This window comes from Endozoicomonas sp. ALB032, from assembly GCF_049310125.1.
Classification (GTDB): Bacteria; Pseudomonadota; Gammaproteobacteria; order Pseudomonadales; family Endozoicomonadaceae; genus Endozoicomonas_A.
This window is the reverse complement of sequence record NZ_JBLYNW010000001.1, coordinates 5,512,302-5,568,743: the sequence shown is the minus strand read 5'-3', so window position 1 is coordinate 5,568,743 and position 56,442 is coordinate 5,512,302. Positions and strand designations below refer to the sequence as shown.

The 56,442-nt window shown below is 43.8% G+C and carries 67 protein-coding genes (1 of these 67 cut by a window edge); 57 read left to right on the top strand and 10 right to left on the bottom strand.

Going from position 1 to position 56,442, the window contains the following annotated elements:
- The 3 genes from ACO6VG_RS20590 to ACO6VG_RS20580 all read left to right on the top strand — a co-directional run.
- Positions 1-682 carry the 3' portion of a glycosyltransferase family 9 protein gene (locus ACO6VG_RS20590; RefSeq protein ID WP_422475412.1) on the top strand. 545 nt of this gene lie to the left of the window's left edge, so the window shows 682 of its 1,227 coding nt (coding positions 546-1,227); its start codon lies off the left edge, out of view; the stop codon is at positions 680-682.
- A gap of 105 nt (positions 683-787) precedes the next feature.
- Entirely contained in the window at positions 788-1,117 is a 330-nt protein-coding gene (locus tag ACO6VG_RS20585) for a helix-turn-helix domain-containing protein (RefSeq protein ID WP_422133991.1), read from the top strand.
- Positions 1,118-1,225: 108 nt separating this feature from the next.
- On the top strand, positions 1,226-2,050 hold the full coding sequence (locus ACO6VG_RS20580; protein ID WP_422133990.1) for an omptin family outer membrane protease: 825 nt from the start codon (positions 1,226-1,228) through the stop codon (positions 2,048-2,050).
- 210 nt (positions 2,051-2,260) lie between these two features.
- On the opposite strand, the gene ACO6VG_RS20575 is transcribed toward ACO6VG_RS20580, so the two are convergent.
- From ACO6VG_RS20575 to ACO6VG_RS20565, 3 genes are all read right to left on the bottom strand, one after another.
- Positions 2,261-2,533, bottom strand: coding sequence for an HU family DNA-binding protein (locus tag ACO6VG_RS20575; RefSeq protein WP_257254590.1), 273 nt, complete (start codon positions 2,531-2,533; stop codon positions 2,261-2,263).
- A 94-nt stretch (positions 2,534-2,627) separates the two neighbouring features.
- The gene (locus tag ACO6VG_RS20570; protein WP_422133989.1) at positions 2,628-3,101 is read right to left on the bottom strand and encodes a hypothetical protein; all 474 of its coding nucleotides are present in this window, start codon (positions 3,099-3,101) and stop codon (positions 2,628-2,630) included.
- Between the two features lie 509 nt (positions 3,102-3,610).
- A complete protein-coding gene (locus ACO6VG_RS20565) occupies positions 3,611-4,471 on the bottom strand; it encodes a universal stress protein (RefSeq protein ID WP_422138124.1) in 861 nt (286 codons plus the stop codon).
- 302 nt (positions 4,472-4,773) lie between these two features.
- On the opposite strand from ACO6VG_RS20565, the gene miaE reads away from it, so the two are divergent.
- Together miaE and ACO6VG_RS20555 are read left to right on the top strand one after the other, a co-directional pair.
- On the top strand, positions 4,774-4,911 hold the full coding sequence (miaE, locus tag ACO6VG_RS20560; protein ID WP_422475410.1) for a tRNA isopentenyl-2-thiomethyl-A-37 hydroxylase MiaE: 138 nt from the start codon (positions 4,774-4,776) through the stop codon (positions 4,909-4,911).
- A gap of 76 nt (positions 4,912-4,987) precedes the next feature.
- Positions 4,988-6,481, top strand: a complete 1,494-nt coding sequence (locus tag ACO6VG_RS20555; protein ID WP_422475408.1) for a recombinase family protein — start codon at positions 4,988-4,990, stop codon at positions 6,479-6,481.
- A 43-nt stretch (positions 6,482-6,524) separates the two neighbouring features.
- Here ACO6VG_RS20555 and ACO6VG_RS20550 read toward each other — a convergent pair whose 3' ends face one another.
- Complete coding sequence (locus ACO6VG_RS20550) at positions 6,525-7,031, bottom strand: hypothetical protein (RefSeq protein ID WP_422475406.1); 507 nt, start codon at positions 7,029-7,031, stop codon at positions 6,525-6,527.
- 232 nt (positions 7,032-7,263) lie between these two features.
- Between ACO6VG_RS20550 and ACO6VG_RS20545 the strand changes: the two genes are divergently transcribed.
- The 21 genes from ACO6VG_RS20545 to ACO6VG_RS20445 all read left to right on the top strand — a co-directional run bounded on the left by ACO6VG_RS20545 (position 7,264) and on the right by ACO6VG_RS20445 (position 20,889).
- Positions 7,264-7,689, top strand: coding sequence for an antirestriction protein (locus tag ACO6VG_RS20545; RefSeq protein WP_422475404.1), 426 nt, complete (start codon positions 7,264-7,266; stop codon positions 7,687-7,689).
- Between the two features lie 195 nt (positions 7,690-7,884).
- Entirely contained in the window at positions 7,885-8,073 is a 189-nt protein-coding gene (locus tag ACO6VG_RS20540) for a hypothetical protein (protein ID WP_422475402.1), read from the top strand.
- Positions 8,051-8,548 carry a hypothetical protein gene (locus ACO6VG_RS20535; RefSeq protein ID WP_422475400.1) on the top strand — a complete coding sequence of 166 codons (498 nt, stop codon included), beginning with the start codon at positions 8,051-8,053 and terminating at the stop codon, positions 8,546-8,548. Before ACO6VG_RS20540 ends, ACO6VG_RS20535 begins: the two co-directional genes overlap by 23 nt.
- A gap of 534 nt (positions 8,549-9,082) precedes the next feature.
- Positions 9,083-9,388, top strand: coding sequence for a hypothetical protein (locus tag ACO6VG_RS20530; RefSeq protein ID WP_422475398.1), 306 nt, complete (start codon positions 9,083-9,085; stop codon positions 9,386-9,388).
- A 798-nt stretch (positions 9,389-10,186) separates the two neighbouring features.
- Complete coding sequence (locus ACO6VG_RS20525) at positions 10,187-10,621, top strand: hypothetical protein (RefSeq protein ID WP_422475396.1); 435 nt, start codon at positions 10,187-10,189, stop codon at positions 10,619-10,621.
- A gap of 2 nt (positions 10,622-10,623) precedes the next feature.
- The gene (locus ACO6VG_RS20520; protein WP_422475394.1) at positions 10,624-11,031 is read left to right on the top strand and encodes a hypothetical protein; all 408 of its coding nucleotides are present in this window, start codon (positions 10,624-10,626) and stop codon (positions 11,029-11,031) included.
- Positions 11,028-11,327 (top strand): hypothetical protein, encoded by a 300-nt coding sequence (locus ACO6VG_RS20515; protein ID WP_422475392.1) that lies wholly within the window; start codon positions 11,028-11,030, stop codon positions 11,325-11,327. The genes ACO6VG_RS20520 and ACO6VG_RS20515 overlap by 4 nt, the downstream gene beginning before the upstream one ends.
- Before the next feature lie 10 nt (positions 11,328-11,337).
- A complete protein-coding gene (locus tag ACO6VG_RS20510) occupies positions 11,338-12,411 on the top strand; it encodes an XkdF-like putative serine protease domain-containing protein (RefSeq protein ID WP_422475390.1) in 1,074 nt (357 codons plus the stop codon).
- A 2-nt stretch (positions 12,412-12,413) separates the two neighbouring features.
- Positions 12,414-13,865, top strand: a complete 1,452-nt coding sequence (locus tag ACO6VG_RS20505) for a phage portal protein family protein (protein WP_422475388.1) — start codon at positions 12,414-12,416, stop codon at positions 13,863-13,865.
- A 9-nt stretch (positions 13,866-13,874) separates the two neighbouring features.
- Entirely contained in the window at positions 13,875-14,129 is a 255-nt protein-coding gene (locus ACO6VG_RS20500; RefSeq protein WP_422475386.1) for a hypothetical protein, read from the top strand.
- A complete protein-coding gene (locus ACO6VG_RS20495) occupies positions 14,089-14,868 on the top strand; it encodes a phage minor head protein (protein ID WP_422475384.1) in 780 nt (259 codons plus the stop codon). The genes ACO6VG_RS20500 and ACO6VG_RS20495 overlap by 41 nt, the downstream gene beginning before the upstream one ends.
- 558 nt (positions 14,869-15,426) lie before the next feature.
- On the top strand, positions 15,427-15,894 hold the full coding sequence (locus ACO6VG_RS20490; RefSeq protein ID WP_422475382.1) for a hypothetical protein: 468 nt from the start codon (positions 15,427-15,429) through the stop codon (positions 15,892-15,894).
- Between the two features lie 47 nt (positions 15,895-15,941).
- The gene (locus ACO6VG_RS20485; protein WP_422475380.1) at positions 15,942-16,223 is read left to right on the top strand and encodes a hypothetical protein; all 282 of its coding nucleotides are present in this window, start codon (positions 15,942-15,944) and stop codon (positions 16,221-16,223) included.
- Between the two features lies 1 nt (position 16,224).
- A complete protein-coding gene (locus tag ACO6VG_RS20480; protein WP_422475378.1) occupies positions 16,225-16,614 on the top strand; it encodes a hypothetical protein in 390 nt (129 codons plus the stop codon).
- Between the two features lie 97 nt (positions 16,615-16,711).
- Positions 16,712-18,784 carry a terminase large subunit domain-containing protein gene (locus tag ACO6VG_RS20475; protein WP_422475376.1) on the top strand — a complete coding sequence of 691 codons (2,073 nt, stop codon included), beginning with the start codon at positions 16,712-16,714 and terminating at the stop codon, positions 18,782-18,784.
- Between the two features lie 63 nt (positions 18,785-18,847).
- A complete protein-coding gene (locus ACO6VG_RS20470; protein ID WP_422475374.1) occupies positions 18,848-19,135 on the top strand; it encodes a hypothetical protein in 288 nt (95 codons plus the stop codon).
- Position 19,136: 1 nt separating this feature from the next.
- Complete coding sequence (locus ACO6VG_RS20465; RefSeq protein ID WP_422475372.1) at positions 19,137-19,346, top strand: hypothetical protein; 210 nt, start codon at positions 19,137-19,139, stop codon at positions 19,344-19,346.
- Between the two features lie 55 nt (positions 19,347-19,401).
- Positions 19,402-19,626: a hypothetical protein gene (locus ACO6VG_RS20460; protein ID WP_422475370.1), complete on the top strand. Its 225-nt coding sequence runs from the start codon at positions 19,402-19,404 to the stop codon at positions 19,624-19,626.
- Between the two features lie 130 nt (positions 19,627-19,756).
- On the top strand, positions 19,757-19,924 hold the full coding sequence (locus tag ACO6VG_RS20455) for a hypothetical protein (RefSeq protein WP_422475368.1): 168 nt from the start codon (positions 19,757-19,759) through the stop codon (positions 19,922-19,924).
- Positions 19,925-20,146: 222 nt separating this feature from the next.
- The gene (locus tag ACO6VG_RS20450) at positions 20,147-20,611 is read left to right on the top strand and encodes a hypothetical protein (protein WP_422475366.1); all 465 of its coding nucleotides are present in this window, start codon (positions 20,147-20,149) and stop codon (positions 20,609-20,611) included.
- A 14-nt stretch (positions 20,612-20,625) separates the two neighbouring features.
- Positions 20,626-20,889, top strand: a complete 264-nt coding sequence (locus ACO6VG_RS20445) for a hypothetical protein (RefSeq protein ID WP_422475364.1) — start codon at positions 20,626-20,628, stop codon at positions 20,887-20,889.
- Here the strand turns inward: ACO6VG_RS20445 and ACO6VG_RS20440 are convergent.
- The gene (locus ACO6VG_RS20440) at positions 20,858-21,043 is read right to left on the bottom strand and encodes a hypothetical protein (RefSeq protein ID WP_422475362.1); all 186 of its coding nucleotides are present in this window, start codon (positions 21,041-21,043) and stop codon (positions 20,858-20,860) included. The genes ACO6VG_RS20445 and ACO6VG_RS20440 overlap by 32 nt on opposite strands.
- Positions 21,044-21,553: 510 nt before the next feature.
- Between ACO6VG_RS20440 and ACO6VG_RS20435 the strand changes: the two genes are divergently transcribed.
- From ACO6VG_RS20435 to ACO6VG_RS20355, 17 genes are all read left to right on the top strand, one after another.
- Complete coding sequence (locus ACO6VG_RS20435; protein ID WP_422475360.1) at positions 21,554-22,198, top strand: tyrosine-type recombinase/integrase; 645 nt, start codon at positions 21,554-21,556, stop codon at positions 22,196-22,198.
- A gap of 868 nt (positions 22,199-23,066) precedes the next feature.
- A complete protein-coding gene (locus ACO6VG_RS20430) occupies positions 23,067-23,324 on the top strand; it encodes a hypothetical protein (protein WP_422475358.1) in 258 nt (85 codons plus the stop codon).
- A 323-nt stretch (positions 23,325-23,647) separates the two neighbouring features.
- Complete coding sequence (locus tag ACO6VG_RS20425) at positions 23,648-23,851, top strand: hypothetical protein (RefSeq protein WP_422475356.1); 204 nt, start codon at positions 23,648-23,650, stop codon at positions 23,849-23,851.
- Between the two features lie 78 nt (positions 23,852-23,929).
- On the top strand, positions 23,930-24,181 hold the full coding sequence (locus ACO6VG_RS20420; RefSeq protein ID WP_422475354.1) for a hypothetical protein: 252 nt from the start codon (positions 23,930-23,932) through the stop codon (positions 24,179-24,181).
- Between the two features lie 67 nt (positions 24,182-24,248).
- On the top strand, positions 24,249-24,665 hold the full coding sequence (locus tag ACO6VG_RS20415; protein WP_422475352.1) for a transposase: 417 nt from the start codon (positions 24,249-24,251) through the stop codon (positions 24,663-24,665).
- Between the two features lie 135 nt (positions 24,666-24,800).
- A complete protein-coding gene (locus tag ACO6VG_RS20410) occupies positions 24,801-25,073 on the top strand; it encodes a hypothetical protein (RefSeq protein ID WP_422475349.1) in 273 nt (90 codons plus the stop codon).
- 46 nt (positions 25,074-25,119) lie between these two features.
- On the top strand, positions 25,120-25,302 hold the full coding sequence (locus ACO6VG_RS20405) for a hypothetical protein (protein WP_422475347.1): 183 nt from the start codon (positions 25,120-25,122) through the stop codon (positions 25,300-25,302).
- 499 nt (positions 25,303-25,801) lie between these two features.
- Positions 25,802-26,449, top strand: coding sequence for a hypothetical protein (locus ACO6VG_RS20400; protein ID WP_422475345.1), 648 nt, complete (start codon positions 25,802-25,804; stop codon positions 26,447-26,449).
- A gap of 772 nt (positions 26,450-27,221) precedes the next feature.
- Positions 27,222-27,626, top strand: a complete 405-nt coding sequence (locus tag ACO6VG_RS20395; RefSeq protein WP_422475343.1) for a hypothetical protein — start codon at positions 27,222-27,224, stop codon at positions 27,624-27,626.
- A 142-nt stretch (positions 27,627-27,768) separates the two neighbouring features.
- Entirely contained in the window at positions 27,769-28,053 is a 285-nt protein-coding gene (locus ACO6VG_RS20390) for a hypothetical protein (RefSeq protein WP_422475341.1), read from the top strand.
- A gap of 175 nt (positions 28,054-28,228) precedes the next feature.
- On the top strand, positions 28,229-28,717 hold the full coding sequence (locus ACO6VG_RS20385) for a hypothetical protein (protein WP_422475339.1): 489 nt from the start codon (positions 28,229-28,231) through the stop codon (positions 28,715-28,717).
- A gap of 477 nt (positions 28,718-29,194) precedes the next feature.
- On the top strand, positions 29,195-29,719 hold the full coding sequence (locus ACO6VG_RS20380) for a hypothetical protein (protein ID WP_422475337.1): 525 nt from the start codon (positions 29,195-29,197) through the stop codon (positions 29,717-29,719).
- A 60-nt stretch (positions 29,720-29,779) separates the two neighbouring features.
- Positions 29,780-30,064 (top strand): hypothetical protein, encoded by a 285-nt coding sequence (locus tag ACO6VG_RS20375; RefSeq protein WP_422475335.1) that lies wholly within the window; start codon positions 29,780-29,782, stop codon positions 30,062-30,064.
- 52 nt (positions 30,065-30,116) lie between these two features.
- Positions 30,117-30,677 carry a hypothetical protein gene (locus ACO6VG_RS20370; RefSeq protein ID WP_422475333.1) on the top strand — a complete coding sequence of 187 codons (561 nt, stop codon included), beginning with the start codon at positions 30,117-30,119 and terminating at the stop codon, positions 30,675-30,677.
- 229 nt (positions 30,678-30,906) lie between these two features.
- Positions 30,907-31,746, top strand: coding sequence for a hypothetical protein (locus tag ACO6VG_RS20365; RefSeq protein ID WP_422475331.1), 840 nt, complete (start codon positions 30,907-30,909; stop codon positions 31,744-31,746).
- 2 nt (positions 31,747-31,748) lie between these two features.
- Positions 31,749-33,875 (top strand): DNA methyltransferase, encoded by a 2,127-nt coding sequence (locus ACO6VG_RS20360; RefSeq protein WP_422475329.1) that lies wholly within the window; start codon positions 31,749-31,751, stop codon positions 33,873-33,875.
- A 66-nt stretch (positions 33,876-33,941) separates the two neighbouring features.
- Positions 33,942-34,601, top strand: coding sequence for a hypothetical protein (locus ACO6VG_RS20355; protein WP_422475327.1), 660 nt, complete (start codon positions 33,942-33,944; stop codon positions 34,599-34,601).
- A 119-nt stretch (positions 34,602-34,720) separates the two neighbouring features.
- On the opposite strand, the gene ACO6VG_RS20350 is transcribed toward ACO6VG_RS20355, so the two are convergent.
- Positions 34,721-35,668: a helix-turn-helix domain-containing protein gene (locus ACO6VG_RS20350; RefSeq protein ID WP_422475325.1), complete on the bottom strand. Its 948-nt coding sequence runs from the start codon at positions 35,666-35,668 to the stop codon at positions 34,721-34,723.
- A 375-nt stretch (positions 35,669-36,043) separates the two neighbouring features.
- Between ACO6VG_RS20350 and ACO6VG_RS20345 the strand changes: the two genes are divergently transcribed.
- The 4 genes from ACO6VG_RS20345 (at position 36,044) to ACO6VG_RS20330 (ending at position 39,961) form a co-directional block, all read left to right on the top strand.
- Positions 36,044-37,126: a hypothetical protein gene (locus tag ACO6VG_RS20345; protein ID WP_422475323.1), complete on the top strand. Its 1,083-nt coding sequence runs from the start codon at positions 36,044-36,046 to the stop codon at positions 37,124-37,126.
- Between the two features lie 170 nt (positions 37,127-37,296).
- On the top strand, positions 37,297-37,740 hold the full coding sequence (locus ACO6VG_RS20340; protein ID WP_422475321.1) for a hypothetical protein: 444 nt from the start codon (positions 37,297-37,299) through the stop codon (positions 37,738-37,740).
- Positions 37,741-37,854: 114 nt separating this feature from the next.
- Positions 37,855-38,571, top strand: coding sequence for a tRNA-(ms[2]io[6]A)-hydroxylase (locus ACO6VG_RS20335; RefSeq protein WP_422475319.1), 717 nt, complete (start codon positions 37,855-37,857; stop codon positions 38,569-38,571).
- 211 nt (positions 38,572-38,782) lie between these two features.
- The gene (locus tag ACO6VG_RS20330) at positions 38,783-39,961 is read left to right on the top strand and encodes a hypothetical protein (RefSeq protein ID WP_422138123.1); all 1,179 of its coding nucleotides are present in this window, start codon (positions 38,783-38,785) and stop codon (positions 39,959-39,961) included.
- Between the two features lie 75 nt (positions 39,962-40,036).
- On the opposite strand, the gene ACO6VG_RS20325 is transcribed toward ACO6VG_RS20330, so the two are convergent.
- Together ACO6VG_RS20325 and ACO6VG_RS20320 are read right to left on the bottom strand one after the other, a co-directional pair.
- A complete protein-coding gene (locus tag ACO6VG_RS20325) occupies positions 40,037-40,771 on the bottom strand; it encodes a UDP-2,3-diacylglucosamine diphosphatase (RefSeq protein WP_422133985.1) in 735 nt (244 codons plus the stop codon).
- Positions 40,772-40,783: 12 nt separating this feature from the next.
- The gene (locus tag ACO6VG_RS20320) at positions 40,784-41,275 is read right to left on the bottom strand and encodes a peptidylprolyl isomerase (RefSeq protein WP_422133984.1); all 492 of its coding nucleotides are present in this window, start codon (positions 41,273-41,275) and stop codon (positions 40,784-40,786) included.
- A 387-nt stretch (positions 41,276-41,662) separates the two neighbouring features.
- Here ACO6VG_RS20320 and ACO6VG_RS20315 point away from each other — a divergent pair, with 387 nt between their 5' ends.
- From ACO6VG_RS20315 to ACO6VG_RS20300, 4 genes are all read left to right on the top strand, one after another.
- On the top strand, positions 41,663-43,357 hold the full coding sequence (locus tag ACO6VG_RS20315; RefSeq protein WP_422133983.1) for a glutamine--tRNA ligase/YqeY domain fusion protein: 1,695 nt from the start codon (positions 41,663-41,665) through the stop codon (positions 43,355-43,357).
- Between the two features lie 74 nt (positions 43,358-43,431).
- On the top strand, positions 43,432-44,811 hold the full coding sequence (gene cysS / locus ACO6VG_RS20310; RefSeq protein ID WP_422476309.1) for a cysteine--tRNA ligase: 1,380 nt from the start codon (positions 43,432-43,434) through the stop codon (positions 44,809-44,811).
- Positions 44,812-45,462: 651 nt separating this feature from the next.
- Positions 45,463-46,182: a hypothetical protein gene (locus tag ACO6VG_RS20305; RefSeq protein WP_422475317.1), complete on the top strand. Its 720-nt coding sequence runs from the start codon at positions 45,463-45,465 to the stop codon at positions 46,180-46,182.
- 118 nt (positions 46,183-46,300) lie between these two features.
- The gene (locus ACO6VG_RS20300; protein ID WP_422475315.1) at positions 46,301-47,245 is read left to right on the top strand and encodes a hypothetical protein; all 945 of its coding nucleotides are present in this window, start codon (positions 46,301-46,303) and stop codon (positions 47,243-47,245) included.
- Positions 47,246-47,313: 68 nt separating this feature from the next.
- On the opposite strand, the gene ltrA (ACO6VG_RS20295) is transcribed toward ACO6VG_RS20300, so the two are convergent.
- Positions 47,314-48,576: a group II intron reverse transcriptase/maturase gene (ltrA, locus tag ACO6VG_RS20295; protein WP_422134284.1), complete on the bottom strand. Its 1,263-nt coding sequence runs from the start codon at positions 48,574-48,576 to the stop codon at positions 47,314-47,316.
- A 193-nt stretch (positions 48,577-48,769) separates the two neighbouring features.
- Between ltrA (ACO6VG_RS20295) and ACO6VG_RS20290 the strand changes: the two genes are divergently transcribed.
- Positions 48,770-48,895 (top strand): hypothetical protein, encoded by a 126-nt coding sequence (locus ACO6VG_RS20290; protein ID WP_317142120.1) that lies wholly within the window; start codon positions 48,770-48,772, stop codon positions 48,893-48,895.
- A gap of 352 nt (positions 48,896-49,247) precedes the next feature.
- Here ACO6VG_RS20290 and ltrA (ACO6VG_RS20285) read toward each other — a convergent pair whose 3' ends face one another.
- Complete coding sequence (gene ltrA / locus ACO6VG_RS20285) at positions 49,248-50,510, bottom strand: group II intron reverse transcriptase/maturase (RefSeq protein ID WP_422475313.1); 1,263 nt, start codon at positions 50,508-50,510, stop codon at positions 49,248-49,250.
- A 747-nt stretch (positions 50,511-51,257) separates the two neighbouring features.
- Between ltrA (ACO6VG_RS20285) and ACO6VG_RS20280 the strand changes: the two genes are divergently transcribed.
- From ACO6VG_RS20280 to ACO6VG_RS20260, 5 genes are all read left to right on the top strand, one after another.
- Positions 51,258-52,235 (top strand): hypothetical protein, encoded by a 978-nt coding sequence (locus tag ACO6VG_RS20280; RefSeq protein ID WP_422475311.1) that lies wholly within the window; start codon positions 51,258-51,260, stop codon positions 52,233-52,235.
- Complete coding sequence (locus tag ACO6VG_RS20275; RefSeq protein WP_422475309.1) at positions 52,232-52,804, top strand: hypothetical protein; 573 nt, start codon at positions 52,232-52,234, stop codon at positions 52,802-52,804. The genes ACO6VG_RS20280 and ACO6VG_RS20275 overlap by 4 nt, the downstream gene beginning before the upstream one ends.
- Positions 52,805-53,374: 570 nt before the next feature.
- A complete protein-coding gene (locus tag ACO6VG_RS20270) occupies positions 53,375-54,331 on the top strand; it encodes a hypothetical protein (protein WP_422475307.1) in 957 nt (318 codons plus the stop codon).
- A 560-nt stretch (positions 54,332-54,891) separates the two neighbouring features.
- The gene (locus tag ACO6VG_RS20265; protein ID WP_422475305.1) at positions 54,892-55,440 is read left to right on the top strand and encodes a GNAT family N-acetyltransferase; all 549 of its coding nucleotides are present in this window, start codon (positions 54,892-54,894) and stop codon (positions 55,438-55,440) included.
- A 108-nt stretch (positions 55,441-55,548) separates the two neighbouring features.
- On the top strand, positions 55,549-56,040 hold the full coding sequence (locus ACO6VG_RS20260; RefSeq protein WP_422133976.1) for a GNAT family N-acetyltransferase: 492 nt from the start codon (positions 55,549-55,551) through the stop codon (positions 56,038-56,040).
- Positions 56,041-56,442: the final 402 nt, after the last annotated feature.

Sequence of the window (56,442 nt, the reverse complement as noted above, 5' to 3'; positions counted from 1 at the left end):
GAGGGCTTCTCAAAATACACCTTATCAGCCTTATCAGAAAGAGCTATTTGATGAGTCAATTCAACTGGCCAGAGCAGAAGTAAGCAGTGATCTGAGATCATCGGTGATCACCAAGCTGAAATCGCTTTATGTCGGTTTTGAACCGGGTGTTCAGCGTCTGGTGCTTGTGAACCCTAATGCCAGTGACCTGCTCCCCCAGAGACGATGGATGAAAGATCGTTACGTTGACGTTATTCGGACTTTGCTGGCCGAGTACTCAGATATTCTGGTGGTCATTACCGGTGCTCCGGCAGAACGTCCAGAAGCTGAAATTCTCAGACAGCGGGTGAAACATGAACGCTGTCTCAACAGTGCCGGTGCTTTTGAGTTTAAGGAGCTGGTTCCCCTTTACTCTCTCTCTGAACTGATGTTGTCCAATGATTCCGGACCTCCTCATTTTGCTTCCGTCACAGAACTGAAAACCTTCGTGATATTCGGCCCGGAAACACCCGCACTTTACGGTGCCCTCGGGAATTCAACTCCGATCTATGCCGGATTGCCCTGTTCGCCCTGTGTCAGTGCCGCGAATCACAGGAAGACCAGTTGCAACGATAACCAGTGTCTGAAAGCCATTGACTCCCGACAAGTACTGGATTTACTCAGGCCAGTGCTGGATAACAGCCTGATCTTGAAAGCAGGTTAGGGTTCGGGAGAAAGGATTCTCTAATTGCAACCGGTCATTACCAGAGCATGTGTTACACTAAATTTTAATAAAGTATCTTTTTCGATTATCGACGAGAGTTCAAGGATGAACCTGACAACAAGGATTCTTCGCTCACGCAAGGAAAAGCGTTATTCCCAACAAGTTTTGGCTGATCTGATCGGTGTCTCCCGAAGTGCTCTGGCTCAATGGGAAACCGAAATGAGCAGTCCCAGTCTTGAAAATCTCCGCAAAATGGCTGAGCTTCTGGAAGTTTCATTTGAATGGTTGGCGACAGGCAGGGGGAATCAGTACCTGACTTCACCTGCAGATACCATCTGCGACACTCAAGTCGATGATGAGATCATTCGCAGCCTGAACAGAATGAACCTGAAGAAAAAGCGGGCCATTCTTAATGTCATGAGAGCCATGGGGTGATCGGCTTCAGAGGCTCATATTCTCACTTCATATGCTCGGAGGTGAGTTGTTAAAAAGTTAATTTTATTTCCGTTTTTTGCCGTTGCAGCCACAGGTGCAAATGCCAAAGTGACATTTGAAGGCTCATTGGGTGTCTTAAGTGGAGAGGCGACCGAGTTAGTCTATATCGACGGGGAACGAGCCAGCCAACTCGATTGGGAAACTTACAATGCCCCTGTTATCAAGCTAGGTGCAATTTGGGATTTAGACCCAAGATGGACATTTAATGCAGACTACTGGATGACACTGACGCACGGCAATGGCTATTTGACAGATAGGGACTGGGAGTCAGGAATAGCTGAACCATCTGACATATCAAAACACCCTCACACAAAAACAACCAAGGCCTCTGCAATAGATCTAAGTGCTTCTTATTGGCTGCTTTCAAAAAGCGATTATAAAGTAGGCGTTACTGGCGGCCTGTTTGGTCAAAAAATGCACTATGAGGCACGTGGAGGTTCATATAATTACGATTTCGGTGAGGATGTAGGTACTATACCTCATGACACTCTTGGAGTTTCATACCAGCAAATATTTTTAACGTTATATCTGGGGTTGAGTGGAGACTACAGAGTCGGAAAATCTCAGTATGGTGCCCAAATAAAATGGAGCCCTCTGGTTAAAGCTGAAGATTTCGATACGCACCATCTTATAGATACGACTTATGACGGCAAAGGTAGTGGCCATTCAACTTACGGCTCTTTATCGTTTAATTACGCCTATCAACTAAGTCCGAGGATGAAAATTTACAGTGAATATACTTTCACAAAATTTTCTGAGAAAAACATTAATCTCAAGATCGATGATGGTTCTGAAACATTCTATTTGAAAGACGGAGGCGGAGCAGCCAACGAAAGTTCATTAATATCGGTTGGACTAAAGTACAGCTTCTGATAGCTTGTATACTTGCTTGATAAAAGGCGCTGAAAAGCGCCTTTTCAATAACCATGCATCAAACAACTATTTTTGGCTGCAATGAAAGAGGCTCACTGAAGACCTGTCAGAACAAAAGCCTTATTGGCATTGTCCAGACAGGTCCTCTCCATTTTGCTTTGATCGAGCCGGTTTGGGTAGTGACGCGGTAGACAACTTTGTGTTGTCTGGTTATTTCACCACTTCCCGCAGTTTGTTTCCCGGTTTGAATTGCGGCAATTTACAGGCGGGTATATGAATTTCCTGGCCTGTTTGCGGGTTCCTTCCCTTGCGCGCCGCTCGATCCACCACTGAAAAAGTTCCAAACCCGATCAGCTGCACGATATCCCCTTTTGCAAGGGTATCCTGGGTATTTTGAATGAAGGCATTGACGGCCTGCTCCGCCTTGTTCTTTGAAAGGTTGGATTGCTCTGCGACCTTTTCAACAAGTTCTTTCTTGTTCATAGCGCGTCTCGACAATGATTACCTGTGGGTGAGAAGGAATACCCACCCGGAGCAACTCTGGATGGGCGACGGGCATCTCTGGTATCAGACGTACTCAGGATGAAGGATAGAGGCCATATTGCTGTTCCTCATAATTCACAACCAGAAGCGGCTGATGTGTGGGGTCCGGATAGTTGATGGTGCAAGCCGGATCATCGACGGACCGACAATTGCAATGGCTGTCGCTGGTATCCTGTTTATGGCGGATGAATATCTGGTCAATCAGATCTTTTCTGCCTGCCTGCTTCAGGGTACAGAGCAGGGCAGGCAGTTCCGGGGCGCTGACATAATTTGCGTAATCAATAGTGGTGGTCAGGGCAGGGCTTTGCAGAAGTTCGTGAGCCGTGTGCAGCCTTATGGGGAATACAGGCTGGTGACTGGTGGAAATATCCGACAGTTCCCTCTGAAAAACGGGTCTGGTTCGATCAACGACGATCTGAGCTCCGAACTGTCTGGCAGACATTCCAGTGTCAGGGTCTTCAACCCCATGTGTTGTGATAGGGGTTACTACTGAATCTTCGTTGGCCATCAGTTTCCTCAGCAAATTCAATGCGGCGTTTTACAAAATTGGAAGCCGCCTAATCAGGAATTAAGACCGATGGATTCCAGTTTTGGTCACAGGCTGTCTGTTCTTGGTCAGTTTCCTACTATTCAGGCTTCTCTCAGAGCAGAACGACGGATCGGCTTAAGCAAGTAATCCGGAACCGATATTCTTCTGTGGAAGTGCCAACGCTGGTCTGCATTCCAGAAATAATCGGTAACGGGTTCTCGGAAGTGCCCGGATGGTTTTTTTTCGTTCTAACCCGAACAATATAGAAGCTCTTGCCGTTTTCGTCCCGAATCGTGTCGGCACTGACGTGTTCCACTGTGCTTTGGAGGCTACCATAAATGACAAAAATATAGGCAGTCACCTTGACAATGGCATTGAGCCAAGCCTGATAAGAGCAATGTATCCGGGGCCTATCCGTACCTTAATCCTATGAAGCTACTTTCTCGCTGCCTGACGGGCCTGACAGAAAGTAGCAGTCAGGAATCTGGTCAGGCTTCCAGCTCACGCTCCAGCGGCAGCATGTGGTGTCTGGATTGAACCGCAAGCAGGTCACAGTCGATATTGCTGGCCAACTTCTCAGCCGTATTGCCCAGGGTCAGTCCACTGAGGCCTGAACGGGCATTGGTGCCCATGATCAGCAGTGATACCGCCAGCTCACGGGTCAGGTCCGGAATCATGGTCTCCGCTGGTGCAGTGATCAGGTGGATAGCGTCCTCGGTAATCCCGTAATCTTTGGCAAAATGCTGACAATTCTGAAGGTAACGCTCCTCATTGGTCTGACCGTCACCCTTGTCGGATACTGCCAGCATTATGGTGGGGTAGGCAGAAGCCAGATGCAGCTGTGCATCAAAATAGTCTCTGACCACTCTGGCATTTTCCATGATGGCCTTATTCAGCTGTTGATGGTCGGCATCTCCGGGATCGGCCTTAATGGCCGCGAGCATAGGCTCATTTTCCCACGGACGATCATGACGAACCAGAAGGACCGGAACCCGGCTTTTTCTCAGTAAAGCCCAATCTGTAGGCGTAGAGAAAGGCTTTTCCATAAAGCTTTCCTGCCGGAAATCCTTGATAACCAGATGACTGCGTTCCATCTGTCTGACATGGATAATGGTGTCGAGAAGGTTATTTCGCCACGACTCCTGACTGGTGACTTCTATACCGTCGGCCTCGACATTTTTGCTAAGTGTAGAGAGTACCTCAGCAGACGTTGCGTCAGGTTTGGGGTTCGGAGCCAGAATATGAAGACTGCAATGGGCTGCCCTGGCCAGTTGGGTGGCTCGATTGAGTGCGACATGACGGGCTTTGCGAGTATCAACAATAACGAGTATTCGTTGTATTCCTTGCATGGCCTGCTCCTTTATACCTTAAGAATTTCTATAACCCTGAGGGGGTCTAACTCTAACTGTTTTTTTTATAGACTAATGGGATCGAACTGAATAGCCCGATGAGGAAAAATGATCTGCATTAATATCGTTAACTTGTTAATCAGAAATTTGTGACGATGGCTCTATTAACAGGCATCAACCCATGACAGCATTCAGCTTTAAAGGTAAGGTAGTGCCGGAATTTTTACCCTTATTCAAACTTAATCAGGGTCGTTTACCAGGACCTGGTTGTTTGGATTTTGTTGCTAAGAGACATAGAAATAATGAGTGACCAGAGCCTGACCGAACTTTTTCCTGAACTGGATGCTTTTTTACCCTGTGTGACGCCAGATGAATGGATTGCAGAAGCGCTGAAAAATCAGGATATTCTGCTGATTGATCACGCTAATTGTGAGCTATAAAAATTTACTACTTATCGCGTTTATTTCTATATTAAAATTACGGATAGTATCCGGAACGATCATTTAGGTCAGTTCTATGGATAAACAAAAGAAGTACGCTATAAGCTATATCCGGTTCTCTAGTATAGGCCAGCAGCAAGGCTCGTCGACCGCCCGCCAGACTCAGATGCGTGAGGATTGGCTCAGTCAGAATCTCGATTACGAATTGCTTGAGGGTTTCGAAGACCTCGGCGTCAGTGCATATCGTGGACGCCACCTTGAGCAGGGCGAGTTGGGTGAGCTTTTGGAGTTCGTGAAATCTCGCAAGCTGCCTATCGGTTCTGTCGTCTTGGTTGAGTCGATTGACAGGATTGGTCGGATGGAGAACCTTACGCTCATAAACCTTATCAGCAACATCGTAGAATTTATCGACATTCTCACACTCGAGGATGGTATCAGATACTCCAAACAGTCACTCAACAAAGATCCAAGTCAGCTTTACATACTTGTAGGGAAAATCCAGATGGCAGGTAACTACTCAGATAACCTGTCCAGAAGGATTGGTGCATCGTGGGATAGGCGTCAGGTTATCGCTAAAGCTGGTGGCGCAATCAAAGTTAAGACGCCTTTTTACTTGGATACCGAAAACAATCTGAACGAAAAAGCTCCTGTCATGCGTAGGATGATTGATCTATATTTGGAAGGACATGGCGACAGACGCATAGCAGCTACGATAAAAGATGAATTCGATATTGCATTTCGTGAGTCTACTATCAAGCGAGGATTTCAGAATAAAGCGTTATATGGAACATGGACAGTGAAAGGACAAGATTATCCAAACGTCTTTGAGCCATTGATCACGGAAGAGGAGTATTGGACGCTTCAGGCGATAGTCAAAGATAGAAGTCGAGTGACTAAGAATCGAACTGGACATCTACTCTCAGGGTTGGTCGTCTGTCGGCATTGCGGATACAAGTATTCCGTGAGCAGGAATAAAAACGCTCGTACGGCTTTTATATGCTCAGGGAGTAAAGTCATGAAGATTGGCTGCCATAACAGGAAGGCGATTCCTGAGGCGGTGCTGATGTTCATATTCGAGATGACAAAGTACAAGCCCTACAATCGTATACTGCAAAAGCAAATCGATGATGAGGTGAATAGCGACCTCCTTGTGGTCAACGCTCAGATTGAAGATATTGATTCCAAGATAGCCAAACTCCAAAAGCTGGCTCTGCTGACTGATGATATTGAATCCCTGGCTGATCAGATCAATGAGCTAAAGGCTCGCAGGTCGGAGTTGAATGAATCCAAAAGCAACCAAGCAGATAGACGTAGTAGAGCATCCAAACTGTATTTCGATGGGAATATTACCGAGGCGCTTCAGATAGTTGGTTATCAGATCATGGGTGGTGATGATAAGGTTTTCGAATGTGAGGGGATGCGATTTTCTTACGATGGTTATAAGCGAATAGGGAAGAGTACCACAGTTTACATCGTCAACGATCAGGAGTTGGTCTATACGGTGAAGGATGGAGTATACAAATTTGATATGCCGGATGTCTTCATTCCAGAGATACCTTATAACAATTAGTTGTCGTTTTGAAAGGGAGCCCTCCGAAGAGGGCCTGCCAGCATCAAGCTAAATGCTCTTCGAATGTCGGGTATCGCTTGTAGTTTGCAAATCCCCAATACTCGTCAGGCTCAGCTGGAACTTTTTCTATATCACAGAAATAAATATCAGTAAGATATTTATGCCGCTTCCATACGGATGGACGACGGTCTCCAGCTTTTTTTAACTCATCGTATGCCAGCATGAGTAGTACTGAGTCTACATAAGCATCCAACGCTTCGGTTATTTTTGGTGCATTCCTGAATGATGCAGATTGGTTAGCATCAAGAACATAGACGTGATAGACATCATACGCTGTTCCTATATCTAACTGCACGAGAAGCAGACGAAAGCCATCAACTCGTAGAATTACGATTTGGTGGTATGTACCCGTTTTGCTCCATACGCCCGACCATCTCTCAACATTCATTCTACTGATTATGTTATCAGGCAAAGCCCTTAACGTAATCGGTGCGCAGTGCTGAATAACCTCTTCGATTTGCTTATGAGTCAGTTTGGTTGTGTTAAACATATTGGTCTCCTTTTTTTCCGCGTCAGCTACCAGCCAATCCAGCAGCCTGCGGTTTTTTTGGAGACGTTGTGATCTTAACAATTCCAGATACATAATGAATAAGTATTCTACGCAGACATTTAACCAATCCAGAAATTTAGTATCCTAAACGTATGGTTTGATCACGAAATGAAGCGTTGTCTCTCCAGCGTTGAGTATCGGATGCTCTCTACTCAATCAACGAGAGAGCATCATGAAAATAAATACCGATCATTCGAAGCATCTCCAACTCAATAAGCGTTTCATGAACAGATTTGGAATGCTTGGAGTCCAAATGGAAGGTTTATACTATTCCACTGCCGATAAGCTGACAGATGATTATCGAGGCGGCTCATGGAATTTTCAGGAAGTTCCAAAATCAAAAGCGACTTGGCTTTGTTTGGATAGCGACCAATCATTTAGAGTGAATGCGTTCAATGGCAATGAGGTTAAATGTAATGCTATTGTTCTATCGATGAGCATTACCTTAATCATGTATAGCAATCTGTCATTTCAGTTACACGAGAAGGGCAACCCGCTTTATGAATTGATAGCTTCTGATTTCCATGATATGAGATTGCACTTTATGGATAATTTATCTGATTCAGATGCACAGAAGCTACTTCGCATTATAGATTGATCTTCAGGCTCCGATTCTGGAGCCGTCAATCCCACATCAGAGTTGTTTTAAAAGTCAACCCTATACAATCTATCATCTCAAGTCGAACGACGCTCATAGTCCGTATTACCCTCGTTGACCTTATCAATGGATTGATGGATGCTACCCCGCAGCCGGTCATGTGATCAGCTTTTTGCTATTAGGAGGAACTATGGAATGAATGATAACAGAGTCAAAGTTGGAGTGAGTAAATCACTCCTCACGGAAATACATAAAATGTTTCCATCCAACACTGCCACCAGTTCACTGCAACGTGCGCTGGTATTTCTTATTGAAAACTCTGACGAAGTGGCCCAACTGGTGGCCCAACGGGGATATAACGATGAAACAGAACATAAGCAATAAACAGAAGTGGATTACTTACGGCCATCTCCTTCAGGGATTATTCCCGAAGAATCAATTGAGTAACGTCCAAATAAAAATGGATGAGTCGTTCTCGCTCCGAGATAATGGATCATTCCATTATGTAGGTGAGTGGTATGGCGTCCCTGCCAAACAAAATCACAGACAGAGGTTCTTCAAGCGTGATTTCTCAAACAAATACGCACACAAGCTGTTTGATAATATGAAGAACAAACGTGGTGGTAAGGATGACCTGTTTGGAAATTTCGATGATGTCAAGTTCGGCACATTCAAGAATACTAACGTTAAGCCTAATCAATATACAGCTCAGCTGACTGATGCTTGGTGGTGGACTGATGGTAAGTATATTGTCGTATGTTACGAAAGAGGCCATCACATCAGAGACGAGCATGATCCAATCAAGATCATGAAGACTGTTACTCGTGTTCACTGGGACATCCATCCTATAAAATGGTAATACCAGCTCAGGCCGCATATTTAAAGGCTTTGAGCGTGATTTTATATTGAAAATGGTTTCGTTGATCAAGCTGGTATTACTTTCGATTTGGTAATACCAGCTCAGGCCGCATTCTCTCGTTTCGATGGTAATACCAGCTCAGGCCGCATATTTAGCGGCTTTGAGCGTGATTTTATATTGAAAATGGTTTCGCCCTTATAATAATACTAATACCGCTTCAGTTAAGAGAGAGCTAAAAACATTTAGAGATCAACATCAAAATTCAAAAAAAACTAACGTAGTGTTTGTTGACGTTAAGAAAAATCTCCGATTTTTTAGTCAACGAACTTTCGAATATATTGAAATGAATTTTTGAAATAATTGCTAAATCATCGGAGATGATTTTTAACGCAATTATTTACATTTTCAATGTGAGCCTATATTGATATATCTTTTCGTTGATTGTTGTATAGCTAACCATCATTGAGGGATGATCGGATTTCATCCGTTGTCGTCGAACGCAGTGAGATGACAAACGGCCATTGGAGAAAGAAAATGTTTATAAGAGATATTGCAAAAGAACTAAATATTCCAGTAGAGCAACTGTTGATTATGTTACGTTATAAGAACGTGATTAGCCTAAGAGATGGTAAGTGGATTCTATCGGAGAGATTTTCTGATATGGGATCAATAGAGAATAATCATCAAACTTATACCAGAGAATCAGCTGATAAGATAAAGGCGTTGTGGAATAGTATACCAACTGACATCAGAGAACTATTTGGAAAAGAAATGGATTTAAGTCATCCAGAATCAAGTAATGTATTCTCTGCTGCTATGGATGTACTTTCAAATAAATGAAGTTGATCTGAACATCTGAATCAAGGATCGTATCATTTCAAAAGCTTTATTAGGAGAAGTAAAATGGGTTGGAGAATAGACGTCATCAAGAATGACATCAAGAATGCAAGTATCTGGGACAAGATCGGTTTCGTAGTCGTTGCTATTCTATTCGGCATGCTTATATTTATCTAATACAAGATTATATTCAATTCTAACAAGCGTAAGCCGCTCTCTAAGACGTTTTTAGTTTAAAGTAGTAAGTCTATCGTCTCAAATTAAAAACGTCTTAGAACGCGTTATAATCGAGTTTAAGCTACCCTCACTTTAAATAATTCATCCCCATCAAAATAGCTCCAATTCTCAAAGCCGATTTCACGTAAAGTGCCCTATGCAGTATTTGCAGGTTTGAACGATGCCCCACCATAGGATAGGGAAGTGAATAAAATATAAAACTTTTGCTGAGTTATCAAAAAAAACGCGACCCGCATATTATGCAACCTCTGACGATGCCCGACCATAAGATAGGGAAAGCGAAATATATCTGTCGTCTATCCCGCATAAATAGTGTATCGGATATACAAGATAGAAGATAGGGAAGAGCTTGTTCTTGCTTTTTTTGATAACTCGGCAATTTAATTTAAACAAATCCAATCTCAAGAGGAGATCATCCTCATTATCAATAACCCGTGTGAGGAAATTATGATCCACAGAAAACCCAACCAAACAATAATTCAGAAGATCCGAGCATATATGCTCAGAAACAAAATTGATTACAACGGATTCCTGCAACACCTCGAGCTCAGGAATAAAAAGTCGATGTATACATCCATTGGTCTAACCCCTCAAACATTCGAGCATATACTCGATTGTCCTGAACATTTTAATCCTGAGAAGTGGAAAGCTACCAATAAACAAATCTCTTCTGACAGACGAGCAGCGACAGCTATGATCGAGCATGAAGAATTGAAGCCTTTCGTTGAAGCATTGCCTGATATTGAGGATAGGGTGAACTCAGGAATCCAGTTCTTCGATAGAGTTGAGATTACACATCCGGAATTATCCAAAAAGCTTTTCTGGATTGATGCATATACAAGATTGGATCTCAAGAAGGTTGATATGTGTGAACTGGCATTCATTCTGAGCGGAATTACTAATGGCAAGATTCACACATGGTTAAGACACAAACCAGAACGCGTTGATCATACGTTATATCTGATAAGCCTTTTCCGAGGCGTTAATTGCGTGGAATGAATATGAGATATAAACCCAATAAGCCGACAGCCTTGCAAAACAGAATCAATAACTTAGCCCAATACCAAGGCCATGCTCCAGCCTTTAAAACGGCTGAAGAACTCGTTGATGATCACATCAAAAATATAAAAGCTGACTTGCATCCAGCATTAGCAGAATTGTTAGATATCAACGAAAGGCTACCTGATGAACAAATGTGGATGCTTAATGACAAGATATTCAGACGATTCTTGGATGGGCATAGTTTAGAAGACGTCAGCAACAAGTATCCAAATGTTAACGTAAAAAGACTCAAGTGGCTGAGACATAAAGCTAAAGAATATTTGTGTGAACGTCCAATCGACGTGGAAAAGAATTTAAAACGTGAGCTGGATGATTGGATCAAACAATTTATAGGAGAGAACAAATGAAAGTAATACTGAACGCTAACGAAGCTATGGATCTGACTGATATGATGGCCAACATGCTATGTCGTATCGATGAGTTGGAGCTGGAGAATAAAACACTGTCCTCGAAGAACCGTGAGCTGACTGAAATAGCAGAAGGCCAATCGGAATTGATTGATCATTTGCTATCAGAATTGAATGGCGAAGAGATGGGACATGAAGTCGTCGAGATTCATCTTGATGATGAGAATAGCGACGAAGAGCTTGAAGCTGTGATTAGCGCGATTCTGGGCGGATTCCGAAAAGAAAGCCAGTACTAAGGGAGTAGATATGGATAATATGGATTACATTAAAATCCCGGATTGGGAGAATGCTCAGAGAGTATTCAAATCCGTTGTATTGATTCCTGGAGTTCCAGATTGGCATAACGATATCTACTCAGCTGAAGTTGTAAAACAAGCTCGTGATGAATATTTGCAAACTGCACAATCGTGGGCCATTCAGCACGGCAATAATATTGAAGACGGAGTTGGCATTGAATGGTTAGCTCATGAAATTACAGAAGAGCCGGTCAAAATGCCCAACGGAAATATTCTTCCCGCTCAATCATGGGTCGCAACAGGCCGTGTATTAAATGAAGAAATTTGGAAGGCAATGCAGTCAGGTGAACTCACTGGCCTAAGCATTAAAAGTTCGGCAATAGTGGAGGACATCATGGAAAAGTCAAGACTGCACGCCAAAGCGAATAAAGTTATTGAGGCTGCCAAACGCAAAACTCAATTAGAGAAAAGTGTTGAATTACAGAAATCAGTTGAACTGATTGAGAATAACAAGGACCTGTTGAAACTCCTTGATATGCTCTACAGCCAGATGGCAGATGGACAAAGTACTCAAGTGGAAATCAGCCAGCCAGTTGATTCTGAAATCAAAAATTACGATGACTATCTGAACGATGAATTAGCAGCAATGCAAAAAGGTAATATGTCTGCTGATGAACTGTATCAGTGTTTGACTGTTATGCTGTTCGAACTTCCACCTCGTCAGACCGAACTGTTATTGAAGACGTTCATCGAGATGGCTGAAGTAATGGCAAGCCAGCCATACCAATCAGGTAGCGCGTCTGCTGCTATCGAAGAGGGTGCTGCTGATATCACTCCTCCACCAGTTCAGGTCGAGAAGTCAACGATTCCGCCAAAGGCGATGGAATACTTGATCGAAAAAGAAAAACGTCGTCAGCTCGCTAAAGAAACAACTCCTGTTGAAAAGGCCAAATCCAAGGAGCCTACATTCGAGGAGCGTGTTGAAGTGCTCGCTAAGAGTATCCAACAAGAGCCTGCATTCCGAGGCCAACATCTTGCACTATGCAGAGTAGAGGCCAGAACCAGAATTAAGAATGGAGGTTGATAATGGCAATAGTACAAGACTTCGATACTTCCGATGATAGCATAATTGATACGGCTGCGATCGGATCAGGATTATCGGTCTGGTCCGGGTTCGTTAGTAATCTGAAGGATACAGACGTACCGGAACTCATCAACTTACGACAGAGATCCAGGACTTTTAATAAGATGGTCAATAGTCCATACATCGCCAGCATGATTCAAGCTCAAGTTGGAGTGTTACGGACTGCTGAATATCAACTCCTGCCAGCTAACGATTCCGAAGAAGCCAGAAAGGTGATGGAGTTTGTTAAGCAAAATCTGGATGATATGAGTGTAGCGTTCGACGACTACCTCACCGAGATCATCAGGAACTTTTTGGTATATGGATTCGCCTTAGTTGTACCTGAATATAAATTGAGGAGAGGACCGGAGCATGATGATAGTATGTTTTACTCCGAGTATGCTGATAAGAAAATCGGCTGGCGACACTGGACAATCATCGATCCACAATCGATCTATAAATGGTTGATACCAGATTGTGGCACTGGACCTCTTGAGGGAGCAGTAATTCAGCTATTTAATGGTGACACATCCGTTATCGACAAGAAGCGTTTTGAAATTGTTCAGGCTATCCCTTCAGCAACCAACCCTGAAGGCGGCCCACCACCATTAGCAGCTTGTTATGAGCCGTGGTTTACTGAACGTAGACTGGCACAGATTAGCGCGGTAGGTTACGAGCGCGATCTTTCAGGCATCCCCGTGGCAAGAGCCCCACAAGATTTCCTCAAGGAAAACGCGTCTCCTGATCAGAAAGCGGCAGTATTGTATCTCAAGAATATTATTACTCAGCTCAAGCGTAACCATCAAACGGGACTGTTATTGCCCAGTGATACGAATGAGCAGGGCAAGCATATCATGGATGTGGAATTAATGAGTTCCAGCGGAAGTGGTCCAGCCTTTGAATCAATCCTCAATGAGAGGCGAGAGAAAAAGTTGGAATGCCTATCCACTGGTATGCTTGCATTCACTGGACTTGGCACGATGACCAATTCAGGTAGTTATGCCTTGGGCGACGTTCACAGTCAGTTGTATATCAAAACGATGGGGATGTACGTCCGGACACTGGAAACGAGTTTGAATCGGATGATCAAAACTCTGATCAAGATTAATAAGTTCGACATGTCATTGCTTCCGCAGTTGAAGTTCGAACAGCTCGAAATGTCGAGCCTGACAGAATTTGCGAACGGTCTGAAAGCAATGATCGATTCCGGTGCTGTTGAATTGTCAGAACAGTTGTCCGATAGAGTACGCCAGCGATTCAATATCCCTAAGAGCGATGGAGTTGATATGACACCAGTCGATTTAGGAGACGTTGATGATCTCAATGAACTTGAGCGCATTCAGGATGAGTTGATCGATGAAGAGTTAAATGCACCAAAGACTCTCGCTGAGGTTGCCGGATTATACAACATCTGAGGAATAGCTATGAAAAAACTATTGATGGGCTGCCTTATGGCGGCCTCTCTATCTGTCAACGCCAATGAACCTTCAAATCAATGCAAAGTTGATATTCCTTACGCAGGGCTAAGGTTGACGCTAACCGAAGTGATGTTGAATGATCTTCAAGCAAACATCCACGAAATGGAATTGAAGTTGAAAGAATTCAAAAAGGCCATGAAAGAGTTGGAGGAGTTGAAAGATGACGGAGAGTTACGACGAGATACTGGACGATCTGATTGATGCTGCTGAAGATGATCTTGAGCTGATTTACGATGAGCCAGAAGAACTCAAAGAGGACAACTTCTCACTATTCCAAGTTGCATTGATTGGAGTTGGAGGGTTTCTACTTCTTGAGCTAACTAAGGAATTGAATCGGATCGGTAAAAAGCATAAAGCTACCATTAATCCAACTCCAGCTAATAAGAATCAACTGAAAAAGGTCACAGACTACCTTTCCAAAAACGTACTACCTATCAATGAAATGAATCAGGTAAAACGTTTACTCAGTCAGTCTAATGTAGGAAAGTCTAATAAGCTGAAGTTGCTGAGTACTTATCTTGGTATGACTCCGAAAGTAGCGAAACAGCATACGAAAGCATTACAGAAGCTAATCACTGAAGGCGCTGGTGTTAATAAGGTAGTAGCTGAGATGCAACGTCGATCTACCAACCAAATTAATAAACGTCGTAAACTACAGAGGCACGTCGAGAAAAAGCGTATTCAAGAACTTGCACGTAGGGGTGCGATTATGCAATTGAAACAGCAACGTAAGATAGCGGATGCTCCTGTATACAAGAGATGGGATTCAACTTTGGATACTAAGACCTCTGATTTCTGTAATGGAATGCATGGAGAGGTTAGAGAGTTGAATGGTACGTTTGATGGGTATCAAGCTCCACCTGTCCCCACACATTATTGTAGGAGCGTTTTGGAATACTTCCAAATCATTGACGGAAAAGAAGTTGTTATTGACGTTTGAGTATTCATCCCCAAGCATCCTCTATCGGGGTGCTTCAAGATGGGTGCTTGTGCGAAGTATTCATCAATGCGCTTGTAGTTCTTCTGGAACATGACAGGTGTGATTGCAATACGAGTTCCCCGGACCAACTGAGTGGCGCCTCCTCGCCATTCTTCAACTCGGTTGGTTCCGGTTTTATTAATGGGCATTCGGTTGAACTTGTGGTTGGGTTCATTTATCTGTTCCCGAACGAGTGCCCATTAACCTACGTCTATTAATAGTGTGGATGTAGGGTCTTATTTCTCCTATTGGCTCCATTCCTTTTCCCATTCGGGATGGAGTCCTTTTTAAAGTGCATTCGGTGAGTGGTCTTCAACGCTCATCACTCTTTACTCCGTCCAAGACGAGTGCACTTTAACGATTCCACTTATCATAGTTGGCCGAGTGGAATCGAAACGGTAAGATCGATTCTGGCCCATTCCTGGGCCTTTTTAAATCCCAGTCATTATTATCAAGCGCATTGGATTGTTCCTGTGACTGGGTCTTTCTGGTGCGCTTTACAATAAAAGGAGAACCAAAATGTCATTATTACGTTTCAAACTCGAACACCTCAAGTCAGGTGATCTCGACAAGTTACTTCAGGAACTCAAGTTAATCAAAGTAGCCAGTATTTATGGCGGCATCCATAACGGCGAAAAATTCAACGGCACCATTAGTCTTGATGAAAAGATCCTCGCTAACGGACATTTGAATGTAGAGATCATCGATTTCGATGCGTTCATGCAAAAGATCGCTCCATACTGTGTAGATCGTCATGGCCGATTTCCACGCATTCAATTGAAAGGTATTGACGTTGAAAAGTATCTTCCAGCACCAAAGGAAGCTGAACCAGAACCGGAAATTGTTCATGTTAGCCGGGAGACGCTCATAGAGATGCTGGACGATTTGATCAATGAGCACTTTTATGGCTCTAAGCAACACGATCGGGAAATTCTGACAACCATGCTGGAGCTCGATCTTCCAATCAGCTACTTATTGGATAAATAACAAAACGTCGATGGTTATCATCGGATCATTTACACAAGGAGAAAAATATGAATTTACAAACTTGGCAATCACAATATGTCGCAGAAGGTTCCATCATTGAGTTGATGGAACGACTGAACGCTTTCGTTAAAGCAGGTTCAAAACACGGTACCGTTGACGACGAAGATAATGTGTTTCTGGGCGCTCATGCATTGGTGCCTTATTTAAAAAGCAATGAAGCATGGCCGCCACAACCGGAACGCATGCAAATCACTAATGTTGTAGGATTCATGGCAGCAATTGAACCCTACGTCGAGAAAGTTGGTAATAAATATAGGATTGTGGATTGATATGAATTTAAGACAGTTCGAAAATCAAAACGTTCTTTCAGCCGATGATGATAAGACTCTCCGACTAATCGATTTACTTGATGAACTTGAAGTATACGATATGGCGGGTCCACACGGATCGATGGATGAAAATCGAAACATCTGGAAAGGATGTAAATCGAAGGTTTCATATCTGGGCGACGTTGAACAACGTGATCCGATGCTAATGCCTATCACTGATCTTAATGGATTTCTGGAGGCTATCAAACCATTCTGTAAACAGGATACGAACGAAAGTGTACAGGATCGCGTGGAATATCTCTCTGGGTTCCGCATCACTGATCTCGATGGACTTCTGGAGGCCATCAAGCCCTTCTGTAAACAGGATACGAACGAGTTAGAAGGGAAGTAATTACTTCCCTTTAATGAAGGGCACAGCTCAGAAGTATTCCCATAAATTACTTTGAACACTGGATTCCACCAGTGATTCTGCGCGTCTGGAGTAAATTATGACAAAAATAAAATTACAGGACCGTACTCGGATTGAAGCTAAGCATTGGAGAGCTATCCGAACAATCATAGACAATGATTTCGAGAGTGATTTGCTCAAGCAGTTAAAGAAGACAGTGACAGCATATCAATTTGAAAGGATAATCCTGCTGTCCACATTGATACAGAAATGCGAAAGCGCTTCCAATAAATTCACCCGTATCAATCACTTTCAACTCCACTTTGAGGATTGTCCAATAATCTGGACGCATTACGATGATAAGCATTTATTCAGCGAAGATACTAACGACTATATGCTTATCGCTCCTCAAAAAGGAGCCCAATATGAATACTTGAACAATAACATTCCGACATATGTATGGGGCACTCGCCAGATCAACTACATTCGTAATCACACTAAGATGTGCGGGAATGGCGGTGCAGCAGGAACCGGCAAGACTTATAGTCTGTTGGTCAACGCACTGAAGTATATCTGTTGGGACGATTACCTTCAGGTGTTCTTCCGTGAACAATATAAAGACGTTATGTCGACTTTCGAAGAGGGGCGTATTGTTTATCGTCAGCTGATTAACAACGGTGATTTAGATGAAATTAAGGGCGAGATTACATGCCCTATGTTCAATTCGAAGATCGAATTCAGTTACATCAATGAGCAGAACTATCTCAGCTTACAGGGCCGACAATTAGGTTCGGTTACATTTGAAGAAATCTGTCAACTGGAGAAGGCTCCAGTATTTTATGCGATTGGTCGTAACCGCTATCCACACAAAAACAAAGCGATTGCCGATAAGTTGACCTACGTTAATTACTCCTGTAACCCAGATCCACATCATTTCTTGAAAGATATGCTTGAAGCTGGAGAATTCCTCAATCACGAGGGTCAGGTTAAGGATTCTTGGAATGGCAAGAAGATGTATTTCATTCACGCCAACGAAGAATTTGATATGGATGAGGATGCAGACATCCTCCAATCGAGACACTCTAAAACGAATGCACTCGGTGACTACATCACCAAGCCTGTATCATTCAAGTTCTATCGTGGCCACTTGCACGAGAATCTTTATCTTGCTTCAACGGACTATGAATCGACTCTCAGTATGGGCACAGCATCTCAAAGGAAGGCTCTATTAGAAGGAAGCTGGAATCAATGTGATAATCCGAACTCACTATACGATGCCAAGAACTTCGCTGATAATCGAATTCAGGAGATTGACCGTTCTGAAGTAGGCCGATGCATCGTATCCGTTGACCCTGCTATGACGTCTGCTAACTCAAACGCAAAAGGTAAACGTTTACCTGATAGTGCTGGCATTGTTGCTTTGGCTCGGACAGTCGGCGATGGTGATGAAGCAAAAGGAATTATCTTAGCTGATAGAACCAGTGTCGGTAAAAAGGTCGACGATTATCTAAAGGATGCTTGCATCCTTTATAGAGAAGTCGGTGCTGACATGATGTTGGTGGAGTCTAATCAAGGATCTGAGCTATTAACCTACGCTATCCAACAAATCGACCCTGATATTAACGCTAAGCTCCATTATACCAGTGACAGTAAGGAAGCGAGAGCTCGGAGTATCACGCCACTATACAGTGCCAATCGTATAAGTCATATGGGCTACCTCCAAGACTTAGAAGATGAAATGATTGCATTCGATCCAGATAAGATTAGAAAGCAAGGGAGTCCAGGTCGATTGGATGCATTGTCTCATGGTTTGAGGGAACTGTTTGCTGATCTCTTGAAGCAGAAGACTATCAAGAACCTCAGCGTTGAATCAATGTTCATACCACCAAGTGACAACAGAGACAGCTTCAGCCTTGGTAATGGATACAATCCCTTTGATCCTAATGCCGACTCTCAACCGACTCCGAAGCAGCAAACTATGGCTGCTCAGAACGAGGATGGAAAGATCGAGTTGGAGCTGATGCAAAAGGTTCGCTGGTACGAAGCTCAATTGAAACGTTTTCCTGACAGAAAGCAATATTTAATTCCAACCATTCAGAAGCGGAAACAGAAACTAAAAGATCATCAGAATAAAGCTAACACGCCGATCTGGTGGATGGCGGATTTAATTTAACTCGCCAGTGCTCTCCGAAGCTGAATTGTAGGAAGATGTACTCATCACTTGAGGAGAGCACAAATGAAAACCACATTCGTAGTTACTGAACAGAAACGTTTCACTGAAACAGCCGAGACGCCAACATACGATTCACATTATGTAATCGAGCCCGGTGAGTATCCGGTGAATACGTATCGAAATACTGATGGATCGACGTTCCGTAAGGTCGTTATCCCTATAGAGTTTTATCGTTCCACTGGTTATGGTGGCGAACGTAGCGAGGTGTGGGGCGATACAGTCGAAATTGCATTGAATCGTTTGGAAGCTCATCGTGTAGGCATTCTTGTTGAATCTGATCAGGAGATTTGAAATGGAAATCGTTATCGGAATAGTAATCATCATCTTGGTATTGGTTATATTGTTCAAGGTGTGGATGATTCCTTTCAAGATCGCCAAAGACTGTAATAGTCCATACGCTAACCATATTCAATGGATCAGCATCATCGCTATTTTCTTTTGGCCACTGTGGATTGCTGGATTAGCTTGGGCGTTATTTGAACGTCGTCACATGAATCAATAAAGCAATCAAATCAATTCAAGCCTCCATTTGGAGGCTTTTCTTTATGGAGGGTAATATGATCCCATACACAATTAACTCAGAGCGCAGGCATCGTTGGAGTGAAGAAGAAGATGATATCCTGCTTCAAGTATTTAATGACATGATGGAGGCTGGTAAAGAGATTGATCGCATCCCACTTGATGTTGAGATTATCATGGCAGCTCGTTGTCAATTAGCAAGATCGTTCGCGTCAATTCAAAGTCGTATGCAACGGTTGATCGGTTGTGCAAGAAATAGATAATCGTTGTCTTAATCTATACTCGGCCTCTTTTGGCCCTTTTGTTATTCTACCCGGTTCAATTGATAATTTTCACATAACAACACCTTCCCATTAATTTTATAAGAGGGATTTCAACTAATAGGAGAAGTATATGCGTACAATAAAAGAAGATGCAACTAATGATATAGACGAAATGAAAGCTATAAGAGATCAAGGAATAGATTATTACATAGAGTCGGTAGCAAGAAGGATGTTAATAGATAGAGAAAACCGAGATAAAGAATATGAGCGTACAGAGAATAATGATAGGCGTTGCTGAATAAGACGCTCCGTCAGCGTCGCTTATTATCGGGCTTTTTATTTTTGGAATATCGGAAATCGATACGGAAATAATATAGTGTTGGTAATAGTGGCAATCAATTGAATTTATCGGCTCGTATTCCCGCATAAATAGTAGGGATGCCGGATAATCGGAAAAGTTCGCAAAAGCGCCACTGCCAATCCCAACAATCCCAACAATCCAGCCCAAAAGGAGGTCCATATGGCCAACCCAAATCCAAACCCAGCCACTCAATTCACAAGCGATAGAGCCAAAGAGGCCGGTGGCACAAGCTATTACAAGAAACGTTACCATGAGCTCCAGCAAGCTCACGAAGAGCTCCAAGTTAAGTATGAACAAGACGTAGCCAAGTTGAAGATGAAGTTAGCGGAATCAGAATTGAAGTTAGCTAAGAAGACATTAGAAATGACTCCAGAGCAACGTGTGTTATCGTCAACGAAGGTAGATCCACTGCAACTGACCATCAATCGGTATAATGAGTTGCTGGAGTTAGACGAGGACGAGCTTAGTGGCAATCCTCAGTATAGGAAAGAGTTATCGCAGTTAACAGAAACGTTGATAGCTTACATTCCTAAGGCTAAGCAAACGCAGTCAGTAACAGAGGATGCAGTATCGGAAGATGACTCTGATGATTCGATTGATGCCATCCTTGCTAAATTCAAATAAGAATTGGAGGTATCATGGATCAAACAACCAGTTTTGAGCTATGGCAGATCATGTGTATGCGTATGCTGACTATATTGGACGATATTATTATGCGGGATTACTTTGCGCCCTGGAGCAATCTGATGATTGAGAGTGGCATCAATCCCGACGATAAAGAGTTGGAAACTAGGTATCTGGAAGCTGAGCGCAGATTAGAAGAGATAGCCGATGAGTACGACCATCTCAAGAAGCAGTTCGACGACTACATCAACGGATCAGCTCGCGGTGAGTGCGGATAATCTTAGCATTGATAGGCTTCATTGCCTTTATCCGTTCTTTGACTGAAAGCTCAATCACCTTATCATACTCATCCTCGGCCCACTGCAATAGCCGGGGAGTTGCTTTGTACCAAGCAGGTACGCAGAGTCGGAAGGTTGGATCGTTTCGATGCATAATAATACTCCTGTGTAGTTAATAGAAGCTGAGCAGCCTTACAAAACTTACTCAGCGACTATATTATCCTGTCAGCGTCTCTTATCAGACAACGACCACATCCAGCCTCTTGCTGGATTTTTTTTCTTAGTTGGTTCCCCCAGGAAAATCGAACAACTCGATCTAATCGGAAATGATTCTCTGTTAGAAGTATTACCGAACAAGACTAATTCTTACTAGGAATCGCAGCTCCCAACGCCTCCAAACAATTCCAGCCAGTGAAACGGAATACCTCTAACTGGAATAGTCGTAATCCCGATAACAAAAACTTATAAGCACCAATCGTGCTGGATAGAGATCGCTTTCGCTGTAGGTTTGAACGAGCTGAAAATACATGATTTTGTGATTCCTATAACAAAAACTTATATAGTGCAGTTAATGCAAGAAGTTACATTACTATTTTTAAACGTCACCCGTTGATCGAATCTAATAGAAGATGGATAGTAGGCTTAAATCAACGAGGATATTGATATGAGAGCTGAACCAATCATCAACCGGAAACTAAGATCAGACTTCCTGAAGTCATTGAAGTCTCATAGTCATCGAGCTTACACATTAACGATGATGCAGTTAGCTTCTGGATTAAGGATCGGGGACTTGCTCTGTCTGGAATGGAAACAGCTGTCATTTGAAGATGATGCTGCCTATCTGGAAGAGATAGTTGAACGTAAACGTAAGAAGGTTCAGGTCGGTATACTATTCACCGGAGAATCGTTCAGCGCCCTCAAAGAATTGAAAAAAATGTATCCGGGAACCGAGTATGTATTCGGTGTGATTAGAAAGGATGTAGAAAAACCTATTAGCTGGCAGGGCATTGATAGATTCATCAAGCGAGCTAAGAGTGAGGTCGGTATTGAATTTGCTGTATCATCTCACACAAACAGAAAGGTAGTATCGTTTGAATGTTGGTTAGCGGGAATGGATGAGAAGGATATCCAGATAGCCTACAGGCATTCTAACGTCGAACAGACGAGATTCTATATGAGCAATCAGAAGTATCATAGACAAGCTATGGCAAGAAGCGTATCGATTGGTATAGATGGAGTGCAAGCTCATTTGATTACTGCAAGGGACTTGGCAAGAAAGGATGCTGAGGCTGATAGGAAAATGGTATGAAATTAAGCATTGACAAAAAATCGTCGGATTTCAAACCACTGAAAAAATCTCACCTCCATATGAGTAGGGAAAAATCGTCGGATTTTGAACCACTGAAAAAATTTCACCTCCATATGAGTAGTGGATTTCCACCATAACCTCCCTCCGTTAATGTAACTCATTCTCATCCACAATTGACTCCAATATTTCAATCAAAAGGTCAATGGTGGGTTTCCACCTTTTGTACTCCTCCTACCATTCCGACCAAAAGGTCAACAGCTCCAAAAAAATAAATTGGCCCAGTTGAATTGGCCCACAAATTGGTATCTCAAATCTAAGTCAATTATCTACTATACCCATGTGGCCAAATCAACAGCTCCAACAAAATAAATATTAATCGTTGAATTGGCCAACAAATTGGTATCTCAAATCTAAGTCAATTATCCCCCATAATCCATTGGGCAAATCAACAGCTCCAACAAAATAAATTTGGGCCGTTGATCTCTGTCGGAAAATGATTTAGCAAATCGGTATTCAAAATAAACGTCTCTAAACGATTTACCAAAAAGTCAACAGCACAAAAATCCAGAAATTGATAATCGACGGTATCTCGGTATCAGACTTTGAATGAACGTGTATATCAATCTAAATATATTTTCAGTGGTTATACCTGCTGCGTAGCAATCGGCTTTTAAACACGTTTAAAACAAGAGCTAACTCATTGTACTACTAATGTTGTCAAATCGCTTTAAATATGGGAGGCGACAGCTTAGAACCGGGTCCTTCTATATAGGTAAAAAGTTTTAAATTATTTGGAGCAATCCGTTGTCGACTGGAATGGATGGTTGGATAGTGTACTCAAGTTAAAAAAAACCACAGAGACATCCAAATGTATAAGGAATTGAAAATCAAAAACGAAGTAACATTCATCAGAAAGAATGACCAAATCACTCTGGCCGATGAATTTAGCCAAGAGATTGTTGTATTTTTCGAAGACAAAGAATTTCTTGAGAGTGTATGGACATTATGTTTGGAAGTGTGTGATTTGGAGAACATGCCAAGCAAGACTGTCGGTCAACAAGAATTGATTGATGAGCTTTGGGACACACTCGATGACGTGTTCGGTGAGTTTGGATTTGATGAATAATTAATTGGGATTGGTTGACCAATCTCTGGATTGGTTGGAAGATGGCCATATCACTTGAGGAGAAAAACAAATGTTAGAGATCATAATTTTAATATTCATGTTAGTTGTCGCGTTTTATTTCGTGTTCTATCCATATGCCATTGCTCAACCAACTGAAAAGTGTAGATTAGTTTTCTGGTTGAATATAGCCAGCTTGGTCGTGTGGCCATTATGGATTGTAGCTTTTGCTGTAGCTGTAATCGCGAGAAATAAATTTGATAAGAACGTTGCCCAATCATAGGATTGGTTGGAAGATAGCCATATCAATTAACGGAGAGACCGAAATGACACAAGCACACATCAAGCATCTGAAAGAAGTCATCAACCTGCTGATCGAACGTGACTATGACTTTGAATACAAGTCAGAGGGATACATTATAGATGTGTTCAATGTATGCGAGATTCAATTTGTTGGATTTGACATATACGTGAATGATGGCTATTCAAGCTTCCAATCATTGAAGAATAGTTGGCTGACTGGATTCTGAGTGAAATTATTCGATGGGATGCGTTGTCCCATCCGATAATTCCATTGGATAATGGGCCATATCAATTGGAGAGCAGTTATGAACTTTGAAATTGAAATGGAAGAAGCGATTGAAATGGGTGTCACTATTATCACCCAACGGCAATACAGTGAAGCTCTGAAGCGTATACAGGAAGTTGAAAAGAGAATTCAACACGCTGATGAATTGGAAATGATTGACTTGGAAACCTATCACTTTGTTCTGGAAGATGCCATTCGTGAATACGAAGATAAAGTAATGGCTGATTTCAATCAACTTGATAATGAAGATTTATTTGGACCGTTTGAATAATTGTTGTCCACCTGACCAATCTATTGGATAGTGTACTCAAGTTAAACGAAACCACGGAAATACAGAAATGAAATACTCAATCGAATTCAAAGCTGAAGTTGTTAAAGCTGCTCAAGATGCTGAAGTTAAAGACGTTGCTAAGCAATACGGCATCGATCCAAGAACCGTTAAACGTTGGATTCAAGCTGCTCAAGATGCTGAAGTTGAAGAAGTGGTTAGCTCCAATGAAGTAGAAGAAGTGTGTGGTCGATTCTGTAGTCACGAACAGATGGTTGTCATTATCCAGAAATTGGAGATGGGCTCCAAGCTGAGTCGATTGAAAGCATTGTTCAAGTTGATGGCTGAACAGTTGATCGAATGTGAACGTGGTGTACTCAGAAAGGTTGTGATGGAACAGTTTGAAATGTCAAAGCATGCTGTGGTTTCTTATTTCCATACTCATGCACGTGAAGAGTACAACGCTTATAAAGCAGCTATCGCTTAATCAATCAAAAGTCAACAAGGCCCACTTCGGTGGGCTTTTTTATGTATGGTGATAATCCACTACTGAAATCCTGTGCCCTTCTGAATGTATATCGTTGATGCTACCCATAGTAATTAAGCAGTTGGGTAGGTAGTCATGAACATTCAAACAATCATCAAAGGAGTTGCTTTCGGAGCATTGATTCTGGCTGCTGTTCCATCCTTTGGAGCCACTCAAGGTAAAGTCGGAGACACTTCATCATTCGGTATCACTTTGAACATCCAACCAAAACCTCAATTAGAAGTTAAAGGCCAATCTGTTGTCAATCAAGATAAAAGCAGGTGGGAAGTCCAAACAGTTGAATACGAAGTGTCCGAAACACACGATGAATCTTGGTTCAAAAAATATAAGATCATCAGTGCCCAGTGATTAGTAATTGTTGGATAGTAGCCATATCACTTGAGGAGAGAGACAAATGATTGCTAACCAAACTGACTACAACAAAGCAATAGCCACACTAAACGAATTGAAAGATGAACTGTATAAGGCCACCGACGATTCAGTGATTGATGATCTGGTTGAAATGATTGATGAGATGGAAGCTGCTATCCGTGACTACGAGAATGATGTGTTAATGAGAGCTCAGTGGAATCGTTAACAATCGATCCAATCATTCAATCAGGCGCGGCCCTGCCAAGCCGCTAATAAACAAGCCCACCATAGAGTGGGCTTTTTTGTGTCTGCTGGCTCGGACTAAATAGGAATTAGTTCGATTAACGCATCAGTTTGATTGATCATGGATATTGATAAATAAAATCGTGTTGGCCTGTAGATTATACAGTTGAGATGGTGTATTTTGCATATGTCCAACTTATCCACTCTCCCCACAATCTGGATTTATTATACGCCAATTGGCTTCTATATTATTTTCCCTTCCCCTTCCCCTTCCCGGCCCATTTTTTTTATTTTTTTTTGAATTCGATACGGTTTTCGCGTGACGTTCGAAAAAAACGAACGTGAGTGAGTTTCTTGATCCACTATCCCGTTTTCCGGCGATCGAAGAAGTGGGAAAAAACACTTTCTCTCTAACCTCGATTGCCTGTGCCCTTGATTTAGAAGATGTAGGAAAATCTACTTAACAAATCAAGGGTACGAAAATGAACAGACAACAACTCTACAAACAAACTCACTCTCATCTTTCCCTCCAAGGCGATAAAAATTTCTGCGGACCATTAGCATTGGCAGCTGTTTTTGATGCTGATGTCGATCAGGTTAATTCTGCACTGATACGCTCAGGCTCTCGCGTAAAAGGGAAGGGCACCAATATGTGGAATGTCCTATCGACTATGCAGAAAGAAGGAGCCGTCGAGTGCATTCAGGATGTTTACGAATCAGGCCACAAAACGATAACTTCAGCAACAAGAGCCCTTCCCACTGGACGCTATCTTATTTTGGTAAGGAATCACGTTCTGGCATTGATTGATGGCGAAGTCCAGGATTGGTCTGCTGGCAGTAAACATCGTGTGGAAGCAATCTATAAGGTCATAGGAACTACATCACTGTTTGAATGTGGTGCTGATAAGATTGAAACAACGATTAATAAACCTACGTTCAATGGCTCCAAAGTTAATTATGTGTGTGATCTACTCCGGTGGGCGACAGCTACTAATTATGTTTTCAAGAGGGGTGAGCTCATTAATAACATTCATGAGACTACAGGCTTATCCAAAGTCGGTATCCGATCGTATTTGAATGGTTTATGCAAGGCCCAATATCAAGAATACAAATCAAACGTTCTCCTCTGAATTGAATTATCGGATAGTGTACTCAATTCAAACGCAAACGAGAGAATCAAATGCACTTTTATCGAGACATGATCCGTACTTCTGCTAAGACTCCGATCAGTCCAACATCATCGGTTCAGGTGGAGAGAACAGTTAATTTTCGTAAGATCAGTTCGAACAAAAAGTTGGCCTTTATCGAGGTTCGTACAACAATAACATCAAAGTATTTGGGTGGCTTGATTACTCGAACCAAGACGAATGTCACTCGTGATGTAAAGGAAGTGTACGTCAACTATTAATGTCAAGTGGCCGCGATAATCGCGGCCTCTTTCGAAATGAGGTTAATAATGTATTCAAGTAGAGTCATAGAGCCAACGTCCAAATGGCGTGGAAGTTATAATCGAACCAAAAAGAGTATCCAATCTTCCATGTGTCGCGATGACAGAGCACGTCGCCGGAGACTTTATCAACGTTCGAATCAATTGATGGAGCTTGCTGCCTCGATTCCAATCGAAGTTTCCAAGATTGATCTGCCCTGCGAATCCGATCGTGATAACGTAAATCACATAAGGCACCATGCAGTTCTTGTAGGTGGCCGTTCATATGATGACGCTTCTAACCAATTCTACAGAAGTCACTCTGCCTTTATGTATCTTAGGAATAGGATATTGAGGATGATATCTGATGTGTATCCAGATCTCGCGAAAGAGTGTCAGAGACAAATTATGTAGATCCCGTTGTCTTCTGAATCATGAAGATAGATTGTGTACGCAAACATCAAGAGAGATAAATCATGTTTAAAAAGTTACTGGCCGCTTCTTTGATGACCGTTACAATGGCTGCCAACTCAACCAGCATATCCCCAATATCCTATGGCTTCTCGAAAGACGTTGAAGCTGGATCTGATCGTTACATAGAAATGATGATGGAAGCTATTAGCAGTTCTCCGGTTCGTACGGTTCCGATTACAGCTGGCAATTTGAATAACAGTGCTGGTGAATTTGAAATTTTGGTTGATGGCGAAGTAATCAAGAGGATTCATTTGGAGAGTAAGCAGACCAGATTGATCCAAGTACCAGTTCAGATTGATAAACCGAATTCTCCGCAGTCCTTCAATATTTGCGTATTAAGTGCTGATAGCGGGACGATGTTAAGGGCCCAAGTGTGCATGAAGGCTGTTTTGGCTTGGGTTCAATAAGCGTTGTCTGTACTTTCTGATTCAAGGAAGGTACTGGAAACGAAATCGGGATTACGAAATGAAAACTAAAATCATAGCGGGAATACTTCTAAGTCTTCCACTAATTGTAAACGCATCATCCTCATTCAGGGATTCGGATGGGATGAGTTGTTCGAGTGATGATCAACCATATGAATTGGAACTGTATGCAGAAGGGAGTAATTACGATAACGATTACAATGCTGGGGATAATTTCTCCTCCGATATGAGCGACGACAGATCCGTTGGGGTTAAATTGACTTATAAGTTCGGTCAGCGTGTTCCAGATTGTTCCATTCTTTATGAGTACGCTATGGAGCGTAAGAGATTAGAGTTGGAAGAAATGAAAGCTAAGCTGAAATTGCTTCAGGGTGCCAGTAAGCTGGATTGGGCCTCCTCAATGGAATAAAAGATGAAAACGCGTACAAGCTCCTTAGTTGGGGCTTTTCGTGGTACCAGAGATTGGTAAATAAAGTTTCAAAATAAATTGAAATTAAGCGTTTACCTGAAACTGATTCGGAAAGATAGTAAACGCAAGTTCAAAACGAACTAATTGAATTAACCAAAACCGAAAGGTGATATAAATGAAAACCTCTATTGTTGCTGCTGCCATCGCCCTTACTGTTGCTGCTGGTACTGCTCAAGCTGCTATGTCGGGCGGTACGAGTACTTTTGAGTTCAATGCCACGGCGAAAGAGATGTGTGGTATGGAAGTGAAGGAAGCTACCGGCGATATAACCTTTAACGGCAAAGGTGACGATACCGCCGCAGCAGTATTCAGGATCGTTGGTAATAATACGACCAACACTGAGTTCACTGTAACAAAAACTGACACTAAGAGGGGCGATAACGTCGTTTGGCATGGGTCCGATTTATCTCTTCTTGCTGAGTACACGCATACGGGCGGCAGTTCAATTGACAAGTTATATAATGGCAGTAGTACCAATACAAAGGTAGCGGCCGTGAAGCCGAATACTGATATTAAATTGTTCGCTTACTTCGTTAATCCTGAAAATACATATGATCCAATAAGCTATACCGCAGAGCAAACTATTACTGCTACCTGCAACTAACTCTCCCTCCTGAGCCCTTCGGGGCTCTTCCTTCTCTGGACTCCCAAATGAAACAATCGACCAGAGCCATCATCGCAAGTCTTCTATTCATTGCACCTCACGTCCTCGCTAATGAAGTTAATCTGACATTCACCGGAAGAGTCCCAAGGACTTGTGGACTTCGTGCGTTTCGTTCAGGTCGATCCAGAGGGAAGTTCACTCTACTGGATGGAAATATAATTGACTTGCTTGTGGAACAAAACTTCGAAGGTGATTCGACCTTAACGTTTAGCGAGTTCGACAACGAAAACGCTTCTTTGCTCGTTAATGACGGTCAGACGGTTAATTCTAACGGCGGTAATATAATTGTTGAAGGTAATAAGCCTTACCAATTAACAGCCAATGGAGATGTTCAATCAACGATGACTCTCCAATGTAAATAGTTGTCTGAAACAGAATTATTGAAGACGACAGATTCACAATCAAAAGGTGATAATAATGAAAAACGTAATGCTGTTAACCGCTGGTGCTGTTATCGGTTTTGTAAGTTTCAATGCATTTGCTGCTCCAGAAAGTGTTGTGCGACTTAACTTCTCTGGAACTGTTCCTGTTACTTGTGGCATCGAGATTACTGACACTGGCGACGGTGGGATTCGTTTTGGTGTTGATGGAGTCAGTAATACAACGAAGTTTACTACTTATTCCAATTACAGCGGTGAAGTAGCGGGATCGGGAATGGGTAAATTGAAATTCAGCGAGATCATAACCTCGGGCGGTATCCTTGATTACATTACCGGAGAACACTACGAAGCCAATAACGTTTATTTTAATCTGAAAGGGAAGCAAAGTAATAATGTTGCTATCAACCCAGTACAGATTGATGCAGCTTCGGATAACACTTTTGTGGATGTTACGACGGGCTCGACGTTGGAACTGGCGGCATATGCGATTCCGTTAATTAAGATGACAAGCGGTGACACAAACATGTCGATCAAGGTGGAATACGATTGTACTATGATCTAATCCGTTGACCTTCAATGGGGGTAGCAAGGAAGCTAATCCCTAAATTCAGAGGAAAACAAAATGTTCAAATCAATTATCACTTCGATCATTTTTGCTCTTGCATTCTCAGGTGTCGCCTCCGCTTCTGACGTTCGTATTTATGAAACTGGTAAAACGACTCGAGTTGAAACTGAAAACGGTTCATATCGAATCAAGGACGGGCATTCAACCAGTAAAAGTTCAACCTACTACATTGAAGATGATAAAGGGAATCGAACCAGAGTTAAGGTCCAAGATTGCGGATATAAGAAGCAATGCATCACCGATGACAAGGGCAATAGGACAACAATTAAAGATCATCGTTGATCCATTTAGAAAATGGTTGGAAGGTCTTATTACCAACTAAGGAGAATTTAAAGTGAATAGAAAAGATTTGGAGACATCGCTCAAAGCATCTCAAGCTGGCGAACTCTCATTAAAAGAAGCCATCGAGATATTCAACGAATTGACTGGCTCCAATTTCAAGAGAATCGGAAGTAAAGCTGAGACCAATCAGAAGGTAGCCAAGCTGATTGAAGAACGTCTGGCTGAAGATGAACCAGTATCCACTGGAGATGATGTCGAGGTCCCCGATACTCCTAAAGTGGACAGGCGTCGAGGTCCCCGTACCGAGCCAAGAAAAAAGAGTTGGGCTCCCAACGCTCCAGAGGATTATGAATTCCCCGAGGATGCACCTAAGTACAATACGCAACTGCATACGATCACTGGATTCATTAAGGAAGTGTATTCATGGTCCACAGCGCAAAGGTACGTCTGGCCTAAGACGAAGTTTCAGTCGTATCTGATGGAACAGACGGGCAGCTCCAAATATTCCATTAACAGCATGGCTGCAAGCTCCTCTGTCCATGCGAGCCACAAAGTTCCGTATATGGAAATGACTGTGGAAGTGCAAGCCGAGCTACTCGAAAAGAAAGATTGATCTCTCCTGCGCCCCACTCGAGGGCGCTTACTGGTTCATGTCAATAGTAAACATACCCACAAAAAACCTTCTTTAGAGCTTCTCGTTAAGTCTAATCCTGTAGCCAAATTTAAGGCTTATCGGACTATTGAACTATCGTCTAATCCCGTTGCAGTGAAAAATACATAGTATCAATGGGCGCGGATTCAAGTCAGACTATGCAGCTGAAGTCACCTTGAAGAGTAGAGCAATGTTCCATAGTGCCCAACAGATAATGAAGAGTGTTTACGATCACTTTTATGGTCTGACTGTAAATGGCGTGATACCTATTGATCTCCGCGCTCCAGCTTTGGTGGGGACAGTGCAGGATGACCCTTTCGACTGCCTTATTCACCAAGAAATTCAGCAAGCGTTCCCAGATTTAGAAGTCACCAGTTCGGGTAAGTTGACCACACCAGATATCATTATCCGAGATAGGCGGTCTGGCGTGATTGTTGGGATCGAAGTGAAGAAATTGATACAGAAAGCCAATGGCACCGACTCTCGCGGTTTGACGATGGATTACAATAGCTGCTTGCCGTGTGGCACAGCCATGATAAAAGTTGGGAACAGCACTGTAGATATTCCTTGCTACTACTTATATGCTCTTCTGAGCAACGATAGCTCTAGCATTGTAACCTTCATCCTGATGCACGGTGACTTCATAAATTACGATTTTGACCTTCACAAGCAAGCCAAAGTTGCTAACCAATCAGAGTATCATCATGGTCCATATGGTGAGGGATCAGTTCGCCATAGAGCTATGTATACATACCCGAATCCACTGAATTACAAGCTGACTTGCTTTCACACCAGAAAAGTTTTTGTGGGGAAGCAGTATGATTGTTCCACTTTAGGGATTTCGCATTTAGCCACAGAGGAAGTGTCTCGAGTTGATGTTCAAGGTAATGTTTTCTTATACAACATCATCGATAACGGTAAGCAGGTTTCCACAGCACCACCTGTAGCAATTCAAGATATTTTCGCTGACTGTAAGACTCGAAAGGCCAAAAAAAGAACATCGGCATCTATGCCAGTACTGAGTGCATAACTTTGAAACACGTTATTGAAACAGACTTTCCATTCGAAAAGATCGATCCTATAGCTGAGAACGAAAGCTACCGAAAGGAGATCAATCGACCCATCTATCATATTCACAAGTGGTGGGCAAAGCGCTTGGGGAGCGTTTTTCGCTCCATCGTCTCAGGGGCTCTGACTGAAGGTGAGTGGGTAGATTTCCATGCTCGCCAGAAGCACTCAGGTAAAGTTGTTCTTGATCCGTTCATGGGGTCAGGGACGACGTTGGGTGAAGCTGCAAAATTGGGTGCTAATGTCATTGGCTGCGACGTGAACCCTGTTAGTACGTTCATGGTTTCACAGGCATTGACCAGAGTAGATCCACTGGAGCTAGAGAACGAATTCAAGCTGATTGAAAGGGACATCAAGAAAAGCATTTTGCATTACTACACTACTACGGTGCCGAACTCTAGCAAGCCTACGCAAGCTCTATATTATTTTTGGGTAAAGGTGGTCACAACTCCATCAGCTGAAGAAATTCCACTGTTTTCGAGCTACGTATTCAGTAAAAACGCCTACCCAAGCAAGAAACCAGATTCACAAATTTGGTGTCCTTCATGCGAGTCCATCTTTGTAGAAAAATACAACAGTACAGAGGTTGAATGCCCTTGCTGTTCGCACGAATTCAACCCCCAGGCAGGCCCAGCTAGAGGGGCAAAGGTCGTTGACTCAGAAGGCAATGAATACAAGATCAAAGACTTAATAGCTAACTCTGGTAAGCCTCCCAGTCATAAGCTATATGCTGTGATGGCTCTTGATGAAGCAGGCAATAAGGTTTACATCAAGCCAACAGAATTTGATTTTAATCTTCTGGCGGAGGCTCGTGATCGCCTCGCAGAGCTTGAAGGCGTATTGCCCTTGCCGACTATGATGGTCCGTCCCGGTCATAATACGGATCAGGCTAGAGGTTATAACTACAACTCGTGGCGAGTTTTTTTCAATGATCGGCAGTTACTCTGTCTAGGTTTGCTTCTTGAGAGAATACTAAAGATAGAAAGTAAGGTTGTCCGTGACCACTTCGTATGCCTCTTCAGTGGCACACTTGAGTTCAACAACTTGTTCTGTAGTTTCAAGGGCGAGGGCACTGGTGCTGTTCGGCATATGTTCTCCAATCATATTCTGAAACCTGAGAGGACTCCTCTTGAAAACAGTGTATGGGGTACGCCTAAGAGCAGTGGCACTTTTTCCACTCTGTTCAAGAGCAGACTGATAAAGGCCAAAACATATCTGGATAAGCCCTTTGAGATTTCTTTGAATACACGTGGAAGCGGTCGTGCCTCAGAGAAAGTGGTTTGTAGCGATCCTATAGATGTTACCGTTACTAGCTCTTGGGACGAGTTTTGTTCTGCAAGGCAGGGAGCTTTGGTGCTAAACGGAGATAGTTCTACTTTGCCTATCCCTGATGCTTCCGTTGATGCTGTGGTAACTGACCCGCCTTATTTTGATTTCGTTCATTATAGTGAGCTGAGTGACTTTTTCTATGCTTGGCTGACTAACGCTTTAGGTGGTGAATATGGATATCTCAATAGAGTAGATTCTTCGCATGAAAATGAGGTCCAGGATAAAGACTGTGGCAGCTTTACTCGAAAAATCCGTAGTATTTTTCAGGAGTGTAACCGCGTCTTGAAAGAGGATGGGCTTCTTTGCTTCAGCTACCATCACTCCAACATTGATGGTTGGATGGCTATCTACAATGCTGTAACCGGGGCTGGTTTTGATATTGTTGCGGCACATCCGGTAAAGGCAGAAATGTCTGTAGCAAGTCCTAAAAGTGCAGCCAAAGATCCCATTAATATTGATGCGATTTTGGTTTGCAAGAAAGAAGTTGAAGCTCCAGTCATCGTCGAACCCAAAAGAGAGATTCAGCGCCGCTTCAATGATTATACTGATCGATTTGATGAGGTTGGCCGTAGTCTCAGTTCTGGTGATCGATTTGTGATTGCATGTTCCCAAGCAATAGTTGTTGCCTCCTGTTCACGACTGAGTAGTGAAATGACTGTTGGCTTAATCGAGTGGGCCATTGCTGAATGTGCATCGGCAAAAACAACCATACAGTCAACAGCGATGAAAATAGTGAAGTCGCTGCCTGCTCTGGACATCTGACCGATTTATCTGCATATTGGCACGGCACTGCTTCGTCAGTGTCATCCTCTTTTAGGTATCAGAATTATGAATAGACCTTTCCTATTTCAGAATAACATGCCAACTGGGTATGTAAACCAGCATCAATATCAGCCTCAGTCGATATTTGATGAACTGAAGAATTTCAAGTATGAGATGGAAGCTCACGAAAAACATAAATCCACTCTAGATCAGATCATACCAAATCTGATTAAGATTGATGCTCGCTTGAATAGAATGAACGATGAACCTGTGGTTGGTGACCCACTTAAAGTAGCGCGTGAGTATGTTGATACCATAGTTTATCTAGCAAAGTTCTGTGAAAATTATCTTGAGCAGTCTGAACAAATTGCAAGTCTGCGTTCAGGCTTCATAGATGCTGGCTTAAAACGTTGTAACTTTCTTGATAAGTTGAATACTGAAACCCTAGAACTGCAAGCATATGAGTTCTTTGCTAAAGAAGGTTCTTTGTGGAATCCATATACAAATTGCTCGGCTAGGGAGCACGGTTTCTTCAATGAACAAGAGCTTGATGAGTTTTTCATGAAGAACAAAAAGTGCTTTCTCGAGCTATTCGAGGAGCATGTGAGTCTTCGATATTCTATTCAGGAATCAACGCTTTCGGGATTCATGACTCCTGAATATGGTACACTGGTCTCGCGACATAAAGATGTAATGGAACTTTATGATAACCTAAAAAGCCTTTAAGGAGTGGCTCTCTCAGGAGGAAGCATGAAGAGAGTTTTAGTGGTGCTGATGACTATAGAGGTCGAAGAGAGAGGTGCGGTCCAATGGGCCGCACCTCGCTTTAGTTTAGAAAAAATATCCTACCTAGCTGAAAGTTCTGACCGTTCAATAGTTAACTCCACATCCAGCTTCTCACAGATGGCAGGCAGTACCTGATGTATAAGCCTCAAATTTGTCAGAATCTCATTCATGTAGACATCTGGATGTATTCTGTCATCGTTAAATCCAAATGCTTCCGCCTCTGCCTCGTGAACCAAAGAGCCGGGATCACGCGAGATGAGATGGTATAATTCAGCTTTTAGTGGGTGTCCAGCTTTTACGGCTTGTCTCTTTATTTCGTTAATTAGTTTTTCAGAATACTTTTCTGTCTTATATCGGAAATCATTGTAGTTTGTCAGTAATTCATTTTCTTTTCCTATTTTGGTTAGAGCAAGAGGAGGCAAACAAAACTCTAATTCACGACAATCTTCAAATAGTCCAAGTTCATCATCATAAGTAATGTCTGAAACGAATGCAGCATAAAAATCATATAATTGAGCCCAAGCAATAAGTAATTCATATATAAGACTTGAATACGGATTAACCCTGATAAGGGAGTCAAAAAGCTCTTCATTTTCGTCGTAGTCCATTGAATAATCAAAATCAATGTCTGCTGGAAACGTCTTCGGTATCTCAATCCCTGCTTCGGTTAGACTTCGAAGGACGTAGAATAACAGTAACCCCATATCATCATCGAAAGGCTGAGTGTTATAGTTACACTCCGCATTTTCCTCGGCCATTTCAGCCAAATATTCAACCAGCGTGTACCACTTATTGGCCTCCTTTACGCCCCCTGTCCAATAAACCACATCTGGATCTAGCTGATCGAGATCCAAAATACCCTTAATTTTTTCACTCATATCGCGGGACATATATTCATCCGCTTTCCACTTAGTGATTTGTGCAGGTGACACGCCGAGCCTTAACGCCAGCTCTTTCTGAGTTATCTGGAGATCTTTGAGTGCTAACTTGATCAGATTTGAAGACATGATGGCTACCTCATAAATTTTGTTAGTAAACATATACCCTTGTTTTACATAACAAGATAGCTGTCGGTTTACTAAAATGCAATAAATATTTAGTAAATATCTCGTACGGATTAATGGTCTAAGGCTAAGAGAGTGAAGTTCGCCAACGACGAGAGAAATCTCTTTGCAGCGAGGGTTTTCTGATCTGAAGGCTCAGAAGTGTGGTAGATGATTTATCTGTCTAAATTTAATTTGTTAGGTTATAATTCTATTTGATATGTCGTTTGATAGGTTCAATCCTCTATTTCCACATCAAGCTTAGTACAATCCCATATTAAATACACATATGCATTATCGCTACGATGGCTCCACGGCTACTTAAAGGAGTCTTGTGGGGTGTTTTGTGAAATTTTATATCAGGGGAAGGCTATTCGTTTTGAGGGACAGACGAAAAGAAGCCTGAGGGATCAGATCGGGTTGCACTTTGAACGCTTGGGTCTGAAGCTCAATCTGACGGGTACCGATACAGGAGTAATGGGACTGTTATCTGGTCATCGGAAGGAGTACAAGGGAATCACTGTATTGAGTTACTCTTATGTATCATCTGAGAAAAAAGTCACGCCGAGAAACACATTAACGCCTGAAGTTGCTAGCAAACGTTTGATTGAGCTGGGTATTCCGCAGGATGTGGTGGAGGACTGCCGCTCGAAGTGGCCACCAAATTTAACATCGGTAACAAAGGCACAATATCCTTGCACTCAATGCCTCAAAACGAGGCAAACTACTTATCAAGCTATTTTTACTGGAAAAAACAGAATCTGCATTGATTGCGTGAGGCTCAACAATAGGAAAAGGGGTGAAGCAAACCACCGGCGGCTTAATTCGGAAAAATCGTTAACGTTTGAGTTGATCAAATACGTCAATGCTCGTGAAGCGTATTATCGTTGCAATATCCACGGAATAGAGTTTAGGGGCAGACCCACTAATATTGATGTCCAAAACACAAACTCCTGCCCGACATGCAAGAGAATCAGGCGAGGACTTGGTGAGGACAAAATCCTCAATGACTCAGCCTATAGGGCAAGAGTGGAGAAGAATAGAGCTACACACAGAGACAGGGTTCAGTGTCTACTGTCAGAGTTGCCTCCTTCAAGCGAATTTGAAGTGTTAGTTGATGGTGACTCATTTCGAGCCTCTTATTGGTTTTTATATGCAGATACTCTCAGTAGCATTGATTCCATTAATAATATGGCCAAGTGCACAGTTGGTTATTGGCTGAACGGGAACTTAATACATGATAAGCAGCGCATTTGTGTGAGTGAGGAGAGGTTTTATGGTGGTTTTGGCGTTCTTGAATATATAGCTCAACGACTGGATATAGATTTCTCTGAACTTACTGAAAAGAGTCGGGAGAGCAGCACCGAAAGGATATGCACAATAGCAAAATACATAAAAGAAAATGGAATAAAAGAAATATAGAGAGACTAATCCCTTCGTGCCTCCCGTTCGTGTGTTTTTATTACGCATCCATTGCAATGTCAAATCAAAATCTTTTTGGTGAAATAAGTATAGATACGCATTAAGGTTGTCTGCCTGAAGATGGAACAATGACACATTTCAAAAATCCTCTAATAGCCAAAGGTGTATCGATGAATTCCAATGATGATCTCGATGATCTCCTTCAGCAGGCTCAAGATACAATTCAGCCATCTGAAAACGATGTATATGACGACTCTTTCGAACCGGATCATAGTAAACAGCCACACGAGTGGCGTGATGAGTTGATCGCTACGAGCAAAGGCAAGTTGTTAAACAAAGGATACGGTTTCTGGTTTCAGGGGCAGGCTGCTCCAGTAAAAATCCAAATTGCAGATACACAGTACCAGCAGGTATGTGGAACCAATCCAAGATTATCCGTTTTTAGTGATAAGCATGATGATCCTAAATTGGCCAAAGTCCTTGAAAAGTATGGACTTCAGGTGGTTTATAGTCGTGGGTACGCAGTAAGTGGTTTCGATTTTCGTGATAGGAGAAGTGTAGAATCGTTGATTAGGGCACTGACTCATATTGTGATTGACTACGCAAAAATGTGATGGCGGTTTCGGTTGTGCTTTTCGATCGTATGTCAGTCTGAGCCGAAGACTTCAAAAATGCACTTTCACTGCTGAGTGAGCGCATATATGCTTGGAGCCCAGAGGAGGGGCTCCATGACTGATACACAGCAATTACTTGATCCAATACTTGAATTCCTACCCTGCGAAACGCCTGAAGAGTGGATCGCTGAAGCCATCAAGCCTGAAAATCTACCGACACTGCTTATCGACCACTGTAATAATGAACTCAAGGCCGCTCAGTCTGCAATGTCTATAGCGGGTCGATATAGGAGTGGGAGTGCATCTAAGCAATCGGAAGTAAAACGAAACTGTGAAAAAAAAGCGGCTTCCACTGCCTTGAACCTGATGTATCGCTACACCGGGCATTTTCAGTTGCTCAACAAAATGTCGCGCCTGGCTCGTGAGGAGTTGAGGCATTTTGAACAAGTTCTGACCATTATCAAAAAACGGGATATTCCTTATGGAACCCTGTCAGCTTCACGTTATGCCGGAGCGCTAAGAAAGCACGTAAGAACCTGGGAGCCCGCTCGAATGGTGGACACCTTGATTATTGGTGCTTACATTGAAGCCCGCTCCTGTGAACGATTTCACAAGCTGGCCCCATATCTTGATGATGAGCTGAAGAAGTTTTACCTGTCACTGCTCAAGTCGGAAGGTCGACATTTCAAAGATTACCTGACTCTGGCAGAAAGTCTTTCAGAAGAATCCATAGAAGAGCGAGTGGCTTTTTTTGCCAAAGTAGAACGGGAAGCCATTGAGTCCGCTGATGAAACCTTCCGTTTTCACAGTGGCGTTCCGGCCACTGCCTGAAATGTAGCCAATCAGGGAATGGTAGATCAGCTTCGTAGTCTATAATCGAATACTTAGTGGGTTTACCCTGTGCTGTAAATTTTTTATTTATCTCAATAGCTGTTGCGTAAAGTGCTTTCAACTGACTCTATTCTTACGGCTTCTCATCTCTGATTTCCCACCTTCATTCTGATTCAGTTTGACTGGGATACTGGTTTTCGGGAGATATGCAATGCCCCTGCTGAAAAGAAAATCACTGCTGCTGATCGTTTTTTTTTCTGGAGCTGGACAGTTATTTTCCAGTTCTTCTCTATCGATTCTTGACCCAGAGGGTCCGTCGAATAGTTTCAATGCTCTGATACGAGAGGTCAGGCCAAACTTCTGGGGGAACTGGGATCTGGATCTTGCCATTAAGCCGGGTGCGATCGGTGTGATTGATACTGATACTGGAACATTTCATTCTGCAGGGCAGCAGATTTCCAAAATCTCTGTGGCTTCCGGTGACATTTCTGAACAGCTGAAAATATCGACTTCTCATGTTAAAGGCCCTCAGGTAGCCTCATTTCCAATGAATGATCAGTCATCAAAAGCGAGCGTAAATACGGACCTTAAATGGCAGTTCAGCAAACGGGGAGCGATGATGGCTCAATGGGATCTGGTAAAGGAGGATAGTTTGAAGGAGCCATTTCGGGTTATCAATGAGAATATGGATTTCTTGAAATCAGTCGCTGCAGATATGGAGATGTATGATCCTGGAGCCGATGCCATTTCCCAGGGGTTTGGAGTGGTAACCAGTGTGCTTCTGGCAAAAAGCGGGATGAATGTTGCGTCACTCTCAGACTCTTCCCAGTGGAGTATTACCGGCAAGGCCAGCAATTTACAGAGCATGCTGGGGCATGGTTCTGCAAAGGCATCATACTCCAGCGCCGGGGGTGATACTGATGTAATCAGCACTATCTGGCCCAGTCAACCAAACACCACAACTGAAGATCTTGTTCCTGTTGCATACACCTTTGCGTCGATTAGTGGCAAGCAGGTCATTCCTTACTGGATGGAAGAGATTGAAGCTTTTCAAATCATCTTCGAAAACAAGGGGAGTTACTTTATCAAGGCAACCTTAAAGTTCCAGACTCCGGAAGGTGAGAAGGAGCTGCATCAGGATATTGTTGGTTTTATGACCAGAACTATGGAGGGTATTCCATTGAATGCAACAGAACTGGCCCTGAAAATGGAGTTTGTTGATGCAATACCCAGCACCACAGAATTCTATCATTGGGATACGCCGCTGGGCAGGTGGTCTTCAGGGAAAAGACATGTCGAGATTAACGGGTGGTGGCCATGGCAGCCTTCATTTGTTGTTCGGGAGGATCATATGACTACAACGTCAATGGGAATCCTGAAGGACGAATGATAATCCATAAGAAGCCATCATCGCTATTGGAAGATGGATAGATAGCAGTAGGTGCCGGGTCGGTATTATCTCAACTTACAGGAGTGGCTCGATACAGAAAGCGTCCATTTTCAGTCCTGATTCGTCACAGGTCAGCACCCAACCCTGCCGGTCCCAATCGCCAAGTACAATCCGTTTTCCGGTACCTGAAGCCAGTTCGACTTCATGGGTATCCGGGCGATGAGTGTGACCATGAATCAGCGTTTTGACTTGATACTTGTCCATTACCCGAACCACCTCCTCCGGAGTGACATCCATGATGGCCAGAGACTTCGTGGATTTGGCTTTTTTGCTGTTGCTGCGTAATTTTTGAGCCAGTTTTTTCCGGTAACTCCGTGGAGTGAGGCGAAGTATGCCCAGAACCAGAGGGTTGCGGATAATCTTGCGGTAGCGAAGGTATTGCGTGTCACCCGTGCAGAGCAGGTCACCGTGCATCAGCAGAACCGTCTCGCCATTCAGGTCAATGACGCAGGGGTCATTGAGCCAGGTGGCTCCGGTCATTCTCAGGAAATCCTTGCCGATGGCAAAGTCACGATTACCTGCCATCACAAACAGTGGCTTGCCTGAATCAGAGTAGGCTTTGAGTTGACGGGCTATGTCATGATGAAAGGGTTCCATGGCGTCGTCGCCCACCCAGTATTCAAAGAAATCGCCCAGAATGTAAAGAGCATCTGATTGAGAAGCCTGCTCCTGCATGAAAGAAGTGAACGCCCGGACAATGTCCGGGCGTTCGGGTGTCAGATGCAGGTCAGAAATGAACTGTATGTTCATTCAATCGGCTTCCTATTCGACGACAGCAGACTCAATCAACACGTCATCTTCAGGAACATCCTGATGACCGGCCCGGAAGGTGGTTTTAGCCGCCTTGATCTTGTTCACAATATCCATACCTTCAGTGACCTGACCAAATACGCAATAGCCCCAGCCATCCGGCGTCTTGGAGGTGTGGTTAAGGAAATGGTTGTCAGAAACATTGATAAAGAATTGCGATGAAGCTGAATGTGGGTCCATCGTCCTGGCCATGGCAATAGTGCCAATGGTGTTTTTCAGGCCGTTGTCTGCTTCGTTTTCGATAGGTGTCTGTGTCTCTTTTTGAAGCATACCTGGCTCAAAACCACCGCCCTGGATCATAAAACCATCAATGACCCTGTGGAAGATGGTACCGTCAAAGTGGCCACTCTTTACATATTCCAGAAAGTTAGCCACAGTTTTGGGGGCTTTTTCAGCGTCCAGTTCCAGTTTGATATCGCCAAAATTGGTGTGCAGTACAACCATAGGGTTACCGTAATCTCTGTTCAGATGATCCGCGAACGGAAAACCTCCAATTCTAGGTGGTTATGAGACAGGTGTAAAAGGTCAGAGTGGAATAAACAGCGATGGGTGACTTAATCAAGCTGCTTGAGATGCAGGAAACTATTTACAGAAACCGCAAGCCAAAAGTCGGTCTGACCTGTACCCTTCGACGGGAAAATGTTAGTCTCAGGCGTTAACCAAACAGCCATGGGCGATTGAAAAGTCTATTATCGCTCTGGATGGCAAAAGATTTTTTTACGGTAAAATAATGCATTCCCTCTAGAGCATGGGCGGGTCAGATCCTGAACGGTCTGATGTCTCCGGGCTTCTGTATCAGAGAGGGCTTTCTCTTCCAAGACGCTGGTTGCAATGAGCACAACAGACACTTCATCCAACAAACCATCAAAATCCGGTAATTTCCTTGAGCAGATCATTGAAAAGGATCTGGCTGCAGGTCTGGTTCAATCGGTTCAGACCCGATTTCCGCCGGAGCCCAACGGCTTTCTGCATATTGGACACGCCACCTCCATCTGTCTGAACTTTGGATTGGCTGAGCAATTCAATGGCCAATGTAACCTGAGGTTTGATGATACGAATCCCGAAAAAGAGGAGCAGATGTATGTCGATGCCATTCAGGAAGATGTTCGCTGGTTGGGTTTCAAGTGGAGCGGAGAGGTTCGCTATGCTTCCAGCTACTTTGATCAGTTTTACGAATGGGCTCTCTACCTGATCAAAGAAGGAAAGGCCTATGTGGATCATCAGGACGCCGAGTCCATGGCTAAAAACCGGGGTGACTTTAATACCCCTGGCGTTGAAACGGAATGCCGCAAGCGGTCTGTAGAAGAGAATCTGGCAGAGTTTGAAAAGATGCGTGCCGGTGAGTATGAAGAAGGTCAGTGCAGCCTGAGGGCCAGGATTGATCTACAGAACCCCAACATGAATATGCGTGATCCGATTCTTTACCGTATCCGCAAGGTGCCTCACCACCAGACGGGTGATAAGTGGTGTATCTATCCAAGCTATGACTTTGCCCATGGTCAGGAAGATGCCATTGAAGGGGTAACGCACTCGATCTGTACACTGGAATTTCAGGACCACCGTCCGTTATACGACTGGTTTATCGAGAACCTGCCGGTGCCATCAAGGCCGAGACAATTCGAGTTTGCCAGAACGAACCTGAACTACACCGTCACCAGCAAGCGAAAACTGAAGCGACTGGTGGATGAAGGTATCGTAGAAGGGTGGGACGACCCCCGTATGCCTACCGTGTCCGGTATGCGTCGGCGTGGGTACACACCGGCTTCTATTCGCAAATTCTCCGATATGGTGGGCGTCAGTCGTTCCGACGGTATTGCTGATGTTTCCATGCTGGAGCATGCGATCCGTGACGATCTGAACAACAACGCAGCACGTGCCATGGCGGTTATCAATCCGCTGAAAGTCGTGATTACCAATCTGCCTGAAGGCGAGGTACAGGAAATGACCGCAGCGGCACACCCTAACAAGCCTGAGTTGGGTGAGCGTAAACTGCCGTTTACACGTGAACTGTATATTGATCGTTCAGATTTTACTGAAGACACCACTCTGTCACGCAAAAAATTCAAGCGACTGGTGTCGGGTGAGTACGTGCGCCTGCGCAGTGCCTATGTCATCAAATCAGACCAGGTAATTAAAGATGAACAGGGCAAAATCACTGAGATTCACTGCAGCTATGTACCCGGTACAGTGGGAGAAAACCCTCCTGAAGGTATTAAACCTCGTGGTGTGATTCATTGGGTGTCAGCGAGCCATGGCAAGCAGGCAGAAATCCGTAAGTACGATCGCCTGTTTAATAACCCTGCTCCAGACAAGGGTGATGAAGACTTTATGGCTCATGTGAATCCGTCTTCCCTGGAAGTGGTGACAGGCTGGGTTGAACCCTCTCTGGTAGAAGCGAAGCCGGAACAGGGCTTTCAGTTCGAGAGGGAAGGGTATTTTGTCGCCGATCGACGTGAACACTGTTCTGAAAAACCCGTGTTCAATATGACGATTGGTCTCAAGGATACCTGGGCCAGTAAAGTCTGACGAGTGGAATCAAGCTCTCCCATTTCAGGGAGAGCATACAGCCTGGATCATCGGGCTACAGGACAAAGAACGTGTTGCAGATATACAACTCCCTGACCAGAACCAAAGAAGCCTTTAAACCACTGAATGAAAATCATGTGCGGATGTACGTCTGTGGTATGACAGTTTATGACCTGTGCCATATTGGTCATGCCAGAACGGTTACGGCTTTTGATGTGGTCTCCCGTTACCTGAGAGCTAAAGGCTACAACCTGACTTACATTCGCAATATCACTGATATTGATGACAAGATCATTCGTCGCGCCACTGATAATGGTGAAACTATTGACGTGCTGACAGATCGTATGATCGCCGCCATGCGTGAAGACTTTAAACGTCTCGGCAATCTGGAGCCTGATCAGGAACCCAGGGCGACCGAGCACGTGGAAGGTATGATCGAAATGATCAGTGACCTGGTTGAGAAAGGCTTTGCCTATGCACCGGGCAATGGCGACGTTTACTTCCGGGTTCGCAAATTCGATGGCTATGGCAAGCTGTCTGGAAAAATTCTGAAAGAACTGGAAGCCGGTGCCCGTATCGAAGTCGATGAGCAGAAAGAAGACCCTATGGACTTTGTGCTCTGGAAGGGAGCTAAAGAAGGTGAGCCAAGTTGGGCCTCACCCTGGGGTAATGGCCGTCCTGGCTGGCATATAGAGTGCTCGGTTATGGGTAAGTGCTGCCTGGGAGAAACCTTTGATATTCACGGCGGCGGTTCAGATCTCAAGTTCCCTCATCATGAAAACGAGATTGCCCAGAGTGAAGCGGCCAACGGTCAGACCTTCGTGAATACCTGGATGCACTCAGGTGCCATTCGCATTGATAATGTGAAAATGTCCAAGAGCCTGGGTAACTTCTTTACGATTCGTGAGGTGCTGGATAAGTACCCGGACGAAGTCGTGCGTTATTTCCTGATTTCCAGTCATTACCGCAGTCCGGTTAATTACTCGGAAGATAGTCTGAAAGAGGCGTCTATTCGCCTTGAGCGTCTATACACTGCACTGAAAGGACTGGATGTGGCTGGTGTCACTGCGGCTGAAGGCACTCGTTTTGAAGAAAAGTTCATGGCTTCCATGGATGACGACTTTAATACACCGGAAGCATTGGCGTCCCTGTTTGAACTGGTACGTGAGCTGAATACCATTCGTGCCGAAGATGAGCAGAAAGCCATGCCGCTGGCAGCTTTGCTGGTCAAACTGGGTGGCATCCTGGGTATTCTGCAAGGTGATGCCGAGTCTTTCCTGAAGTCCGGAGCCGATGTCGATGAAGCCTGGATTGAAGCAATGATTCAGAAGCGCAAAGATGCCAAGAAGGCTCGTGACTTTGCTGAAGCGGATCGTATCCGTGAGGAGCTGGCCAGTCAGGGTATTATCCTGCAGGACAGTCGGGAAGGAACCACCTGGCGTATTGAGCGCTGATAGACTTTTCAGGACCTGGAGTCTTCAGGTCCTGCCAAACCTCAAGAATTTTTACTCCTGTTGCCAAAAATTAAGCCCTAATATCTGCCCTTCAATGAAAAATACTGGCACAATGTCGCTCAATAGAACCTGTTTACTCATCCAACCAGAATGCCATTGAGCCAAGGGATATGTGCTTGTCTGCTGTTTCGGCAGATTTAACTCTCAGGGCGGTAGCGTGCTTCTTGTATTTTGCGACAAGGGCTTTTTACTGTATGAGCACACGGGTTTGTCATATCAATGTAGATCCGGTTGTCTTTTTGTTAAAGAAACCGTCAGCTTGATTTTAAAGCTATAGCCCCTCACTCTCAGAGTTTTGTCTGCTTCAGTCATAAAAGCAGATGGCATGGTAAACTCAATAACTGTTATTTTGTACAGTGTTATTGAAAAAATACCAAAAATGCAAATAACTCACTCGCGGCCTATTCGGTACGGTAGGTAGAACAGCTCGTAGTCTGTTGATAATTAATGACTTTTTGACGGATTGAAAAAACGGGATATATCTCGAGTGCGTTGATTTTCTCTGATTTGGGGGGATATGGCGCGTGTGAGTGTAATATCTGATATCACTCGTTTGAGTTTTAATAGCTGTTACATTTCTAGGAGAAAAATGTGCCAAAGATTTTAATTCTGTTACTGTCCATTACTCTAGCCTCGTGTGCTTCAGTACCCGCAAACTTTGGGCCACCATCGCCCACATCAAAGATAGGACTTTTCCTCTTAATTGATGACTATCCAAAACACGAGCACGTAGGCAACACTATTTTCCAAAATAAAGAAGTGAATGCCTCCTCTGATACAGATTTCAAACAGAAATATTATGAGAAAATAGCAGAGATTTTTGCGGTGAAAAACTATGAGCTGGTGAAGCTAAAGGAAAATGAAGACCTGTACGAAAAGAGATTCAGCTTATTCTCTTACGCATCGAGCAATATTTACTTCAAGAGCGATGTTAAATCGGTCTTCAATCAGGTTGCTGTTGAGAACGGGCTAGATTTCATTATTGTGGTTCATCCGCTAAACGGGCCAGCATGGCCTAATTCCAGTGCATATATCGATGGCTACGGCTTATATACTGGCTGCAAGTTTGGAAGCTGTACCGCAGAAGCTTTAGATCATGTTAGTGCTCGATTTTACGATGTAAAGAATCAGTCATCCCTTAAACCTATGGGTTTTAGGTACTATCAACGTCCCACAATACCCGAAATTAATCCATCAAAAAGCATCGAATCTATTACGAGCGAAGAAATAGACCTAGCTGCTACAAAAGCACTTGAGAAATTTATGGGGCAATTTAGGGGTATGGCACAGGCATCTGGTTTTGTGCAGTAAAAAATTTAACAAGGCCAGCCAGAGGGACCAAAAAACCGCCGCTTCGCTCTGGTTTTTCGGCCCCTGCTGGCGGCGTTAGGTTTTTAGATCAACATCGAGTTTAAATTTAAGATCAGATATGAATGAAGTTATCAGACTTATTAAGCCTGGATTCAGGGACAGCTTTGAATCTTACTGGGCAATGCATTTTTGCTCTGTTTTAGAAACACTATATGAGCACAAGCAACTTCAATTTAATATTAAAAAAAGCATACCGCAGGAACATCCTCGCACACTAGCAAATTTCAATGCACATACAGAACAAATGTTTCTCTCAAGAATAAGAAACAATATATATAATTGGGGGTTACAATATTTCCTTTGTCATTATCTTATGAGCGCAGAAGGGAAACCTGTCTTTGACTCCTTGATGAGTGAAATCTCCAATAATTATGGTTTTGATTTGAAAAGAAACTTTCATTCTTATGGGGTTTTTGTATGCGGCATAGATTCTTACAGTGGTGCTAATTTTCTTAATGCTACAACTGCCGAAATTTTTGGATACAATGAAAAAACGATTTCTAATGTGTACGAGGATATAAAGTATGTTGACTTGTGCTTCATTATCAATAGGTTTCAAGGTGACACCTTAAATACAGCAATTTTGGGTGAGGTCGAGGGTAACAATGCGGTCAAGTTGAATCGTGAAAACTTCTGGAATAAAAAGTCTAGCTTCTGCAGTTTCGGAATTGGAGTTGGTAAAATAGACAGTGATATGGAGTTGGTTAACTTAAGGGCTGAATCTGGAATCAAAACAGTTCTTACTCTTGGCTCACAGTTTGACGTAATTGAAGACTTCAAAATAGCCATTGGTATTCTTGAAACTTTTTTCTCAATAACTCCTAACCACAGACTGCAATTTGTCGCGGGCCAAAAGGAAGTTGTTGATATTATCCGTTATTTTTGGGACAAACCCATTACTGACCTGATCGAAACATTACGAGCGAAAGTATCTAGAGTTGAAACAGCAAGCATCGGGACAAATGCTCTCTCAGTCTCGTCAGTACCTACAATAAAAACCTAATCGGGTAAGAGCTGGTCTTTCTCCAGCTCTCCCCACACCACCCGGCATGCGGGTCCGCACCGGGCGGTTCACCTAGGATAGTGAAACCTAATCCATAAGTCTTTCAGCGAAACAAGCCCAAGTTTTGCGAGGTAACTGTCGTTGAGTGCCTGCTGTGTTGCAAAGGTTTTGCTTAACCGGTAATACCCTTTGCTACTGATTGCGATCCCGGCGGCTTTGATGTGATCAACGCCCAACCTGACCAAATTTCGATAGCGGGTTTTCGGTTTACGCCACTGCTTGATAAAACAGCAGCGGATACGCCGACGTATCCATTGGTCCAGTAGCGGAATAGGACGGTAATATTCGGTTATTCTGAAATAACCCATCCAGCCCCTGATATATTCGGTAAGCTTTCGCAAACGGTAGCCCATTGATACACCCCAGCTGCGGCTGGTGAGTTTAAGGACTTGCCGCCTGAAGCAGCGCAGGCTCTTCTCTGTCCACCGGATTTTCTTACCTGTAAAGGTGAAACTCAGGAACTCTGCTTTGGTGGCTTTCACCACCTCGCTTTTGGTCGGATTTACCGTTAATTTCAGCCTTCGTTCAAGGTAACGGGTAATGCTATCCATCACTCGCTCCCCTGATCGTTGACTGCCAACGAGTATCACAAAATCATCACAGTAACGTGCGAAGCAATGACCCCGGTATTCCAGTTCCTTGTCCAGATCGTCGAGAAGTACATTTGACAGTAGCGGCGAAAGAGGGCCGCCTTGTGGCACACCTACCCGAGTCGGGTAGCATTGCCCATCAATCATGACGCCAGCACGAAGGTAGCGGCCTATCAGTTTTAATAGACACTTGTCGTTAATCTTACGAGAGACTCTCGACATAAGGACATCATGGCTGACGGTATCAAAGAATTTACTCAGATCAACGTCAACTGCCTGATGCAGCCCCTGTTTGATATAGCGTTTAACCTGTTGCACGGCATCTTGTGCAGATCTTCCCGGTCTGTAACCAAAGCTGCTGTTTGAAAATCCGGGATCAAAGATAGGGGTTAACACCTGCACTATGGCCTGTTGTATGACCCTATCCTGAACGGTAGGAATTCCAAGCAACCTTTCTCCTCCATCGGGTTTCTCAATGACAGCCCGAAGCACCGGAGACGGTTTATATGTTCCATCCAGTAAGGCTTGGCGCACTGAAGGCCAATGCTGTTTAGCAAAGTCAGGGTAGGCCTCAATGGTGACTCCATCAATGCCGGGAGCGCCCTTGTTGCTTCTGACCTGTTTCCATGCCTTCAGTAAGTTGGCAGGTTCCAGTGCATAACTTAGTAGATTGTGGTTCAAAGCTGGTTAAAGATTCTGTCGCCAGATACAGTGTTTCGCCGTTCGGCTGCACTGCTCCGAGGGAATCAGTCTCCTCTTTGTCTTCGGTGTTCAGTCCTTCGCTGACGACTTCCGGTCAGTTAATGACTTCTGTCGAACAGCTACTATGACGTCTGCTGACTTCTACCCAAAACACAGACAGGATTACTCCTGAATGCGCTACCGTGTTTCATCGAGTTCGCTCATTCCGGTTGATGAAGCCAGAATGCCAGACCTGTTGAACCAGTGGTCAAACTGGATATTATTCACGGTCGCCGGTTGGGCAGACCTCCCCGAATAAGAGCATGGACTGTCAGTACACAACCGCTGCATTTACCGTATCTCTCAAACCAGAGGGCTTTGTGATCTTGTGCTCACTCGCCCACAAGACTCGGCCTTGTATGCAGTTTCTGTCCGTCGGCTCGCACTTTTGCGCTCAGGCTTCCTCCGCACAATTCCTCGCGGAATTGCACTTGCCGTCGGCTAATGGTTATCATCGGTTGGCTTATTGGGCGCAAGATCCGATGCTGGTTTACCCATAGGGGACTTTCACCCCATAAGTTCATGCCCATGTCGGGCGTACAATCGGGTAAGGACTGGTCTTTCTCCAGCCCTCCCCACAGCACCCGGCATGCGGGTCCGCACCGGGCGGTTCACCGAGGATAGTGAAACCTGATCCATAACTCTTTCAGGGAAACAAGCCCAATATTTGCAAGATAACTGTCGTTGAGTGCCTGCTGTGTTGCAAAGGTTTTGCTCAACCGATAATACCCTTTGCTGCTGGCTGCAATCGAAGCGGCCTTGATATGATCAACGCCTAACTTGACTAAATTTCGATAACGGGTTTTCGGCTTGCGCCACTGCTTAATAAAACAGCAACGGATGCGCCGACGTATCCATTGATCCAGCAGCGGTATAGGACTGTAATATTCGGTTATTCTGAAATAACCCATCCAGCCCCGGATATATTCGGCAAGCTTTCGCAGGCGGTAGCCCATCGAGACTCCCCAGCTGCGGCTGGTGAGTTTGATGATTGTCCGCTTAAAGCGAAGCAGGCTTTTCTGTGACCAGCGGATTCTCTTCCCTGTGAAGGTAAAACTCAGGAACTCGACCTCAGTGGATTGCACCACCTTGCTTTTGGTCAGGTTGATTGTCAGTTTCAGTCGACGCTCAAGGTATCGGGTGATACTTTCCATCACCCTTTCCCCTGCCCGTTGGCTGTGAACCAATATCAAGAAGTCATCGCAGTATCTTGCGAAACCGTGACCCCGGTATTCCAGTTCCTTGTCCAGGTCATCAAGAAGTACATTCGACAGCAGCGGTGAAAGTGGACCGCCTTGTGGCATACCCACCCGTGTCGGGTAGCATTGCCCATCAATCATGACGCCAGCACGGAGGTAGCAACCAATCAGTTTTAGCAGACGCTTGTCGTTAATCTTACGAGCGACTCTCGACATGAGTACATCATGGCTGACGGTATCAAAGAACTGACTCAGATCAACGTCAACCGCCTGATGCAGCCCCTGTTTGATATAGCGTTTAACCTGTTGCACAGCATCATGTGCAGATCTTCCCGGTCTGTAACCAAAGCTGCTGTTTGAAAATCCGGGATCAAAGATGGGGGTTAACACCTGCACTATGGCCTGTTGTATAACCCTATCCTGAACGGTAGGAATTCCAAGCAACCTTTCTCCTCCATCGGGTTTCTCAATGACAGCCCGAAGCACCGGAGACGGTTTATATGTTCCATCCAGTAAGGCTTGGCGCACTGAAGGCCAATGCTGTTTAGCAAAGTCAGGGTAGGCATCAATGGTGACTCCATCAATACCGGGAGCACCTTTGTTGCTTCTGACCTGTTTCCATGCCTTCAGTAAGTTGGCAGGCTCCAGTGCACAACTTAGTAGATCGTGGTTCAAAGCTGGTTAAAGATTCTGTCGCCAGACACAGTGTTTCGCCGGACGGCTGCACTGCGCTGAGGGAATCAGTCTCCTCTTTGTCATCGGTGTTCAGTCCTTCGCTGACGACTCCTGTCGAACAACTACGCGGTAACTGCTCCTGCGTTACTCTAGCTCCTGCATCCATGCAATCGTATGACGTCTGCTGACTTCTGTTCAATCACCACACAGGATTACTCCTTTGGGCGCTATTGGTTGTCATCGGGTTTGCTCGAACAGGGTGATGAATCTTGCTCGCCGAGCCTGTTGTAACCAGTGGCTGAGAACTGGGAATAACCAATCGCATGTTGAACAGACCTCCCCGGATAAGAACATGAACTGTCAGTGCACAACCGCCGCATTTACCGTGTCTCTCAAACCAGAGGGCTTTGTGATCATTGGCTCACTCGCCCACGAGACTCGGCCTTGTATGCGATTTCTGTCCGTCGGCTCGCACCTTTGCAGTCAGACTGCCTCCGCACAATCCCTCGCGGGATTGCACTTGCCTTAAGCTAGTGGTTATCATCGGTTGGCTTATTAGGCGCAAGATCCGATGCTGGTTTACCCACAGGGGACTTTCACCCCATAAGTTCATGCCCATGCCGGGCGTACCAAGTAAATCCAGGTGACGCCTACGGCGCACCTGATTTAGGCGTTAGGTGCCTACTCGAGTCTTCCGCAAAATTCCTGTAAAATCCTGAATTTTAGAAACGCAGTTACGGAGCTTTAGTGAAAAAGGACGAACGGATCATCCAGTTTTTTGATCTTCAATTATATGGAAGAACTCGTGCCCGTGACATCCGGCACAACCTTGCTTCACCTCGAAGCCTTGATCAGCTTATGCAAGATTTTTGGGCGATAAGAGAAGCCAACAAAGCAAGGAAGAAGGTCGATGCTCGTTCTAAGCTTGAGTTCCGCTTGGAGCATATGGAAGAGCTTGATGATGCTTGGATGCTTCTGGTCAATGTCGTGGATACTGAAGCTGCTCATCCTGTTACGAATAAAGTTGGAGGTACTGACAGCGATCGTGAAGTCATAGAGTTAGGAGAGGACAGAGGGTTAGAGTCATCTTCACATATTCTCATCTATAAGGCTGCTGATGCAGCTGCAAAGCATGTTACCTTGATTGAGAAAAATCCCTCTCTACCATTTGCAAAAGCCTTGGCATTTCTGAACCATCTATCACGTGTTGCAGCAAAGCACTTCTCTGATGATTACAGGCAACCGCATCCGTCAGGTGTCAGCAACAAGACTATCAACACATATTGCGTACTTTCCATCTATGGTCATCCTTCAGATGAATTTCGCGAAGAGGTTGAGTCGGGAGTGCTAACAGACATCCGCTTAACAAGTGATGCAAATATCGTTCGGGGCTATGATTCTGAACGGCATGCAGAGCTTATCGGCACTGAAGTAAGGATGAAAGTGGGTCGTATAGATGTTGCACTATCTGGTGGCAACTGGAGCCACATTCAGAAGGCACTGCAACATGCAAATGATCTTGAGTCACCATTTGTACGCATACAATTTACAGGAGAAACCGGATCAAGCCATACAGCTACACTAAGCACTGACACAGGTTTGCTGTACCAAGCCGATAAGTACATAAAGAAAAGAAAGATAAATGATCTTGGTAATAACTTAAAAACTGCCTTTCCTGTAATACATGGGGGCATAAAACAGAAAATGCTGGAGTTACTGGAATGATCAGGAAATTCAAAGAAATGAGGTTGATTTTTTATCAATTGGCAAGACCTCTTTCGTATCTTCGTATCAAACACGAAGATAAATGGATTTACGATTGGTTGGTTCCACTGATCTTGTCAGCGGCTACTATTTTTCTATTTTATAAATTTATACCCACTGCTGAAATTGTTTCAAAAGATGGTGTGATTAGCCAAATAGCTGATTTCATTGCAAATTTGCCCGGATTTTTTATCGCTGCATTAGCGGCTGTTGCAACATTTAATAAAAATGATATTGACGAGCTAATGGCAAATCCTCCAAAGATTGAAATTCTCCATCATGGAAATCCATTAATGGTGGAAATGACAAGACGTCGATTTTTATGTGTGCTTTTTTCATATTTAACTGCTGTAAGTATTTTAATCGTACTCGGTGCAAGGATAGCTTTAAATTTAACTATACCAAGTGAGTATTATGTCATTTTCTCTTGGCTAGGAATTACTGTCTTTATTTATGCTGTCTGGCAAATGATTACTGCCACTCTTCTTGGGCTGTATTATCTTGGCGAAAGGTTACATAGCCCACAGTAAAACGGCACCTAACAAATGCTTCCAGTTCGTTCCGGGGCTTCGCCCCTCCACCCGACGCCGCCGTCGGCGGCGCGGCTGAAGCAGGCGTTAGCAGGCAGCAATAATAGAGAGTTTCTGGTTGTGAAAAGACCAGTTTTCAAAAAGAGTTTTTGGGTTCACTATCTATGGTGGGTTTCGAGTTAGAACCTCCCAGCAAAAAGACACTGTTACACTAACTTTTCAGTAGTTCTCAGCAGTTCATGTCTGCTGGTGTGAAGTCTGTCGCTGAAAAATCTGCGGTGTATCGTTGGGCATGTCAGCGTTGGTTTTCAGTTTATCGGTACTTTTTGCTCAGTGGCCCTATGCCAGTTCAAAGTTGCATCAGCTTCTTTATCGCCTGGAAGCTTTTAAATATCAGAGATTGTGCGCTTCAATCAGTTCAGCAAGAAAGCTGCTAAACCTCTGCATCATTCACCATTTGTCCTTGCGGGTGGGCTGCCATGCTAACAAGTTGCTGGTGTCGCCCCTGAAGGGGCTGGGACGCCGCTGTGCGGCGCCCCACAGCATGGCGTTAGGTTCTACGGAAGTTCTATGCAGAAAATGTCACATAGGTTAACGGAAGAGCTAAAGAGATTGTCACATGAGAATCATGACAATTGCGTCAGTTGTGGTTACGAATTTGTTGACGGAGATACTTCTCATTCTGGATATGATGAAAACGAAGAGCCTCTTTATGTATGTGATAGTTGCGCCTCCGCTCTAAAAGAAACCGCAGTTCGCCATCGCTTCTCACATCGCCCTTATGAACTTTCACAAAGTAATAGTTCCTTGTGGCGCTATATGGATTTCACTAAATATGTCAGCCTGCTTTCAACCTCAGGTCTTTATTTTGCCCGAGCTGATACTTTTGAAGACCCTTTTGAAGGTGCTAAAGGGATCATTGAAAATAAAGAAAAGTGGGATGAGCACTACTTAGATTTCTTCAGGCGCATGATGAGAAACCCGCCTGAAGGAGTTGAGTGGGATCAGTCTGAAGAGCACATTGAAAAAGAAGCTCAGAGGCTACTAAAAGAGATGGAGGCTGGGGGGCATTCTCATAGGGAAAGGGTTTATATAAGTTGCTGGCATGAGAATGAACATGAATCTGAAGCAATGTGGCGCTTATATTCAAGCTTTCTTGATAATGCTATAGCCATCAGGACTACATATTCTTCACTATATAAAGCCCTCGGTAAGAATTCATCAATCTCAATAGGTAAAGTAAAATATATAGACTTCAGTAAAAGTTATGCTGGGCCAAACGACTCCTTCTGGCGTAAGCGAAAATCTTTCGAGCATGAGAGAGAGGTGCGAGCAATTATTCACGATTATGAAAGCGAAGAGTCAGGGAAGATTGTGGACTGCGACCTGAATACTTTGATTGAAGAAGTTATTGTCTCACCAACAGCACCGCCTTGGTTTGTGAGTTTACTTAACGATGTAAATAGCAAATTCGGATTGAATATTAATGTCAGTCAGTCCAAGTTAAATGAAGTGCCATTTTTCTAATGAAAGAACCTAACAAGTCAATTAACTACGCGCCTTCGGCGCCGGACACAGCAAAGCTGTGCCGGTTATTGAGGCGTTAGCAGGCAGCAATAATAGAGAGTTTCTGGTTGTGAAAAGACCGGTTTTCAAAAAGAGCTTTTGGGTTCACTATCTATGGTGGGTTTCGAGTTAGAACCTCCCAGCAAAAAGACACTGTTACACTAACTTTTCAGTAGTTCTCAGCAGTTCATGTCTGCTGGTGTGAAGTCTGTCGCTGAAAAAATCTGCGGTGTATCGTTGGGCATGTCAGCGTTGGTTTTCAGTTTATCGGTACTTTTTGCTCAGTGGCCCTATGCCAGTTCAAAGTTGCATCAGCTTCTTTATCGCCTGGAAGCTTTTAAATATCAGAGATTGTGCGCTTCAATCAGTTCAGCAAGAAAGCTGCTAATCCTCTGCATCATTCACCATTTGCCCTTGCGGATGGGCTGCCATGCTAACAAGTTGCTGGTGTCGCCCTTAAAGGGGCAGGGACGCCGCTGTGCGGCGCCCCACAGCATGGCGTTATAAGGCATAGTCGAAGAATGTTGAAAACGGAAAGATTATTGCTTCGTCAATGGTCAGAGAATGATTTTCTCCCATTCGCTGAAATGTGCGGAGACAAAGAAGTAATGGAGCATTTTCCAAAACTCCAAACTCAAGAGGAAAGCTTCGAAATGGGGAGAAAAATCTTGTCCCTTATCAATGAACGAGGCTGGGGTTTCTGGGCAGTAGAGGTTCCTAATCAGCATAAATTTATTGGCTTTGTTGGTTTGCATACACCAACAAATAAAATGCCGTTTTCGCCTTGCGTAGAAATCGGTTGGCGGTTATCAAAACATTATTGGGGCAAAGGCTACGCAACCGAGGCTGCCAAAGAAGCACTAAAATATGCGTTCAATACGTTAAATCTAAATGAGGTGGTCTCATTTACCACATTAGCCAATGATCGCTCCAAAGCCGTTATGCAAAAAATCGGCATGCACAACAGCAACCAAAAATTTATGCACCCAGACATTGAAGTTTCGCATCCGCAATGTGAGCATGTGTTATACAAAATTAGTAAATCAACATGGCAGCAAAATGCCTTATAACAAGTGGCGGCAATTCGCACCCTTCGGGTGCCGGACTCAGCACTGCGTGCTTCGCCGTTGCGCCAGGCGTTAGGTGTGCTCATACATCACAGTTAAGAGGCAGAAATAATGATAAGAGAAGTCGAGGACGGTGATATTCAACGGATTGTAGAAATCTATAATCACTATGTAAGGAACACTGCATTTACGTTTGAAGAAGAAGAGGTTTCATTGTCTGATGTTGATTTAAGAGTTAAGAAAATCAAATCAAATGGGTTACCTTGGCTTGTTTTAATAAATGATTCAGATGTGGTCGGTTATGCTTATGCTTCAAAATGGCATGATCGTAGTGCATACCGTTTCTCAGTAGAAGCTACTATTTATCTCGATCCGAACTTTCAAAGTAACGGACTTGGCAGTACATTGTATAAACAGTTATTAAATGAATTACAGAGTAAAAAAATTAAAACAGTTATTGGCTGTATAACATTACCAAATGAAAAAAGTATTGCCTTACATGAAAAGCTAGGAATGAATAAAGTTGCTCATTTTAAAAAAGTTGGTTTTAAGTTCAATCAGTGGCAGGATGTCGGCTATTGGCAAATAATCATGCGCACCTAACAAGTGTGTGGTGTCGGCAGCAAGCTGCCTTGGACGCCGCCTACGGCGGCGCCCCACACGCAGGCGTTAGCAGGCAGCAATAATAGAGAGTTTCTGGTTGTGAAAAGACCAGTTTTCAAAAAGAGCTTTTGGGTTCACTGCCTATGGTGGGTTTCGAGTTAGAACCTTCCAGCAAAAAGACACTGTTACACTAACTTTTCAGTAGTTCTCAGCAGCTCATGTCTGCTGGTGTGAATTCTGTCGCTGGAAAATCTGCGGTGTATCGTTGGGCATGTCAGCGTTGGTTTTCAGTTTATCGGTACTTTTTGCTCAGTGGCCCTATGCCAGTTCAAAGTTGCATCAGCTTCTTTATCGCCTGGAAGCTTTTAAATATCAGAGATTGTGCGCTTCAATCAGTTCAGC

Coding starts and splice junctions, on each gene's coding strand:
- ACO6VG_RS20260 (WP_422133976.1), top strand. CDS start 55,549: ATGATAAGAGAAGTCGAGGACGGTGATATTCAACGGATTGTAGAAATC.
- ACO6VG_RS20405 (WP_422475347.1), top strand. CDS start 25,120: ATGATTGCTAACCAAACTGACTACAACAAAGCAATAGCCACACTAAAC.
- ACO6VG_RS20365 (WP_422475331.1), top strand. CDS start 30,907: ATGTTCCATAGTGCCCAACAGATAATGAAGAGTGTTTACGATCACTTT.
- ACO6VG_RS20440 (WP_422475362.1), bottom strand. CDS start 21,043: ATGCATCGAAACGATCCAACCTTCCGACTCTGCGTACCTGCTTGGTAC.
- ACO6VG_RS20510 (WP_422475390.1), top strand. CDS start 11,338: ATGGATAATATGGATTACATTAAAATCCCGGATTGGGAGAATGCTCAG.
- ACO6VG_RS20385 (WP_422475339.1), top strand. CDS start 28,229: ATGAAAACCTCTATTGTTGCTGCTGCCATCGCCCTTACTGTTGCTGCT.
- ACO6VG_RS20500 (WP_422475386.1), top strand. CDS start 13,875: ATGAAAAAACTATTGATGGGCTGCCTTATGGCGGCCTCTCTATCTGTC.
- ACO6VG_RS20540 (WP_422475402.1), top strand. CDS start 7,885: ATGAATGATAACAGAGTCAAAGTTGGAGTGAGTAAATCACTCCTCACG.
- ACO6VG_RS20325 (WP_422133985.1), bottom strand. CDS start 40,771: ATGAACATACAGTTCATTTCTGACCTGCATCTGACACCCGAACGCCCG.
- ACO6VG_RS20290 (WP_317142120.1), top strand. CDS start 48,770: ATGCGCTACCGTGTTTCATCGAGTTCGCTCATTCCGGTTGATGAAGCC.
- ACO6VG_RS20435 (WP_422475360.1), top strand. CDS start 21,554: ATGAGAGCTGAACCAATCATCAACCGGAAACTAAGATCAGACTTCCTG.
- ACO6VG_RS20320 (WP_422133984.1), bottom strand. CDS start 41,275: ATGGTTGTACTGCACACCAATTTTGGCGATATCAAACTGGAACTGGAC.
- ACO6VG_RS20575 (WP_257254590.1), bottom strand. CDS start 2,533: ATGAACAAGAAAGAACTTGTTGAAAAGGTCGCAGAGCAATCCAACCTT.
- ACO6VG_RS20460 (WP_422475370.1), top strand. CDS start 19,402: ATGATCCCATACACAATTAACTCAGAGCGCAGGCATCGTTGGAGTGAA.
- ACO6VG_RS20410 (WP_422475349.1), top strand. CDS start 24,801: ATGAACATTCAAACAATCATCAAAGGAGTTGCTTTCGGAGCATTGATT.
- ACO6VG_RS20335 (WP_422475319.1), top strand. CDS start 37,855: ATGACTGATACACAGCAATTACTTGATCCAATACTTGAATTCCTACCC.
- ACO6VG_RS20495 (WP_422475384.1), top strand. CDS start 14,089: ATGACGGAGAGTTACGACGAGATACTGGACGATCTGATTGATGCTGCT.
- ACO6VG_RS20555 (WP_422475408.1), top strand. CDS start 4,988: ATGGATAAACAAAAGAAGTACGCTATAAGCTATATCCGGTTCTCTAGT.
- ACO6VG_RS20465 (WP_422475372.1), top strand. CDS start 19,137: ATGGAAATCGTTATCGGAATAGTAATCATCATCTTGGTATTGGTTATA.
- ACO6VG_RS20330 (WP_422138123.1), top strand. CDS start 38,783: ATGCCCCTGCTGAAAAGAAAATCACTGCTGCTGATCGTTTTTTTTTCT.
- ACO6VG_RS20505 (WP_422475388.1), top strand. CDS start 12,414: ATGGCAATAGTACAAGACTTCGATACTTCCGATGATAGCATAATTGAT.
- ACO6VG_RS20420 (WP_422475354.1), top strand. CDS start 23,930: ATGAACTTTGAAATTGAAATGGAAGAAGCGATTGAAATGGGTGTCACT.
- ACO6VG_RS20535 (WP_422475400.1), top strand. CDS start 8,051: ATGAAACAGAACATAAGCAATAAACAGAAGTGGATTACTTACGGCCAT.
- ACO6VG_RS20490 (WP_422475382.1), top strand. CDS start 15,427: ATGTCATTATTACGTTTCAAACTCGAACACCTCAAGTCAGGTGATCTC.
- ACO6VG_RS20415 (WP_422475352.1), top strand. CDS start 24,249: ATGAAATACTCAATCGAATTCAAAGCTGAAGTTGTTAAAGCTGCTCAA.
- ACO6VG_RS20390 (WP_422475341.1), top strand. CDS start 27,769: ATGAGTTGTTCGAGTGATGATCAACCATATGAATTGGAACTGTATGCA.
- ACO6VG_RS20425 (WP_422475356.1), top strand. CDS start 23,648: ATGACACAAGCACACATCAAGCATCTGAAAGAAGTCATCAACCTGCTG.
- ACO6VG_RS20375 (WP_422475335.1), top strand. CDS start 29,780: ATGTTCAAATCAATTATCACTTCGATCATTTTTGCTCTTGCATTCTCA.
- ACO6VG_RS20350 (WP_422475325.1), bottom strand. CDS start 35,668: ATGTCTTCAAATCTGATCAAGTTAGCACTCAAAGATCTCCAGATAACT.
- ACO6VG_RS20300 (WP_422475315.1), top strand. CDS start 46,301: ATGAATGAAGTTATCAGACTTATTAAGCCTGGATTCAGGGACAGCTTT.
- ACO6VG_RS20470 (WP_422475374.1), top strand. CDS start 18,848: ATGAAAACCACATTCGTAGTTACTGAACAGAAACGTTTCACTGAAACA.
- ACO6VG_RS20520 (WP_422475394.1), top strand. CDS start 10,624: ATGAGATATAAACCCAATAAGCCGACAGCCTTGCAAAACAGAATCAAT.
- ACO6VG_RS20550 (WP_422475406.1), bottom strand. CDS start 7,031: ATGTTTAACACAACCAAACTGACTCATAAGCAAATCGAAGAGGTTATT.
- ACO6VG_RS20475 (WP_422475376.1), top strand. CDS start 16,712: ATGACAAAAATAAAATTACAGGACCGTACTCGGATTGAAGCTAAGCAT.
- miaE (WP_422475410.1), top strand. CDS start 4,774: ATGAGTGACCAGAGCCTGACCGAACTTTTTCCTGAACTGGATGCTTTT.
- ACO6VG_RS20275 (WP_422475309.1), top strand. CDS start 52,232: ATGATCAGGAAATTCAAAGAAATGAGGTTGATTTTTTATCAATTGGCA.
- ACO6VG_RS20315 (WP_422133983.1), top strand. CDS start 41,663: ATGAGCACAACAGACACTTCATCCAACAAACCATCAAAATCCGGTAAT.
- ACO6VG_RS20400 (WP_422475345.1), top strand. CDS start 25,802: ATGAACAGACAACAACTCTACAAACAAACTCACTCTCATCTTTCCCTC.
- ACO6VG_RS20480 (WP_422475378.1), top strand. CDS start 16,225: ATGAATTTAAGACAGTTCGAAAATCAAAACGTTCTTTCAGCCGATGAT.
- ACO6VG_RS20455 (WP_422475368.1), top strand. CDS start 19,757: ATGCGTACAATAAAAGAAGATGCAACTAATGATATAGACGAAATGAAA.
- ACO6VG_RS20380 (WP_422475337.1), top strand. CDS start 29,195: ATGAAAAACGTAATGCTGTTAACCGCTGGTGCTGTTATCGGTTTTGTA.
- ACO6VG_RS20530 (WP_422475398.1), top strand. CDS start 9,083: ATGTTTATAAGAGATATTGCAAAAGAACTAAATATTCCAGTAGAGCAA.
- ACO6VG_RS20395 (WP_422475343.1), top strand. CDS start 27,222: ATGTTTAAAAAGTTACTGGCCGCTTCTTTGATGACCGTTACAATGGCT.
- ACO6VG_RS20430 (WP_422475358.1), top strand. CDS start 23,067: ATGTATAAGGAATTGAAAATCAAAAACGAAGTAACATTCATCAGAAAG.
- ACO6VG_RS20265 (WP_422475305.1), top strand. CDS start 54,892: ATGTTGAAAACGGAAAGATTATTGCTTCGTCAATGGTCAGAGAATGAT.
- ACO6VG_RS20340 (WP_422475321.1), top strand. CDS start 37,297: ATGAATTCCAATGATGATCTCGATGATCTCCTTCAGCAGGCTCAAGAT.
- ACO6VG_RS20270 (WP_422475307.1), top strand. CDS start 53,375: ATGCAGAAAATGTCACATAGGTTAACGGAAGAGCTAAAGAGATTGTCA.
- ACO6VG_RS20445 (WP_422475364.1), top strand. CDS start 20,626: ATGGATCAAACAACCAGTTTTGAGCTATGGCAGATCATGTGTATGCGT.
- ACO6VG_RS20585 (WP_422133991.1), top strand. CDS start 788: ATGAACCTGACAACAAGGATTCTTCGCTCACGCAAGGAAAAGCGTTAT.
- ACO6VG_RS20355 (WP_422475327.1), top strand. CDS start 33,942: ATGAATAGACCTTTCCTATTTCAGAATAACATGCCAACTGGGTATGTA.
- ACO6VG_RS20570 (WP_422133989.1), bottom strand. CDS start 3,101: ATGGCCAACGAAGATTCAGTAGTAACCCCTATCACAACACATGGGGTT.
- ACO6VG_RS20515 (WP_422475392.1), top strand. CDS start 11,028: ATGAAAGTAATACTGAACGCTAACGAAGCTATGGATCTGACTGATATG.
- ACO6VG_RS20545 (WP_422475404.1), top strand. CDS start 7,264: ATGAAAATAAATACCGATCATTCGAAGCATCTCCAACTCAATAAGCGT.
- ACO6VG_RS20565 (WP_422138124.1), bottom strand. CDS start 4,471: ATGCAAGGAATACAACGAATACTCGTTATTGTTGATACTCGCAAAGCC.
- ACO6VG_RS20525 (WP_422475396.1), top strand. CDS start 10,187: ATGTATACATCCATTGGTCTAACCCCTCAAACATTCGAGCATATACTC.
- ACO6VG_RS20485 (WP_422475380.1), top strand. CDS start 15,942: ATGAATTTACAAACTTGGCAATCACAATATGTCGCAGAAGGTTCCATC.
- ACO6VG_RS20450 (WP_422475366.1), top strand. CDS start 20,147: ATGGCCAACCCAAATCCAAACCCAGCCACTCAATTCACAAGCGATAGA.